Origin of the sequence: Terrabacter aeriphilus (assembly GCF_039542985.1) — a bacterium.
Classification (GTDB): domain Bacteria; phylum Actinomycetota; class Actinomycetes; order Actinomycetales; family Dermatophilaceae; genus Terrabacter; species Terrabacter aeriphilus.
Window position 1 is genome coordinate 1 of sequence record NZ_BAABIW010000018.1, and the last position, 54,112, is coordinate 54,112.

Sequence of the window (54,112 nt, forward strand, 5' to 3'; positions counted from 1 at the left end):
CCGCAAAAACGAATGAGCCGGACCTACATTCCGTAGGTCCGGCTCATTCCGATGTCTTGCGACATCACATGGTCGGGGTGACAGGATTTGAACCTGCGACCTCTTCGTCCCGAACGAAGCGCGCTACCAAGCTGCGCCACACCCCGATGCTGCGATCGAGAGCGTCCGAGAACGTCCGAGGCAGCAAGCAGAGATGCTAGCGCAGCCTGCCGTGCATCTCCGAATCGGGGGTGGACGAGCAGGTCAGCCGCGCGGGACGAGCGTCAGCAGGGTGGCCTCGGGCCGGCAGGCCAGGCGCACCGGCGCGGTCGGGGACGTGCCGAGCCCGGCGGAGACCTCGAGCCACGCCGCGCCCTCGGGAGCCCGCGTCGAGGGCGTCCACGGGGTGCTGCCGGCCCCGGGCCACCATCGGGAGAGTCCCTTGACCCGACCGGTGTCGAGGTCGCAGTTCGTGACGAGCGCGCCGTAGCCGGGCACGCACACCTGACCGCCGTGGGTGTGCCCCGCCACGATGAGGTCCGCACCGTCGGCGGCATACGCGTCGAGGACGCGCTGGTAGGGCGCGTGCGTCACGGCGAGCGTGAGGTCGGCCTCGGGGGAGGCGGCGCCGCGCACGCGGTCGAGGCGGTCGTAGCCGAGGTGCGGGTCGTCGACGCCCGCGACGTCGATGCGCAGGCCACGCACCGTGAGCGAGTCGCGGCGGTTGGTCAGGTCGACCCAGCCGCGCGACCCGAGGCCCCGCACGAGGTCGGCGGTCGGGAGGCGCGCGGAGGTGCCGACCCCCTTGGCGTGGTTCGTCGTGAGATAGCGCAGCGGGTTCTTCACCTTCGGCGCGAAGTAGTCGTTCGAGCCGAGCACGAAGACGCCGGGGAGGCCGAGCAGCAGCTCGTAGGCGTCGAGCAGGGCCGGCACGGCGTCCGGCGCGGCGATGTTGTCGCCCGTGGTGACGACGAGGTCGGGGTCGAGCGAGGCGAGGCTGTGCACCCAGGCGGCCTTGGCGCGCTGCCGCGGCAGCAGGTGCAGGTCCGAGAGGTGCAGCACCCGCAGCGGCTCCGCGCCCACCGGCAGCACCGGCACGTCGTAGCGGCGCAGCACGAAGGCGTTGCGCTCGACGAGCGAGGCCCAGCCGAGCACACCGGTGCCGGCGAGCCCCAGGCCCAGGACGGTCTTGGTGACGGCACGCATGGGCCCCATCCTCGCACTGCGTGCGCCGCGTCCACGACCTGACAGACTTGGGGCCATGAGCACCCTCAAGGAGCAGCTGCAGGCCGACCTCACGACCGCGATGCGCGCCCGCGACGCGGTGACGTCCGGCTCGCTCCGGATGGCGCTGACGGCGGTCACGAACGAGGAGGTCGCCGGCAAGGAGCACCGCGAGCTGTCCGACGACGACGTGCTGAAGGTGCTGACCAAGGAGGCCAAGAAGCGGCGCGAGGCGGCCGAGGCCTACACCGGTGCCGGGCGCGCCGAGCTGGCCGCCCAGGAGGAGGCCGAGCTCGCCGTGCTCGAGTCCTACCTGCCGAAGCAGCTCGGTGACGACGAGCTCGAGGCCATGGTGCGCGAGGCCGTCGCCGCCTCCGGCGCATCAGGGATGCCGCAGATGGGCCTCGCGATGAAGGCCGCGAACGCCGCCGTGGCGGGCCGCGCCGAGGGCGGCCGGGTCGCCGCGATCGTGCGCCGGGTGCTCGCGGGCTGAGCAGCCGGTCGACGGCCAGCCGGCCGACGCCGGACGTGCAGGAGGGGCCGACGCGTTGCGCGTCGGCCCCTCTTGTCGGTCCCGCTCGTCCGGCTCAGCCGGGCGGGGGCGGGGTGTTCGGCTTCGTCGGCTTGCCGGGCTTCGGCTTCACCGGCTTCGTGGGCTTGGTCGGCTTCGGGGTGTCCGCCGTGGGCTTGCTCGGCTTGGCGTTCGAGCCGGAACCCGAGCCGGACCCGGAGCTCGTCTGCGACGCCGGGGCCGAGCGGCTCGACCCGCGCGAGGTGTAGATCGTCACGTACGAGCCGTCGGGAGCCTGCCCGTACGGGTCGGTGCCGGCCACGCGGCCGCTCGGGACCGTGGAGCTCATCGAGCCGCCGACGCCCGCGGTGAAGCCCGCCGCCTCGAGGGTCGAGATGGCGTCGGAGACCGACAGGCCGGTGACGCTCGGGACGTCGACCTGGTCGCCCTTCAGCAGCTTGTCGGAGGGCTCCTGGAACTTGACCTCCGGCTGGCCGTCGAGCGCCTTGTTCATGATCCCCTTCCAGATCGGCGCCGCGATGGCAGCACCGTGCATGACGGGGTAGAACTTGCCGCCGACCGAGATGTTCTTCATGACGCGGGTGATCGGGTCGTACGGCGTGCCGACCCAGACGGCGGTGACGAGCTGCGGGGTGTAGCCGACGAACCACGACTCGTTGTTGCCGTTGGCCGTGCCGGTCTTGCCGGCCGACTCGCGGTTGCCGTCGTCGAGCTGGTTCCGGATGCCGGAGCCGTGCGTCATGTTGTACTCGAGGAACTTGTCGGTCGCCCGCGCGACGTCGGGCTCGACGACCTGCTCGCACTTCGTGGCGGGCAGGGCGATGTTCTTGCCGCCCTGGGTGATCTTGGTGATGGCGACCATCGGGCACTTCTTGCCGTCGGCGGCGAGGACGCCGTAGGCGTGCGCGACGCCCTGCGGCGAGACGTCCGCGGCACCGAGGATGTACTGCGGGGCGAACTTGCCGATGGGCTCGCCGTCGGACTGGTGCAGCCCCAGCCGGATCATCGTGTCGCGCACCTTGCAGCCGCCGAGCTGCTCGGAGAGGGCGACGAACGCGGTGTTGGTCGACTTGGCGGTCGCCTCCATGAGCGACATCCGGCCGCCGCCGAAGGGCGTGTCGTTGCGGACGTACCAGGTCGAGCCGGGACCGCAGTTGGCCATCCCGCCCGGCCACTCCTTCGGGGTGTACTTCGCCTTGCTCTCGCCGCCCGCTGCCTTGGCGTTGACGGACGACTTGGTGTTCATGCCCGACTCCATGGCCGTCACGAGGGCGAAGGCCTTGGCGGTCGAGCCGAACTGGAAGCCGCCGGAGCCGCCGTAGCGCTTGTCGAGCGCCCAGTTGATGCCGGTCTCGCCGCCGGAGTCCTTGGTGACGGAGTACTGGGTGTTCTGGGCGAACGCCTTGACCTGGCCCGTGTTGGGGTCGGCGATGTAGGCGGCCGAGCCGATGCGCTCGTCGTTGCCCATGGGCACCTTCTTGGTGATCTCCTTCTGGGCCGCCTCCTGCAGCTTCGGGTCGAGCGTCGTCGTGATCGTGACGCCGCCGCGGTAGAGGGTGCGCTTGCGCTCCTCGACCGTCTTGCCGAGCTGCGGCAGGGTCATCGCGTAGTTGACGATGAAGTCGCACCAGTAGGGGTAGGGCGAGGCGAGGCAGGTGCTCTTGGGGTTGCTGATGCGCATGTCCTGCTTGAGGGTGCGCTTCTTCGCCGCCTGCCACTGCTTGTCGGTGATGCGGCCGAGCTCGTGCATGCGGTCGAGCACGACGTTGCGGCGCGCGACGGCCTTCTTCGGGAAGTTGACGGGGTCGGTCACGCCGGGGTTCTGCGTCAGGCCGGCCAGCAGCGCCGCCTGGGAGAGCGAGAGCTGGCTCGCCGACACGCTGAAGTAGTGCTGCGCGGCCGCCTCCACGCCGTAGGCGCGGTCGCCGTAGTAGACGAGGTTGAGGTAGCCCTCGAGGATCTGGTCCTTCGTCAGCTTCTTCTCGAGCGTGATCGCGTACTTCAGCTCCTTGAGCTTGCGCATGTAGTCCTTCTTGACCGCGTCGGCGGCCGCCTCCTCGTTGCCGGAGCTGAGGGCGGAGTACTGCAGCGAGATCTTCACGTACTGCTGGGTGAGCGACGAGGCGCCCACCGAGGAGCCGTTGCGCAGGTTGGAGATGACCGCGCGGGCCGTGCCCTGCAGGTCGATGCCGCCGTGCTCGTAGAAGCGGTGGTCCTCGATCGCGACCTGCGCGGAGCGCATGATCGGTGCGATCTTGGCGAGCGGGACCACGGTGCGGTTCTGCTCCTGCGGCGTCGCGATGACGGTGCCGTCGGCCGCGAGGATGCGGGAGGTCTGGGCCAGCGGGTCGGTCGTGAACTCGCTCGGGAGCTCGTTGAAGACGTCGACGCCGCTGCGGGCGAGCGCGCCGGTCGCGCCGACCGCGGGCATCACCAGGCCGGCGGCGAGCAGTCCGAGCACGAGCGCGGACGCGAGGAACGCGCCGAGCAGGCTGATGACGCCACCGATCGAGGTAGTGCGTGAAGACATGGGCCCAAGGGTAACCGCTCACCCTATGGCCACCGGCCTCGTGCCCACACGCACCTCTGGACCGGCGTGGCGCGAGGGTGGATGATCAGGGAGGAGGGGGTCTGGGTGACTAGTCACTCGCTCGCCGAAATGGTCCATACAGGCTATGTCCGGGCGGCCGTGTCGCTCGTAATGTCTCGTTTGGGCCTCAGGGGGGCCCAGATCTGACCAGGACCGGTGGGACGGTCCAGGTCTGCTCGGTGTCATGGGAGGTGCCGAGCGGGGAGGGGTTAGTCATGAGTGTTGTCATCGTCGATTCGTGGGTGGACGAGTGGGCCACGCAGGCCCGTTGTTCCGACCAGGACCCGGATGCGCTGTTCGTGCGGGGCAAGGCCCAGCACGACGCCAAGGCCGTCTGCAAGACGTGCCCGGTCCTGGCCCAGTGCCTCGCCGAGGCCCTGGACAACCGCACCGAGTTCGGTGTCTGGGGAGGCATGACCGAGCGCGAGCGCCGGGCCCTGCTGCGCAAGCGCCCCGACATCACCTCGTGGAAGTCCGCCCTGCGCGCCGGCATGGCGTCGCAGGTCAAGGCCGACTGAGCGCGAGCCGACCGAGGTCAAGCCGACCGGGCCTGACCGGAAGGTCACGCCTGCGCGAGCGCGGCACCGACCTCTCGGAGACCGTCGAGGTCGTGCACGTCCCGCCCCAGGGCGGGCACGTGCGCGACGGCGATGCCCGGGTGCGACCGTGAGAAGCGGTCGGCGAGCTCGCGCTGGCGCTCCGCCGTGCTCACGAGACTCGCGTGCAGCCGGAGCAGGCCGGCGGCGTTGGTCGCCGACCGCGGCCCGCCGCCGTCCTCGAGCGTCTCGGCCACCGCGAGCGCGCGCTTCGGGCTGAGCCCGGTGGCCGCCACGCGCCCGAGACGGTTGACGACGAGACCCGCGAGCGGCATGCCGTCCGCCTCGAGCCGGTCGACGAAGTACGAGGCCTCGCGCAGCGCGTCGCGCTCCGGCGCGGCGACGACGAGGAAGGCCGTGCCGCGCTCGGACAGGAGCCGGTACGTCTCGTCCGCGCGCTCGCGGAAGCCGCCGAACATCGTGTCGAGGGCGTTGACGAACGTCTGGACGTCGGTGAGCAGCTGGCCGCCGAGGATCTTCGTCATCGTCGACGTGACGAGCTGCACGCCGACGCCGAACACCTTGAGGCCGGCGCGACCGCCCGCCTTGGCGGGCGCCGTGAGCAGCCGGATGAACCGCCCGTCGAGGAAGCTGCCCAGCCGGTTCGGCGCGTCGAGGAAGTCGAGGGCTGAGCGCGACGGCGGCGTGTCGACGACGATGAGGTCCCACGGGGCCTCGGCCGAGCCCGCGCTCGCCTTGAGCTGGCCGAGCTTCTCCATCGCCATGTACTCCTGCGTGCCCGCGAAGGAGCTGCTGACCGCCTGGTAGAACGGGTTGGCGAGGATCTGCTCGGCCTTGCCCGGCTCGGCGTGCGCGAGCACGACCTCGTCGAACGTCCGCTTCATGTCGAGCATCATGGCGTGCAGGCTGCCGCCCGCCCGGGTGTCGATGCCGCCGACCGGCCTCGGCGTGTTGTCGAGCTCGGTGAGGCCGAGCGACTGGGCGAGCCGGCGGGCCGGGTCGATGGTCAGCACGACGACCCGGCGACCGGACTCCGCCGCCCGCAGCCCGATGGCTGCCGCGGTCGTCGTCTTGCCCACCCCGCCCGAGCCGCAGCACACGACGATCTGGGTCGCGGGGTCGAGGAGCAGGGCGTCGACGTCGAGGGCGGGGGCCACGGGCCCCGCCGCGCCGGGGCTCATGCGCCCGCCCCGGTGCCCACGCCGGAGGCCGGCAGGCCGGACGGCGTCGCATCGGGGTGTCCGGCGAACAGCGGCACGAGCAGGTCTGCGAGCTCGCGCACCGAGCCCGCGTCGACCCCACCGGCCAGGGCCGGCAGCGCGACGATCGGCAACCCCGTGGCCTCGAGGAGCGCGAGCTGCTCACGCTCGAGGTCGACGCGCTCGGCGTGGTCGCGGGCCTCCTCGAGCAGGCCGTCGACGAGCTCCGCGGTCACCGGAACCCCCGCGTCGGCGAGCTGGGTGCGGATCGAGGCCTTGTGCAGCCGCCCCGCCCGGGCGGAGTCGAGGGCGGCGTCGTCGAGCAGCGGCTCACGCACCATGTTGACGATGATCGCGCCGGGGCGCAGGCCCTTGCCACGCAGCTCGTCGATGGACTCGAGGGTCTCCTGCACGGGCATCTCCTCGAGCAGCGTGACGAGGTGCACGCGCGTCTGGGCCGACCGGAGCAGCCGGGTGATCGACTCGGCCTGGCTGTGGATGGGGCCGACCCGGGCGAGGTCGGCCACCTCGGAGTTGACCGAGAGGAAGCGGCCGATGCGACCGGTCGGCGGCGCGTCGAGCACGAGGGCGTCGAAGGCCGCCGGGGCGTCGCCCTTGTGGCGGCCGTCGCGCCGTCGGCGGTTGGCCTCGTAGATGCGCCCGATGAGCAGCACGTCGCGCACGCCGGGCGCGATCGTCGTGGCGAAGTCGATGGCGCCGAACTTCTCGAGGAGCCGCCCGGCGCGTCCGAGCTTGTAGAAGAGCTGGAGGTACTCGAGCAGCGCCGTCTTCGGGTCGACCGAGAGGCCGACGACCTCGCCGCCACCGCCCAGGCGCGCGATGCGGGTCTCCTCGGTGCCGAGCGGCGGCACGTCGAAGGTCTGGCTGATCCCCTGGCGCCCCTCGACCTCCGCGACGAGCACGCGCCCGGGCGCGGACGCGAGGGCCAGGGCGACCGCGGCCGCGACCGTCGTCTTGCCGGTGCCGCCCTTGCCCGTCACGACGTGCAGTCGCGCTCCCGGCCAGGGGCTGGCCTCACGGTCGGTCGTCACGGGCCCAGCCTAGGACCGGCCGTCGGCCCTTCGCGCACCGCGTGCTCGCCTCACGGGGCGGGGAGCAGGGATGCCACCGCTCCGAGGACGGTGGCGAAGGCGGGGTCGTCGGGGTCGATGAGCTCCATGTGGCCCGCCCCCGCGACGACCTGCTCGGTGACGTCGCCCCCGGCCGCCCTCGCCGCGGCGAGGTAGCCCGCGCCGACGGCCATCGGCACGGTGTCGTCGCGGTCGCCCGTCACGAGGCGCACCGGCACCCGGGCCGGCAGGGCGCTCATCGGGTCGGCGGACGTCCAGGCGGGCGTGCCCGGGCCCGAGCCGACGAAGTCACGGGTCGCGTCGGCGCCGAGGTGCAGGCGGTCGGCGACCCCGAGGTCGACGACCCCGGCGAGCGAGACGACTCCCGCGACGCCCAGCTCGGTCGCCCAGGGCTGCCCGGCCGCCCACGTCACGAGGTGCCCGCCTGCCGAGTGGCCGACGAGGACGAGGGGCCTGGGCAGGTCGGGCTGGGCCGCCACCGACGTGAGGAGCGCGCGCACGTCGTCGAGGGTGCCGGGGACGCCACCACCCGGCATCCCGGTGCGGCGGTACTCGGCGAGCACGACGTGGTGTCCTGCGGCGGCGAAGGCGGCCGCCTCGGGACGGGCGTGCTCGCGGTCGTACTCGGCCCGCCAGAAGCCGCCGTGCACGACGACGACGGTGCCCGCCGCCGCGGGCGCCCCGGCGGTGGGGGCGAGGACGTCGTAGACCTGCACGGCGTCGTCGCCGTAGGAGCGGGTCGCCGCGAGCGCGGTCGGCGGAACGGCGGTGGGCGTCGGGTCGGGGCGCGCGGTCATGGGCGACATGCTGTCACCGGCGCCCGACCCGCACCCGCCGAGGGCCGTGAGCACACTGAGTAGGGTGAGGGCCATGACCCAGTGGGAGTACCTCACCGCACCGCTTCTGATCCACAACACCAAGCAGATCCTCGACAACTTCGGGGCCGACGGGTGGGAGCTCGTCCAGATCGTCAACGGTCCGGACGGCACGAGCCTCGTCGCGTACTTCAAGCGTCCCAAGTCCTGAGGAGCCTAACCATGTCTGCTGTCGAAGACCGCCTCTCCGCGCTCGGCCTCACCGTTCCCGAGGTCGTGCCGCCCGTCGCCGCCTACGTGCCCGTCGTGCGTGAGGGCGACCTCGTCTTCACGTCGGGCCAGCTCCCGATGGTCGACGGCGCCCTTGCCGCCACCGGCAAGGTCGGCGCGGAGGTCGACGCCGACACCGCCAAGGCGCTCGCCGAGACGTGCGTGCTCAACGCCATCGCCGCCATCAAGTCGGAGGTCGGCGACCTCGACCGGGTGAGCCGCGTCGTCAAGGTCGTCGGCTTCGTCGCCTCCGGCCCGGGCTTCACCGGCCAGCCGGGTGTCATCAACGGCGCGAGCGAGCTGCTCGTCAAGGCGTTCGGCGACAAGGGGATCCACGCCCGCTCCGCCGTCGGAGTGGCCGCCCTGCCGCTCGACGCACCGGTCGAGGTCGAGGTCATCGTCTCCGTCGCGGAGTGACCTGATCGCCGTGGGACGCCAGTTCCCCCTCACCACGACGCCCGGCATCTCCGACGCCGCCACCCGCTGGCTGGCCGGCGAGCGCTGGGACGAGGCGCCGCCGCGCCGGGCGAGCACCGTCATGCTGGTGCGCGACGGCACGGCGGGCCCCGAGGTCTTCATGCTCCGCCGGGTCTCCGGCATGGCGTTCGCGCCGAGCACGATGGTCTTCCCCGGGGGTGGCGTCGACCCGCGTGACGTCGGGTCGGACGTGCCCTGGGCGGGGCCCTCGGCCGCGGACTGGGCTGTGCGACTGGGCTGCTCGCCCGCGGAGGCACAGGGCTACGTCGCCGCGGCCGTGCGCGAGGTGTTCGAGGAGTGCGGCGTGCTGCTCGCCGGGCCCGCTCCCGACGGGCCCCTCGCGCGTGTCGACGACCCGTCCTGGCGCGAGGTGCGCGAGCGGCTCGTCGACCGGCGCCTCTCCCTCGCAGAGGTTCTCGTGGAGCACGACCTCGTGCTGCGCTCGGACCTCATCGTGGCCAAGGCGCACTGGCTGACCCCCGTCTTCGAGCCGCGCCGCTACGACACGTGGTTCTTCGCCGCGCTCATGCCTGATTCGCAGGTGGCCGACGGCCACACGACCGAGGCCGACCACGCCGACTGGTTCGTGCCCGGGACGCTCCTCGGGGCGTATGCCGCAGGCACCGCCCTCATGCTGCCGCCGACCGTCATCTGCGTGGAGCAGATCCGTGACGCCCCTTGCGCGGCAGACGTCGTCGTGCACAGCGAGGCCCTACCGCTGATCATGCCCGAGGTCGTCGACGGTGCCGAGGGGCCGGCGATGGAGGTCGTCGAACGATGACCGCGCGGGCGCGAGGCCGTCGGAAGGTCCGGACGTGAACGGCGCCGCTGCCGACCCGGGCTGGGGTGGTGGGCGCACGGGCGACCGGGCCGAGTGCGTGCTCTGCCCCAACCCGTCGCCGATGACCCTCGACGGCACGAACACCTGGCTACTGGCCGAGCCGGGCTCCGACGAGGTCGTCGTCGTCGACCCCGGGCCGCTCGACGAGACGCACCTCGCCCACGTCCTCGACCGCGTCACGTCGACCGGGCGACGCGTCGCCCTGACGCTGCTGACGCACGGCCACGCCGACCACGCCGAGAGTGCCGACCGGTTCGCCGAGCTGACCGGTGCCCCGGTGCGAGCGGTCGGGCGCGGGCACGACGACCTGCGGGCGGGCGAGTCGCTGCGCGTCGGGGGCCTCGAGGTGCTCGTCGTGCCGACCCCGGGCCACACGAGCGACTCGGTGTCGTTCGTGCTCCCGGCCGACAACACGCTGCTCACGGGCGACACGATCCTCGGCCGGGGCACGACCGTGGTCGCCTGGCCGGACGGCAGCCTCGAGGCCTACCTCGAGTCGCTCGCCCGGATCGAGGCACTGACGCGGGCCGGCGCCGTGACGACGCTGTCTCCCGGGCACGGCCCGTTCGTCGCCGACGCCGCCGCGACGGTCACGTTCTACCTCCGCCACCGGGCGGAGCGGCTCGAGCAGGTGCGCGCCGCGGTCGCCGGAGGTGCGCAGACGGCATGCGCGGTCGTCGAGCAGGTCTACGCGGACGTGCCCCGCAGCGTGTGGCCGGCCGCCGAGCTCTCGGTGCAGGCGCAGCTGGAGTATCTCCGCGAGCACCGCTGAGGCGCAGGCACGCCCGCGATCCGGTGCGATCCGCGGCCGGTGGTGACCGCGGGAGATGACGACCCGCTCAGGTGGTCGCCGCGGCGAGGAGCGCGTCGACGCGCGTCGGCTCGTAGAGGTGGTCGCAGACCGCGGTGACGAGGCCGCTGACGCCCGCCATCTCGCGCTGGGTGGCCGGCACGATCTGCAGGCGGCGCGTGGCGAGGGGGAGCGAGCGCGCGTAGACCGACTCGCGGATGCCGGCGAAGAGGTGGTTCTCCGCCCCCGCGAGCTCGCCCCCGATGACGACGACCTCCGGGTTGAGCAGGCTGACGGCGTCGGACAGGGCGATCCCGACGATCCGCCCCGCGCGTCGCAACAACCGGGTGGCCGTCGGGTCGCCCGTGGCGATGAGCTGCACGGCGTCGTGCACCGAGGCGACCTGCTGGCCCGCCTCGCGCAGGTCGCGCACGATGGCCCACCCGCCGGCATACGCCTCGATGCAGCCCTGGTTGCCGCAGCGGCACTGCGGCGGCGCGCCCTCCTCGGGCACGACGACCTGGATGTGGCCGATGTCGCCGGCCGCGCCGTCGGCGCCGCGGAAGATCGTGCCGCCCGCGATGAGGCCGGCGCCGATGCCCGTGGCGAGCTTGAGCATGAGCATCGAGGAGACCTCGGGGTGGGCGAGGCGGTGCTCGCCGATGGCCATGGCGTTCGCGTCGTTCTCCACGACGACGGGCGCGTCGAAGTGGGCGGCGAGGTGGGTGCGGATGGGGTAGCGGTCCCAGCCGGTCATGATCGGCGGGCTGACCACCATGCCGGCCACGCTGTCGACGGGGCCCGGCAGGGCGAGCCCGATGCCGCGCACGTCGGTCACGCCGAGGTGCAGGTCGGCGAGCAGGGCGGTGAAGGCGTCCACGACGGCCCCCAGCCACGGCTCCGGGCCCGCCGCGATGTCGAGGGCGAGGCGCGACTGCTCCAGCACGCTACCGGCGAGGTCGGTGACGGCGAGCCGCACACCGGTCGCACCGGAGTCGGCGATGAGCAGGGCGCCCCCCTCGTGGCGGAAGCGGAAACGGCTCGGCGGCCGCCCCCGCGAGGTCGAGGTCACCTCCGCCTCGGCGATGAGGCCGGCCTGCTGGAGGCCGTCGAGACGGGCTCCGACCGTGGCGCGGGAGAGGCCGGTGCGCTCGACGAGCTCGGCCCGGGTGACGTCGCCGGTGGCGCGGATCAGGGCGAGCACCCGGCCGGGCGTGCCGGTGGTGCCATCGGTCATGGCGCCTCCTCCTCGAGGGCGGTGCGGGCCGCCGGGGCGGCGGTGCAGGGCATTTCTATCAGAGATTTGCTTCTTTTTGCTTGACAGGTGACAGAAAGAGGCCTCAGAGTGAGCAGAAGTCGAATCGGCCCGTCGGTTCCCGCTCAACGAAGAGAGGCCTCCATGGCATCCGCAATGGCATCCGCCCGCACGTCCCGTCGTCTCGCGACCGCCCTCTGCGCCGGTGGCCTCGTCGCCGGCCTCGCCGCCTGTGGTGGTGGCGACGCCGCCGGCACCGGCTCGGGCTCCACCGCGGCTGGTGGCGCCGCCACGACCGGCAAGATCGCCGCCGTCATCAAGGGGCTCGACAACCCCTTCTTCCAGACGATGGAGTCGGGCATCAAGACGCAGGCCGGCACCTCCAAGGCCGAGGTGACGATCCAGGCCGCGGCGGCGATCACCGACACGAGCGGGCAGGCCGACAAGCTGAGCGGTCTCGCCGGCCAGGACTACAAGTGCTTCGTCATCAACCCGATCTCGGGCACCAACCTCATCCAGGGCGTCGCGCAGCTCTCGGCCAAGAACGTGCCGATCGTCAACATCGACAGTCCGATCGACGCCGCCGCCGCCGAGGCGGCCAGCGCGAAGATCGCCACCTACATCGGCACCGACAACGTCGAGGCCGGCACGATGGCCGGCAAGACGATGGGCGAGCTGCTCCCGAGCGGGGGCGACGTCGCGCTCGTCGGCGGCATCGCCGGCGACGTGACGAGCGGCGCGCGCCTCGAGGGCTTCCAGAAGGGCATCCCCGCCGGCGTCAAGGTCGTGCAGACCGTCGCGGCCGACTGGGACCGCCAGACCGCCCTGACCAAGGCGACCGACATCATGCGCGCGCAGCCGAACCTCAAGGGCTTCTTCGCCGCCAACGACGACATGGGTCTCGGCATCTCCCGGGCCATCGCCAACGCGGGCAAGACCGGCCAGATCAAGGTGATCAGCGTCGACGGCAACAAGGACGCGTTCGAGGCGATCAAGGCCGGCGGCGTCGATGCCGTCGTCGCGCAGTACCCCTACGTCATCGGCGCGATGGGCGTCGAGGCGTGCCAGGCCGCGATGGCCGGCAAGACCCTGCCCGCCAACGTCAAGGCTCCCGTCCAGGTCGTCACGAAGGACAACGTCGACCAGGCCCTGAGCGCCGCCCCCAAGCCCGGCGAGTCCTACGACGACCCGTTCGCGGCGCTGCTGAAGTGAGCACCATGACCGACACCTCCACCACCCCCGCCACCGCCGCGGGCCCGGCCGCCCCCGACGGCGGGCCGGCCCCGGCGGCCCGGCGGCCGCGCGGCGCCGGCCTGCGCGACCTCAGCGCCTGGGCCGACTGGGCGGCGCTCGTCGGGCTCGTCGTGCTCGTCGTCGTCTTCCAGTCGCTCAACCCGACGTTCCTCAGCGCGGGCAACATCCAGTCGATGCTCGTCGCGTCGGCCATCCTCATCGTCCTCGGCATCGGCCAGACGTTCGTCGTGGCCACCTCGGGCATCGACCTGTCGGTCGCCTCGACCATGACCCTGTCGGCGGTCGTCTTCGGCATGGTCTTCGTCGGCGGTCACGGCCTGCCGCTCGCGATCGTGGCCTCGGTCGTGGCCGGCGCCGTCGTCGGCCTCGCGAACGGGCTGCTCGTCGCCCGGGGCAAGATCACCGACTTCATCGTCACGCTCGGCACGTTGTCGGCGGCGTCGGGCCTGGCGCTCATCCTCTCCGACGGCAAGCCGGCCACGATCATCAGCGGGCCGCTGCTCAAGCTCTCGACGGGCTCGGTCGGCATCCTCGGCTACAGCGTCATCGTGGCCCTCGTGCTCGCCGTCATCGCCCACGTCGTGCTCTTCCACACCCGGTTCGGCACGCACGTGCTCGCCACCGGCGGCAACGTCGAGGCGGCCAACGCGACGGGCGTGCGCACGGCCCGGGTCAAGACCGGCGTCTACGTCATCTCCGGCGTCCTCGCCGGCATCGGCGCCGTGCTGCTCGTGGCCCGGGTGGGTGCTGCCGAGCCGGCCGCCAACACCGCCTTCCTGCTCAACTCGGTGGCCGCCGTCGTGCTCGGCGGCGTCAGCCTCTTCGGTGGTCGCGCGACGATCATCGGCCCGGTCATCGGCGCCCTGCTGCTCACGGCGCTCGTCAACGGCCTCACGCTGCTCGGCGTCTCGCAGTTCTACCAGCCCCTGTCGGTCGGCATCGTCGTCGTGCTCGCCGCCTTCCTCACGAGGTTCCAGAAATGACCGAACCCACCACGGCCACCACGGCCCCCGCTGCGCTCCCGCTGGGCCGGGACGTGCCCACCGACGCCCTGCTCGACGTGCGCGACGTGTCGCTCTCGTTCGGCCAGGTGCGAGCCCTGCGCGACGTGTCGATGCACGCCCGGCGTGGCGAGGTCACGGCCATCGTCGGCGACAACGGCGCCGGCAAGTCGACGCTGATCCGCTGCATCAGCGGCATCCACCGGCCCGACGCGGGCACCATCGACTTCGACGGCAGCCGCGTGCACTTCCGGTCGCCCGAGGAGGCACGCAGCGCCGGCATCGAGACGGTGCACCAGAACCTCGCCCTCGTCGAGGACCTCACCGTCTGGCAGAACCTCTTCCTCAACCGCGAGATCGTGCGCGGCATCGGGCCGCTCAAGCTGCTCGACCGCGGCGCGATGCGCCAGGAGGCCGAGCGCATGGTGTCGAGCCTCGCCGTCAACGTGCCGGCCGTCGGCGCGCGCGTGCGCCGCCTCTCCGGCGGGCAGCGCCAGGCCGTGTCGATCTGTCGCGCAGCGGGATTCACCTCGAAGCTCATCATCATGGACGAGCCCACCGCGGCGCTCGGGGTGCAGGAGACCGCGCGCGTCGAGGAGCTCATCCAGCGCCTGCGTGACGAGGGCCACGCCATCGTCCTCATCAGCCACAACTTCGCGCAGGTGCTCAAGCTGAGCGACGCCGTCTGGGTCATGCGCGCCGGGCGCTGCGTCGCCGGGCGTCGCACGAGCGCGACCGACGGCGACGAGATCGTCGCCCTCATCACCGGTGCCCGCGCCGGCGACCTCGAGGACGTCGCCCGCTGACCCTGCGCGACCCGCGCCTCCCACCCGATCCCGTATGCCGTCCGTGCCGTCGCGCGTCACCGCGCGTCGCGCGCGGCGCACGGGAGCCCGCCCGAACCCGAAGGACCCCGAATGACCACCGACTCCACCACTGCCGCCGCCGGCTCGACGACCACCTCGACCGAGCCGGGGACCGACCGGGCTGCGGACCGGGCTGCGGCCCGGCGGAACCCGCTCGGCGTGCACGCGCTCGTCTTCGTCGGCGACACCTCGCCCGCGAGCGTCGAGTCCGCCGTGCGGCGCACCGCCGAGGCGGGCTTCGACCTGCTCGAGTTCTCGCTCCACGACTCGATCAACCTCGACCGCGCGGCCACCCGTGCGCTGCTGCAGGAGCACGGCCTCTCGGCGGCGTGCTCACGCGGGCTCGCACCCGACGCCGACGTCTCGAGCGACGACCCGGCCGTCGTGGCGCGGGGACAGGAGCTGCTGCGCCAGTCGCTGGCGCTGACGGCCGACATCGGCGCGACGGTGCTGACGGGTGCCCTCTACAGCGCGTTCGGCAAGGCCGCCGCCCCGCTGACACGGACCGGCCGCGACCACGTGGTCGGCGTGCTCTCCGAGCTGGCCCAGGAGGCGGCACCGCTCGGCGTCACGCTCGGCCTCGAGGTCTGCAACCGCTACGAGACCAACGTCGTCAACACGGCTCGCGACGCGGTGCGGCTCGCCGACGACATCGGCGCCGACAACGTCATGGTGCACCTCGACACGTACCACATGAACATCGAGGAGGACGACTTCGTGCAGCCCGTGCTCGACACCGGCGACCGCCTCGGCTACGTGCACATCGGCGAGAACCACCGTGGCTACCTCGGCTCCGGCCACCTCGACTTCGCCTCGTTCTTCGGGGCGCTGCAGCGGATCGACTACCGCGGCGCCGTGACGTTCGAGTCCTTCTCGTCGGCCGTGCTGGCCCCGGGCCTGTCGAACGACCTCGCGATCTGGCGCAACCTCTGGGACGACGGCGACGACCTCGCCCGCAGCGCCCGGGAGTTCCTCGACGCGGGCCTGAGCTCGTCGGCATGACGACGGCTCCCGGCATCGACGAGCTGGCTTCGGCGGCCGTCGCCCTCGTCGGCGACCGCCGCCGGGTCGTGCTCGGCATCGCCGGCGCCCCGGGCGCCGGCAAGACGACGCTCGCCGAGGCGCTCGTCGCGGCCGTCGGCGCCCGCGCGGGTGCCGGGTGGGTGGCGCACGTGCCCATGGACGGCTTCCACCTGGCAGATGCGCAGCTCGACCGTCTCGGGTCGCGTTCGCGCAAGGGTGCGCCCGACACGTTCGACGCCGACGGCTACGCCCACCTGCTCCGTCGCGTGGGCACCGAGCCCGACACCTGGATCTACGCGCCGGGCTTCGACCGCACCCTCGAGCAGCCCCTCGCGGCAGCGATGGTCGTGCCGCCGAGCGCCCGGCTCGTCGTGACCGAGGGCAACTACCTGCTGCTGCCCGAGGACCGGTGGCGCCGGGCCCGCGCAGAGCTCACCGAGGTCTGGTTCGTGGCCGGCGACGACGACGTGCGCCGCGCCCGGCTCGTCGAGCGGCACGTCACGTTCGGCAAGGCGCCCGACGCCGCGGCGGCCTGGGTGGAGCAGACCGACGAGGTCAACGCCGCGCTCGTGGACGCGGCGCGGGACGGCGCCGACCGGGTCGTCCTCAACGCCGCGACGGGGTGGGCGCTCGTCGGTCCGTGACCGTCCGTGGACGCCCTTGCGGTGGTGCGGGGTCCGCGTCGGGTCAGCGGGCGCGACGCTTCAGCCGCTCGACGTCCTGGAGCAGCACGGCGCGGGCCTCGAGCCGCAGCCAGCCGCGCGTCGCGAAGTCGGCGAGGGCCTTGTTGACCGTCTCGCGGGAGGCGCCGACGAGCTGGGCGAGCTCCTCCTGGGTGAGGTCGTGCGAGACCATGATGCCGCCCTCCACCGGGCGACCGAAGCGCTCGGAGAGGTCGAGCAGCGCCTTGGCCACCCGGCCGGGAACGTCGGTGAAGACGAGGTCGGCGAGGTGCGCGTTGGTGCGGCGCAGACGCTGGGCGAGGGCCGACAGGAGTGCCTTGGACACCTCGGGGCGGCCGGAGAGCAGGCCGGTGAGGGAGTCGTTGCCGAGGCCGAGCAGCTGGGTCTCGGCCACCGCGGTCGCCGTCATGGTGCGGGGGCCGGGGTCGAAGAGGCTGAGCTCGCCGAACATCTCGCCCGGGCCGAGGATCGCCACGAGGTTCTCGCGGCCGTCGGGGCTCGTGCGCCCGAGCTTGATCTTGCCCTCCGCGATGACGTAGAGCGTGTCTCCCCGGTCGCCCTCGTGGAACAGCACGTCGCCGCGCTCCATGTGCGAGCGGCTCATCTCCGACTGCAGCGCGGCGGCTGCCTCGTCATCGAGAGCCTTGAACAGGGGCGCGCGCCTCACCACGTCGAGATCCACGGGGTCAGTGTGCCACGTCGGCCGACCGACGACTCGGGGCGACAGGGAATCCGCGGCGCACCCGGGTCGTCGGGCGTACCCGGGTGCGCCCGACGTCAGCCGTCGATGCGGTAGTCGATCGGCTTGCACACGCCGTTGTTCGACTTCTCCGCCGAGCAGGCCGTCAGGCCGACGACGAGGTCGGCCTCGGCGCGCAGCACGAAGCGGTCACCGGCCCGCGACGTCGGCGGGTCGATGTGCAGCTCGCCGTTCCGCTCCGCCCACACGTTCATGAAGATGTTGAGCGTCGTCGAGATGCGGTCGGGATCGACGCCGAAACCGGCCAGGTTCGTCGCGAGGTTCTCGAAGCAGCTGGGGTGGTAGGCCCCCTCGAGCTCGGGGTAGAGCAGGTCGAAGGTCTGCTGCGAGCACGGGGTGAGCAGCAGGTCGTGGTGGCCGCAGGTGTCCTCCACGACGGTCGCCATGGGGTTGCTCCGGTTGCTGTAGAGCACCCGGCCCGTCGTCACCGACGTCGAGTTCGCGTAGTCGATGGTGCGGCCGGAGCTCAGCCACTCGTCGCGGTCGGCCTCCATGACGGCGAAGAAGTCGCTCACCTGCTCACCGGTCGGGTCGACGACGGTGAGCAGCTGCCCCGCGCGGAGCACGAAGGCCGTGCCGGTCTGGGGGTCGAGCCGGGTGAGGTCCATGCCGTCACGGTAGCCGCCGGCCGGTTGCAGCACGGGGCCGCCCGGGCCGAAGAGGCGGCTGGTGGAGCCGGTTCCGGTGTCCTGCGAGATCGTCATGCGTCGCCCCCTGGCTGGTCGGTCGTGCTCTCGGTCGTGCTGTCGGTCGTGCTGTCGGTCGTGCGCTCGCCGGTCGGTTGCCGCACCTCGAGCGGAGGCGTCCAGTCGGCGTCGTGCCGCCGGCCGGAGTACTGCATGGCCTCGGTGCTGTCGCCGTGGTCGGCCACCATCGGGTTGACGAAGCCCTGCAGCTCCGTGTCGCGCCGTCGGATGGTCGTGCGCATGCCGTCGAAGCGCCCCTCCTCGCGCAACCGCTCGAACTGCGCGTGCGGGTTGAAGACGAGCGTCGGCAGCGGTGCCCGGCGCGCCACCCGTGAGGCGGCGGGGTGCAGGCCGACGATGAAGTACGCGGTGCCGCCGGCGCTGAACGCGAAGTGGGGGTCGTCGGGCTCGGAGCCGACCCCGTCGGCCCAGGCGCCCCCGTCGGCGTCGTGGATGCGCTGCAGCAGGTCGAACAGAGCGGCCTCGAACGCGGCCTCGTCGACGGCCACCGGACCGCGGAAGGTGGCGAGGAAGGAGTGGAAGCCGTCCTGTCCGTCGATCGAGCGGGCGAAGGCCGCCAGTCGGGCGAGCAGCTGCTCCGGCACGGCGGGGTCGGTCATGTCGTCGAGCACGGCGTGCTCGACCGTGCCCCGGCGGAAGACGGACTTCGCGCCGAGGCAGGGGAACTCGACGTGGGCGACCATGGCCTCGAGGGCGTCCACCACCTCGTCCTCGGGCGCGTGCGCGAGGTCGGTGGCCGCGAGGTCCGCGAGCGTCGTCTCGAGTCCGTCGGTGCCGTCAGTGCCGGTCGTCCCGCCGTGGGTCGTGGCGGTGGCCGCAGGTGCGGCGTCCGTCTCGTGGTGAGCGGGGCGTGGTGTGGTGCGGGTCTGTGTCGTCATGTCGGACTCCTCCTGTGCAGGAGCCCCGTACCCAACGCGGGTGCCGGTGACCCGCAACCCTCGACACGAGGGCCGGCAGCGAGTGACAGCGACGCGGCATACAGTGTCGTCCGTGTCTCCCCGAGCCATCGTGACCGCCGACGAGTCGCCCGTCGCCCGCGTGCGCCGGGCGCGGCGCATGTACCGGATGCTGCACGAGCGCTACCCGTATGCGCACTGCGAGCTCGACTTCAGCTCGCCCCTCGAGCTGCTCGTCGCCACCATCCTGTCGGCCCAGACCACCGACGTGGGCGTCAACAAGGTGACGCCGATCGTCTTCGCGAAGTACCCGACGGCGGCCGACTACGCGAACGCCGACCGCGCCGAGCTCGAGTCCATCGTCCAGCCGACGGGCTTCTACCGCGCCAAGACCGACTCGCTCATCAAGCTCGGCATCGCGCTCGTCGAGCGGTTCGACGGTGAGGTGCCGCCACGCCTCAAGGACCTCGTGACCCTCCCGGGCGTGGGGCGCAAGACGGCGAACGTCGTGCTCGGCAACGCCTTCGGGGTGCCGGGCATCACCGTCGACACCCACTTCGGGCGGCTCGCGCGCCGCTTCGGCTGGACCGAGGAGGAGGACCCGGTCAAGGTCGAGCACGCCGTCGGCGCGCTCTTCCCGCGGAAGGACTGGACGATGCTCAGCCACGTCCTCATCTTCCACGGCCGACGCACCTGCCACGCGAAGAAGCCGGCGTGCGGGGCGTGCCCGGTCGCGCGGTTGTGCCCGAGCTACGGCGCCGGCGAGACCGACCCGGACAAGGCGGCGAAGCTGCTGAAGTACGAGCTGGCCCCGACGTGACGCGCGTGGTCAGCGGCATCGCGCACGCGGGCCGGTCGGGTTCGATCGACCCGTCGACGCAGCCCGGTTCGGCCCCGGTGCCGCGCCCGGCGTGGCTCGGCGAGCTCACCGAGCGACTCGAGACCGTGACGCCGCAGTGGTTCTCGCGTTTCCTGCCCCCCGACGAGGGCGGCCGTGAGTCCGCCGTCCTCATCCTCTTCGGGCCGGCGCCGGCGGGCGCGCAGGAGGACGAGGGAGAGCACGTCGTGCTCATCGAGCGGTCGCACACGATGCGCACTCAGCCCGCGCAGATCGCCTTCCCCGGCGGCGCGCGCGACCCGGAGGACGCCGACCTCGTCGCCACCGCCCTGCGCGAGGCGGAGGAGGAGACCGGGCTCGACCCGACCGGGGTCGACGTCGTGGCGCAGCTGCCCTCGCTCTTCCTGCCGCCGTCGCGCTTCGTCGTGGCCCCGGTGCTCGGCTGGTGGGCCCGTCCGTCGGCGCTCGCCGTCCGCGACCCCGCGGAGGTGCACGACGTGCTCTCGGTGCCGGTGTCGCACCTCGTGCAGCCGTCGACCCGCTTCTCGGTCACCCACCCGTCCGGCTACGTCGGCCCCGGCTTCGACCTCGACGACCTGTTCCTCTGGGGCTTCACCGCGGGCCTGCTGAGCAGCGTGCTCGAGCTCGGCGGGCTGAGCCGCCCGTGGGACGCCGACGTGCACCGGCCCGTGCCCGAGCACCACCTGGGCGGCCGGGCATGAGCGGCAGCGTCCTGCTCGACCTCGCCCTCGTCCTGCTCCTGCTCGCCTACGGCTTCTCGGGCTACCGGCAGGGGCTGATCCGCAGCGCCTTCTCGCTGGCCGGCTTCTTCCTCTTCGCCATGATCGCGATCTGGCAGCTCCCTGAGGTGCTGAGCCGGTGGCCGGCCGTGGCCGACAACGACCGCACCCGCGTCCTCGCCCTCGTCCTCGGCGTCGTGGCGCTCGGGTGGCTGGGGCAGTTCCTCGGCGGCATCGTCGGGGGCCAGATCCGTCGGCGCGTCGGGGCGACCTCGCTGCGGCGCGCGGACTCGGTCCTCGGGGGCGTCGTCGTGATGCTCGCGGCGAGCCTCATCGTCTGGTTCATCGGCGGGGCGCTGCGCACGGCCGGCAACGCCTCCCTGTCCAGGGCCATGGCCGAGTCGCGCGTGCTGCGGGTGGTCGACGCCATCGTGCCCGAGCAGACCGGGCAGGTCTTCTCCAGCTTCCGCGGCTTCCTCTCGAGCCAGGGCTTCCCGCAGGTGTTCGGGGGGTTGTCGCCCGAGCCGATCACCCCGGTGCAGGACCCCGACCCGGCGGTCGCCCGCTCGCAGGCGGTCCGCGCGGCGGGCACCTCGGTCGTCAAGGTCACGACGCAGTCGCTGTCGTGCCAGCGTGGTCAGGAGGGCACCGGGTGGGTGCTCTCGGCCGGCCGCATCGTCACCAACGCCCACGTCGTGGCGGGCTCCGACGAGGTGCGCGTCGAGGGTGGCGGCCGCGTGGTGCGGGCCGAGGTCGTCGTCTTCGACCCGGAGCGCGACCTCGCCGTGCTCAGCGTGTCGGGACTCGACCTGCCCGCCCTGCCACTCGGCGGGGACGTCAACCGCGGCGACTCCGCGGTGGTGGCGGGCTACCCGCTCGACGGTCCCTACCGCGTCGGGTCGGCACGCGTGCGTGCCCAGCTCGAGGCCCGGGGCCTCGACATCTACGGGCGCGAGCGCGTCGTGCGCCAGATCTACTCGCTCGCCGCCACGGTGCGCCCGGGCAACTCCGGTGGGCCGCTGCTCGACCCGTCCGGTCACGTCGTCGGGGTCATCTTCGCGAAGTCCCTCGAGGACGACGCGACCGGCTACGCCCTGACGCTCGCCGAGGCCAAGCCGGTATTCGACGAGGCCGCCGCCGCCGGGGCCGCGGTGAGCACCGGCGCCTGCGTGGCGGGCTGACCGGGCCCGGACACCAACCCGGACCCACTCGGCCGTCGGAGGCGGGTCGGCGTGCCGGATGATCGGGGCATGCGCATCGACAGCCCCGGACTGACCACCGACATCGAGCTGCTGCGCCTGCAGGGCTCGGTCGTCACCGAGCACGACGACCACCTCGTCGTGCGCACCGACGCCAACCCGACGTTCTGGTGGGGCAACTTCGTGCTCGTGCAGGACGCGCCGCGCCCCGAGACCGTCGCGCACTGGGTGGCCCGCTTCGAGGCGGAGTTCCCGCACGCGGAGCACCGGGCGGTCGCCTTCGGCGCGGAGGGCGGGGACGCCGGCGGCTGGAGCGAACGGGGGTGGGAGGTCGAGACCGACGTCGACCTCGTCAGCGACGCCGTGCCGGCTCCTGCCCCCGCGGCCGAGGGCATCGCCGTCCGCGCCCTCGAGCTCGACGACGACTGGGAGCAGTCGGCCCACGTCGGCGCCCACGACACCGCGCCCGCCGGTCGGGCAGGACGCCTCGTCTTCGAACGCCGCCGGGTCACCGCCCAGCGCGCCCTCGTCGACTCCGGGCGGGCCCGGTGGTTCGGGGCCTTCGACGGCGACCGCCTCGTCGCGCGGCTCGGGATCGTGCGGCTCGGCGACCTCGCTCGCTACCAGGAGGTCGTCACGCTCGAGAGCCATCGGCGTCGGGGCCTGGCCGGTGCGCTCGTGCGCGCCGCGGGCGAGTGGGCCTTTCAGGACGGGGCCGTCCGGCGCCTCGTCATCGTCGCGGAGGACGGCGGGCCGGCGATCGGCCTGTACCGTCGGGCGGGCTTCTCCGAGGTCTCGCGCCACGTCGGGGTCTCGCGCCCGCCCGCGGGCTGAGCGGGCGGGCACCCGGGTCACGGTCGAGGGTCGGCCACTCGACGCATACGGAACCGCGAGGAGTGGCCTCTCGACGGTGGGGCACCCGCAAGAGGTGGCCTCTCGACGGTGGGGTGGGCGGCCCGGTGGGGTCAGCCGGCCTTGACGGCGAGGACGGGGCACGCGGCGTCGAGGAGCAGGCGCTGCGCGGTCGAGCCGAGCAGCAGCTTGCCGACGGCGCTCCGGTGCCGGATGCCGATGACGAGCATCCGCGGCGACTCGGCGTCGATGATCGACAGGATCGCGTCCGCGGGGTCGGTGCCGTGCTCGATCCGCCGCACCTCGTGCTCCACGCCGGACTCGGCGAGCTCGGTGTCGAGGCGGGTGAGGTCGCGCCCGTCGGCCCGGTTGGCGTCGACGAGCTTGTCGTCCCGGGACATGTTGACCACGAGCACGCGGTCGCCGTGCGCCCGGGCCTGCTCGGTGGCGGCGGCCAGCGCGGCCTCGCCCTGAGGGGTGGGGATGTAGCCGACGAGGATCGTCATGCCGTGGCCTCCTGGGTGAGCCTGGACGGGGTGCCGGAGCCGTCGCCACCGGAGCCGCCGCCACGCACGCGCCGGACGAGCCGGGCGATGAGCGGCCAGAGGATCGCGATGACGATGATGCCGTAGCAGACCCACGCGACCGGTCCGCCGAGCAGCCCGCTGACGTCGCCCTGCGAGAGCTGGAGCGAGCGGCGCAGGTGCAGCTCGGCGATGGGGGCGAGGATGACGCCGATGATGAGCGGGAGCACCGGGAACCCGAAACGGCGGATCGCGAAGCCGACGAGCCCGATGCCGAGGAGCAGGAAGAGGTCGAAGGCCTGGCCGTTGACCGCCCACGCACCCATCGTCGCGAAGAAGAGGATGCCGGCGTAGAGGTAGGGCCGCGGGATCTGCAGCAGCTTGGCCCACAGCGGCGCCATCGGCAGGTTGAGCACGAGCAGGAGGGTGTTGCCGATGAAGAGGCTGGCGACGAGCGTCCAGACGAGCACCGGCTGCTTCTCGATGAGGAGCGGTCCCGGCTCGAGGCCGCGGCCCTGCAGGAAGGTGAGGATGATGGCGGCCGTGGCGTTGGTCGGCAGGCCGATGGCGAGCAGCGGCACCAGGGTGCCGGCGGCCGAGGCGTTGTTGGCCGCCTCGGGCCCGGCGACGCCCTCGATGGCGCCGTGGCCGAACTCCTCGGGGTGCTTGGTCAGCTTGCGCTCGGCGACGTAGGACAGGAACGTCGGCACCTCGGCGCCGCCGGCCGGGATGGCCCCGAACGGGAAGCCGAGCGCCGTGCCGCGCAGCCACGGCTTCCACGAGCGCTTCCAGTCCTGGCGGCCCATCCAGGGCTGCCCGACGGGGATGACGCTGCCGGCCGTGCGGCGCAGGTGCGCCGCGACCCAGAGCGCCTCGCCCACGGCGAAGAGCCCGACCGCGACGACGACGATGTCGATGCCGTCGGCGAGCTGGGGGATGCCGAAGGTCATCCGCTGCTGGCCGGTCACCTTGTCGATGCCGATGATGCCGATCGAGAGCCCGACGAGCAGGGCGGCGAACCCGCGCAGCCGCGAGGACCCGAGCACCATGCTGGCGCCGACGAAGGCCAGCATGATGATGGCGAAGTACTCCGGCGAGCCGAGGTCGATGGCGAAGGAGACGACCTGCGGCATGACGAGCACGAGCAGGGCGGTGGCGATCGTGCCGGCCACGAAGGAGCCGATCGCGGCCGTGGCGAGCGCCTGGGCGGCGCGCCCCGCCTTGGCCATCTTGTTGCCCTCGAGCGCCGTGACGACGGAGGAGGACTCGCCCGGGGTGTTGAGCAGGATCGAGGTGGTGGACCCGCCGTACATGCCGCCGTAGAAGATGCCGGCGAACATGATGAGCGCCTGGGTCGTGTCGAGCGTGAAGGTGATCGGCAGGAGCAGGGCCACGGTCATGGCCGGGCCGATGCCGGGCAGCACGCCCACCGCGGTGCCCACGACGACGCCGATGAAGGCGAAGAGCAGGTTCAGCGGCGTCATGACCTGGCCGAACCCCTCGAGGAGGTGGTTGAGGTTGTCCATCACAGAATCCCTTGGAGGATGCCCGCGGGCAGGTTGACCCCGAGCCCGATGGCGAACGCGTAGAAGGTGGCCAGCGAGATGCCGAGCGCGACGAGCACCCCGCGCACGTGGTGGCGGTTGCCGAGGGCGAAGGCGCAGCCTGCGTAGAGGATCGTCCCAGCGATGACCCAGCCGAGGGTCTCCATCAGGGCGGCGCACACGCCGAAGACGAGCACGAGCAGGCCGACGGTCTTCCAGTCGGCCTTCGCGCCGAGGTCGACGTCCTCACCCTCGTCGGCCGCGCCGACCCCGCCGCGACGGATGTCGAACGCGTAGAGGACGGAGACGACGAGCAGCAGGATGCCGAGCGTGGTGGGGACCACGCGGGGGCCGAGCGAGTCGTTGGTGCTCGCGACCGGGTTCAGCTGGGCCGCGTTGACGAGCAGGACGACGCCGAGGGCGGCGAGGGCCGCGCACATGCCGTACTGTGCGCGGTCCCCGCCCGGCGTCGGGGTGTCCTGCTTCCGGAGGTCCGGCGCGTCGGGGGCGACGCTCGTGTGGTCGGAAGTCAGGTCGGCCATGTCAGCTCGTCAGCCCGAGGCCCTTGAGGATGTCGGCGACGTCCTGGTCCTGCGCCTTGAGGAAGGTGCCGAACTCGTCACCCGTCTCGAAGGCGTCGGTCCAGCCGCGCTTGGACAGCTCGCTCTTCCAGGCCTCGGAGTCGTGCATCTTGGTCAGCGCGTCGACCCAGACCTGGCGGTCCGCGGCGGAGATCTCCGGCGGGGCGACGACACCGCGCCAGTTCGTGAAGGTGAAGTCGATGCCGGACTCCTTGACGGTCGGCACGTCGGGCAGGGCGTCGATGCGCTTGTCGCTCGTGACGGCCAGCACGCGGACCGAGCCGGACTTGACCTGCTCGAGGAACTCGCCGAAACCGCTGGCGCCGAAGGCGATCTTGTTGCCGAGGACGGCCGGGAGCAGCTCGCCGCCGCCGTCGTAGGAGATGTAGGAGACCTTCGTGGGGTCGATGCCGGCAGCCTTGGCCAGCTGCATCGGCAGGAGGTGGTCGGGACCGCCCGGGCTCGAGCCGCCGCCGACGTTGATCTTCGACGGGTCCTTCTTCCACGCGGCGACGAGGCTCTGGAGGTCCTGGTAGGGCGAGTCCTTGGAGACGACGATGGCGCCGGCCTCCTCGATGAGCTTGGCGATCGGCGTCGTGTCGGCGAGCGTCGCCTGCGACTTCTGCGTGTACGCCGCGCCGACGACACCGAGCCCCATCTGCATGGCGAGCTTGCCGTTGCCCTTCTCGTTGACGACGCGCTGCAGGCCGACGGTGCCGCCGGCACCGGGCAGGTTGAAGACCTGGATCGAGCTGGCGATCTTCTGGTTCTCCATCACCTGCGCCACGGTGCGTGCCGTGGTGTCGTAGCCACCGCCGGGGCTGTTGGGGACCATGATCTGCAGTCCCGAGGCGGGACCGGCTGCGGCGCCGGTCGAGGAGGAGTCCTTCTTGGCGGTCGCGCCGCAGGCCGAGAGGGCCAGCGCCGTGACGCCGACGGTGATGCCGAGCAGGACGGACCTGCGGGCGGGGGTGCGAGTGCTCATCGTTGAGGTCTCTTTCGCGTTCTGGGGCTGGAACGGCATGATCGTGCCCGCGTCGCCTGACCGGTGTCGCCCTTGTGTCACCAATGAAGGTTGAGTTCGTTGTGGTCAAGCAGAGCACGGGTCGGTCGTTCGGCCGGCTGAGCCTCACGGGGCAGCTGTTCGCCGTCCAGATGCTCATCCTGCTGGGCGTGCTCGTCGCCGTCGGCCTCGTGTCGCTCGCGCAGTCGGACGCCACCTTCACCCGCACCGAGGGCCGCCGCCTCTCCGCCATCGCGGAGCAGCTGGCCAGCACGCCGATCGTGCGCACCGAGATGGCACCGGCTGGCGTCGTCAACGTGCTGCCGGGCCTGACCCAGACGATCGTCACGCAGTACAACGTCACGTCGATGAGCGTCGCCGACGCCGACGAGGTCGTACGCGTGTCGTCCGACCCCACGCTGGAGCGCGCTCCGATGCCGGTCGGGTCGCCGGCCGTCTCGAACGGCGCGAGCTGGACGGGCGTCATGGACCTCGGCGGCGAGCGGATGCTCGTGGCGCAGAGCCCCCTCCTGTCCGTGCCCGACCCGACGGTCAAGGAGCCGCAGCCACCGGTGGGGACCCAGCTGGGCACGGTCATGGTCGCCGTGCAGATGCCGTCGGCGCTCGACCGCCTGCAGGGCGGCTCCGCCTACCTGCCCACCTATCTCGGGATCGCGTTGGGGATCGGCGGACTCGGCTCGTGGTTGCTGTCGCGGCGGATCAGGCGACAGACCCTCGGCCTCGAGCCGGCCGAGATCACCGGTCTCGCCGAGAGCCGCGAGGCGATGCTCTTCGGCCTCGCCGAGGGAGTGGTGGCGCTCGACACCGGTGAGCGGATCACGTTGGTGAACAACGTCGCCCAGCGCCTGCTCGACCTCCCGGAGCACGCTGTCGGGATGCGGCTCGACGACCTCCCGATGGGCCCGCGGCTGCGCGACGTGCTCCGCGGCGTCACCGACGACGGCGGTCCTGCCGACGGCCCGTCCGCCGACGGCCCGTCCGCCGACGGCCCGTCCGCCGACGGCCCGTCCGCCGACGGCGGGTCCGACGACCCGGCCTTCGTGCCGCGCGACCAGGTCGTGCTGCGCCGCGGGCGGGTCCTCGTGATGAACCGGATGGAGGTCGCCAAGGACGGCCGACCCCTCGGGTCGGTGACCACCCTGCGTGACCGCACCGAGCTCGCGGACCTCGAGCGCCAGCTCGGCTCGTTCCGCAGCACGACCGAGCTGCTGCGGGCGCAGGCGCACGAGTTCGCCAACCAGCTGCACACGATCTCGGGGCTCATCCAGCTCGGCGAGTACGACGAGGTGGTGCACTACGTCGACTCGGTGAGCGAGCACCGAGCCCAGCTCGACCTCGCCGTGTCGCGCCGCATCCGCGACACGGCCGTGACGGCGCTCGTGATGGCGAAGTCGGCCCAGGCCATCGAGCGACGCGTCGAGCTGCGCGTGTCGGACGACACCTCGCTCGCCGGGATCGGCACCCGCGACTCCGCCGACGTGGCCGCGGTCGTCGGCAACCTCGTCGACAACGCCATCGATGCGGCGGCCTCCACGGAGGGCGGCGACAAGTGGGTCGAGCTGACGATCCGCCAGGATGCGGCCACGCTCGAGGTCAGCGTCGTCGACTCGGGCCCCGGCGTGGCCCCCGAGCTCGTCACCGAGGTGTTCACGCACGGGTTCACGACGAAGGCCGCGCAGGCGGGGGAGCGCGGGATCGGGCTGGCGCTCACGCGTCTCATCTGCCAACGTCGGGGCGGAGAGGTCGAGGTCGAGAACACCCCGACGGGAGCCAAGTTCGTCGCCCGCCTCACCGTCGAGGCGGCCGCACCGGAGGAGAGACGATGACGCGGGTGCTCGTCGTCGACGACGACTTCATGGTGGCGCGCATCCACCGCGGGTTCGTCGAGCGCGTCAGCGGCTTCGAGGTCGTGGGCTCGGCGCGCACGGGCGCGGAGGCCGTCGAGCTCGTCGCGGCCCTGAAACCCGACCTCGTGCTGCTCGACCTCTACCTCCCGGACGCCTTCGGGCTCGACGTCGTGACCCGGCTCCGGGCCGCCAGAGAGACGTGCGACGTGCTCGTCATCACGGCGGCCAAGGAGGCCGACGCGGTCCGCGCGGCGGTGCGCCAGGGCGTCGTGGGCTACCTCCTCAAGCCGTTCGCGTTCGGGGACCTCGAGCAGCGCCTCGAGACGTATGCCGCGGAGCGCGCGCGCGACCTCGGCGACGACCTCACCCAGCAGGAGATCGACGCCGCCTTCGCCACCCAGCCCGTCTCACGCCCAGCGGGCGTGGCGCTGCCGAAGGGCCTGAGCGGCGAGACCGCGGACGCCGTCTGCGCGGCCCTGCGTGACTCGCCACAGACCCTGTCAGCCACCGAATGCGCTGAGGCCGTGGGGATCTCGCGCGTCAGTGCGCGCCGCTACCTGGAGCACTTCGTGACGTCCGGACTGGCGGACGTCACCCTTCGCTACGGCTCCACCGGCCGGCCGGAGCGGCGCTACCGCTGGCGCTGATGCCGGCGGCAGCGACCGCGGGAGCGACCGTGACGGCGGTTGGTCAGCCTCACTCCGCCGACCGGTAGGCCGGGGTGAGCTCGGTCCAGCGAGCCTGCCAGGCGGGGGCGGCCGCCTCGCTCGACCAGCCGTCGGGGTGGACCGGCTCGCCGAGGGCGAGGCTGCGGCCGAGGTCCTCGAGGTGCACCTGCCAGCCGGCGCCGTAGAAGGGCGCCTGGTCCGCGGGAAGGCCGCGCTCCTCGACGACGAGGCGTGTGCGGCTGCCCTCCGCGCTCAGCCAGGCCTCGATCTCGGTCTCCTCGTCGGTGCCGGGCGCGGAGGTGAGCAGCAGGTGGTTCGGGGCCTCGCAGGACTCGACGCGCAGGGCGCCCGACCACGTGCTCGTGAAGACGGCCTCGACCGTGCCACCCGGTCGCAGCTCTCCGGAGACGCGGGCGATCCAGCGGGACAAGCGATCCGGCGTCGTGCACGCCGTCCACAGGTCGTCGATGTCGGTGTCGTAGACGTCCTCGACGCGCACGGCTGCGCGGGTGGCGTCGAGGGGGCGGGTGCTTCCGGTGGCGGTCATCTCTGGGCCTTCTTTCCTCGGGAGATCTCGGTGTGCAGGGCGTCGAGCCGGTGCTGCCAGAGGGCGCGGTAGCCCTCCAGCCAGGTGTCCACCTCGGCGAGGGGCCCGGGTCGGAGGGTGTAGATCCGGCGCTGCGCGTCCTGCCGGACGTCGACGAGCCCGGCTTCGCGCAGCACCCGCAGGTGCCGGCTCACGCCGGGGCGTGCGATGGGCAGCGCGTCGGCGAGCTCGCCGGCCGTGGCCGGGTGGTCACGCAGGATCTCGAGCACCGTGCGTCGGCTCGGGTCGCTGAGGGCCTGCAGTACCGCGTCCATGAGCATGACCGTACCCAAATGGTTACGTAACCGCAAGGGTAATAACTGGACCTGTCCCACGGACGCCGTAGGGCCCCGTCCTCGTGGACGGGGCCCTGCGGGTGGTGCGGTGGGCCAGGCGCCCGTCAGCGCACGGTGACGCGACGCAGCGCGCTGCTCGAGCCGACGGCCGAGCGCGACCCGCGGTGGACCCACATGTAGTCGACCGTGGCCGTGGGCTGGTGCACGTAGGACACGACACCCTTCGAGGTCGACGTGCGTGTCGTCACGAGGTGCCACGTCGACTGGCCGACCTTGCGCCAGTAGAGCTGCACGGCCGCGCCGGCCAGCGGGCCGCTCGGGTCGCGCCGGCTCACCGTGCTGCTCAGGGTCACCGACGAGCCGCGCCGGATCGAGGTGCGTGAGGACGCGATGGTCTCCGACGTGCCGACGAGCCGACCCGAGGCCGAGGGGCTCCAGTGGCCCGTCCGGTCCCGGGCCCAGATCTTGAAGCTGTACGTCGTGCCCTGCGCGAGGGGCATCGTCACGCTGGCGGACGTGCCGGAGTAGACGGCCGTGCCCGCGGTGACGCTCGCGGGAGCCACCGTTCCCCTGGCCATCCGCACGACGTAGCGCTCGAGGTCGTTCGCGGCCGGGGACCGCCACGTGAGCCGGGCGGCGCGCAGCGCGCCGGTCGCCGTGAAGGACCCCACGGCCGGAGGCGCGAGGTCGACGGTGCGGAAGGTCGACGTGTAGGCCGCCAGCGTCGTCCCGGTGGAGGTGGCCCTGACCCCCGCGACGCTGAGGCGGAAGGCCGCGTTGTCGAAGAGCTTCGAGCGGGGTCGCACGGTCGCGGTGCGACGACCGGAGTCGTAGGTCACCGTGGCCGGGACGGTCGCCCCGCTGCGGTTGTCGAGCACGCGGACCGTCGAGGCCCTCACCGTCGAGGCGAGGACCTCGTCGGCGAAGGTGACCGTCGGGGTCGTCGTGACCGGGAGACCGCTGCCGAAGTCGGCCGGCCAGGTGCTGCGGACCGGGTGCTGGGCTCCCGCGGGCTTCGGGCCGCCGGCGTTCGTCAGCAGGTCGAGGCCGTCCCACGACGCCGCCACCACGTCGGCGCGGCCGTCGCCGGTGACGTCGCCGACCACCAGCCCCGAGAGGTCGTACTGCGAGGGCGAGTCGGCGAAGCTGCTGCTCGGCGGCAGGAGCGCGCCGTTCGCGCCCTGCTCGACGACGCTCACGGTCGACCAGCCACCGTGGCCCAGCACGAGGTCGGTGCGGCCGTCGCCGGTGACGTCGGCCGCCTCGAGGGGCTGGGGGATGTCGGGCACGGCCGTGCTGCCGGGCGAGGCGGGCAGGGCGCCGTCCGCCGTCTGCCGCCACACGAGCAGGCGGGCCGAGGGCCCGTTCCCGCCGGTGACGGCGGCGAGGTCGAGCCGCCCGTTCCCGTCGAGGTCGGCGACGGCGACGCCGCGTGCGCCCCAGTCGCCCGGGACCGGCACGGCCCGGGACGCCCAGCCGTCGGCCGTGTGGCGCAGGACGAGCAGCGCGCCGCCACGGCTCACAGCGACGTCCGGTCGGCCGTCCCCGTCGAGGTCGCCGACCTGCAGCTGGTCGGCGCCGCCCGTCGCGTCGATGACGCTGCGCACCCAGGAGCCGTCCGGCTGCGCGAGCAGGACCGCGACCTCGCCCGCGGTGGAGGTCACGAGGTCGGCCCGGCCGTCACCGTCGAGGTCCGCGACCTCGACCGTGGTCGCGCCCGCGGTGTCGGCCACGACCTGCGGCCCGGCGAGCGCGTGCGTGGGAGTCTGGCCGAAGACCTGGACGCCGAGGTCGGTCGCCACCACCACGTCGCGCAGGCCGTCGCCGTCGACGTCGGCGACCTCGAGGTCGCGCACCAGGGAGGCGCCCGTCGTCGCGAGGGCCACCGACGCACCGAGGCCACCGGCCGGCTTCTGGCGCAGCACGTGCAGCTGCGCGGGCCCGCCGGGGGCGGTGCCGGTCAGGCCGGCGACCACGTCACCCCGGCCGTCACCGTCCACGTCGCCGAGGGCGAGCGGCCCGTAGGCGGTGCCCGACGCGAGGCGGCCGGCGGGGTTGAGCACGCCGGCCGCTCCCGGCCGGATCTCGAGGCCGTAGCTGCGGTCGGTGCCCACCCGGGAGCCGTTGAAGCTGCGGACCGTCACGTAGTGCCGGCCGGCGGCGAGGCGCACCGTCGTGGTCTCGGGCTCGCCCTCCGCCTTCTGGTCGACCTCGGCGACGAGTCGCAGGCGCTCGTCGTAGACCGCGAGCACGGGGTCGACGTTCTGCGGCGCGTTCTCGTCGAACGGGGGCGGCGTCACCGTGAAGGTCGTCTCCCGCTGGCCGGAGGAGTCGAAGCGCCACCAGTCGACGTCGCCCTCGGCGCCGATCGTGCTGTAGCTGGTGCCCTGCGACTCGCGCGCGATCGCCCGGGACGGCACGTCGTTCGGCTCGTCGGGGGCTGCTGCCGGCAGGCCGAAGTCGGGGGCTGAGGAGCCACCCAGGGCCCGGGTCGCGTCGACGACCCCCGCGCCGTAGAAGGGGTCGGTGCCCCGGGGCCCGGCGTCGCGGGCCGTCGACCGCAGGCGTGCCGCGACCTGCGCCGGCGTCATCGACGGGCTCTTGCTGCGCATCAGCACCGCGATGCCCGAGACGATCGGGGCGGAGAAGGACGTGCCGGCGTTGAAGAAGTAGTCGCTGCCGAGCTGGGTCGAGAGGATGTCCCACCCGGGGGCGGCGACGTCGACCCACGAGCCGTGCGTGCTGAAGTCGGTGACCCGGCCGGCCGTGTCGGTCGCCGCCACCGCGATGGCCTCGGGGTAGGCGGCCGGGTACTCGGGCCGGTCGCCGCCGGAGTTGCCGGCCGCCGCGATGACGACCGCTCCCTTGCGCACGGCATACGTGACGGCGGCGTGCAGGGCCGGGCTGTCGTCCGGGCCGCTCAACGAGAGGTTGATGATGCGCGCGCCGTGGTCGGCCGCCCACGTCAGGCCCTGGATGACGTCGGAGTCGGTGCCCTTGCCCGTCTTGGCCAGCACCTTGACCGGCATGACCTTGGCGTTCCAGGCGACGCCCGCGATGCCGCTCCCGTCGTTCGTGCGGGCCGCGATGATGCCCGCGACCATGGAGCCGTGGCCCTTGTCGTCGCTCGCCGCACCCGCGGGGATGCCGACGTTCGTGATGGCGTTGAAGCCGGCGACCGTGCGGCCGACGAGGTCGGGGTGCTTGCCGTTGACGCCGGTGTCGAGCACGGCGACGACCTGCGAGAGCGAGCCCTTGGACAGGTCCCAGGCGGTCGGCAGGCGGACCGTCCTGAGGTACTCCTGCTCGCGCGTCCCCGCGTAGAAGTAGTCGTTCGGCGTGGCGCTCGCCTCGCGGACGTAGTCGAGGGTCACCTCGGCCACGGCGGGGTCGGCGCGCAGGCGGCTCGCGAGCTCGTCGGCGCGCCCGGTCGTCGTGACCCGCACGAAGCCGGTGCCGACGACGGCGTTCGCCTCGCGCGCGCCCCGGCTCTGCAGGGCGTGGTCGCGACGCGTGGCCGTGGCCGACTTCGCGAACCGCACGAGCACCGCGTGCGGGTCGTGCGCCGCCACGGCCGAGCCGGCGCCGGTGCCCGCGGGCGCGCCCGCGGCAGCACCCGCATACGGGCTGGCCGGCGTTGCCGGCACCCGGGTCGGGTGGGGCAGGTGTGCCGCACCGCGGGGCGACGCCGAGACGGTCGGCGTCGTGGGAGTGGGCGCGGCCGAGGCCGGCGAGAGGGTGGTCAAGGTCGTGACCGGCGCGACGAGCGCGAGCGTCACGACGGCGGCGAACGGCCGGCGTCGGTTCATCTGGGCCCCTGTGTGAAGTGGTGGTGCGAGCGCAGCATGGCAGAGCAGCCGAGCCCGTTTGCCCGGAATGCGCGGTTTCGTCGAGGCCCGGGACAGGGGCGGCCCGCCGACCACAGGGGAAGGTCGGCGGGCCGCGCGGCAGGCACCCTGTGGGTGCGGCTCGGGGGTTCAGCCCAGGTGGGCTGCGTCGATGGCGGACTGCAGGCTCTGCTGGTAGGCCTCGCTCGTGTAGGTGGCTCCGCTCACCACGTCGATCTGGGCCGAGTGGGCGGCGAGCGCCTCCTGGCGCAGCACGGGGGCCGCGCCGGCACTGATCGACACCGAGGTGCGCGAGCTGTCGGTCAGCTTGAGGGCGTGGACGTCGGTGATCCGCGTGCCGGTGAAGCTCACGCGCACCTGCACGGAGCCGTACTGCGTGACGACGACGGCGCCGTCGACGGTGCCCGACCGCGGCACGGCCGAGGCCGACGTGGCGGAGGGGGCCGAAGACGCCGACCGGCCCGTGGCGGACGCGCCGCGCGAGGACCCGGACGACGCCGACCCCGGGTGCGATCCGGAGTGCGCCGACGGGCGGGGTGGCGCGGCGGCGACCGGCGTGCCGGCCTTGGCGGACGACAGGACGTGCAGGCCGCCGACCGCGGCGTGCTTCGGGGCCAGACCGCTCGCCCACGAGGCGCCGAGCGTCAGCAGCCCGGCCACCCCGACGATGGTCGTCGTCGTCTTCCTCACCAGGAGAACCTCTCGTCGTGGATGTGCGTCCTGGGGATGCCGCCCTCGAGCAGGCTGCGGTGGACGAGGCCCATCCAGCCGCCGGGGCCGCAGACGTAGGCCTCGTGGCGGCGCAGCTCGGGCACGAGGTCGGCGAGGCGCTCGGCGTCGGGGCGGCGGTCGGTCACGTCGGGCGGGAGCCACGAGCCGTCGGCGGGCGGCCCGACGAGCAGGTGCAGGCGGTGGCCGCCGACAGCGGTCAGGTGCTCGAACTCGTCGCGGAGCGCGAGCTGCGAGGAGTCGTTGGCGCGGTAGACGACCGTGACGTCGCCGGGCGCCGCGTGCCCGTGGCGCACGAGCTCCTCGAGGATGGAGCGCACGGGCGTCACGCCGATGCCGGCGGCGAGCAGGAGCACGCGCCGCCGCACGCGGGACCGCGCGGTGAAGCCGCCGTACGGCCCCTCGAAGAGCACGCGGGTGCCGGGCCGCAGGTGGGCCAGCCGGCTCGAGTGGTCGCCGAGCTCGCGCACCGTGATGCGCAGGTGGCGTCCGTCGGGTGCGCTCGAGATGGACCACGGGTGCGCGGTCGCGAGCAGTCGCGGGCTGGCGAACCGCCAGTTGAGGTACTGCCCGGCGTGCACGGGCAGCCGGTCGAGGCGGCGGCCCTCCATCCGCACCGACCACACGCCCGGCGTCTCCTCCACGACCTCGCTGACGCGCAGGCCGTGCCGCAGGCTGCGGGCGACGGGCACGAGCACGCGCCACCAGAGCACGGCGGCGGCGACGAGGACGAAGAGGGTCCACCAGTACGCGCGCACCCAGGCCGTCGCGGTGAAGTCGGAGCCGATGGACAGCTCGTGGGGCACGGCGAGGACGACGGCGGCATACGAGGTGAGGTGCACGAGGTGCCACCACTCGTAGGAGAGGCGTCGGCGGGCGATGCTCACCGACGTGACCGCGACGACGACGAGCAGGCTCGTCGCGACGAACGCGAAGAGCAGGTCGCTGCCCCCGGTCAGGAGGCGGAACGTCTCGACGGCCGGGGCGAACGGGCCGTGCAGGCCGTCGCGCGCCGCGTAGCCGAGCACGATCGCACCGACGTGCACGAGCACGAGGGGGACCGTGACGCGGCCGAGCACGCGGTGCGCCTTGAGCGCCCGGTCCATGCCGTAGACGCGGTCGATCCACGGCACGCGGGCGGCGAGGACGAGCTGGAGCAGGAGCAGGTTCATGGCGACGAGACCCGTGACGCGGCCGACCGCCACGAGGATCGTGCCGGCGCCTCCCGCCGTGAGGTCGTGGCTGCCGCCGCTCAGCAGGAACTGCGCGACGATGACGAGCAGGCTTGCGACGGCGAGCGTCTCGAGGACGTCGCCCGTGCGGGCCTGCCAGCGACGGAAGGCCGCGCCGCGGCGCAGGGCCTGGCGCACCCTGATCGGGGTGGCTCGGTGTGGTGCGATGGTGGTGCTCACGGTCTCGATGGTCGTGATCGGATCTCAGAAAGTTATGAGTCGTGCACGAGGGGGTCGGGACATGACCGAGACGCAGCCGCGGGTGCCGCCCCTGCGCCCCCGCCTCCTGCTCGTCGAGGACGACGCCGACCTCTCCCAGATGCTCGCCGAGCTGCTCGACGAGGAGGGGTATGCCGTCACGGCCGTCCGTGACGGGCAGGCCGGGTTGCACCGTGGTCTCGTCGACGACTGGGACGTCCTCGTCGTCGACCGTGGCCTGCCCGGCATCGAGGGTGTCGACCTCGTGACCCGCCTGCGCTCGCGCGGGCTGACCGCGCCGGTGCTCCTCCTCACGGCCCGCGGCACGGTGGCCGACCGCGTGGAGGGCCTCGACGCCGGTGCCCAGGACTACGTCGTCAAGCCCTTCGACGTCGACGAGGTGCTCGCGCGCCTGCGCGCGCTGCTGCGGCCCGTCGGCGTCGCCGCGAGCGAGCTCCCCGTCGGCGCCCGCCGCCTCGTCGTGGGCCAGCAGCGCGTCGTCGGCGGGGAGGGCGAGGTCATGCTCTCGGGTCGCGAGGCCGCTCTCCTCGAGACGCTGGCCCGCCGGCCGAGCCGGGTCTTCACCCGCGACGAGCTGCTCGCCGCGGCCTTCGACAACGCGGACACCCTCGGCGCGGTCGACACCTACGTCTACTACCTGCGGCGCAAGCTCGGGAAGGCCGTGATCGAGACGGTGCACGGCGTCGGCTACCGGCTGGGCACCTCGTGAGGCGTCCATCGTGGCGGGGCGCCATCGGTGGCGACGGCCGATCCCGTTCTGCTGCAACGGATCCGCTGCGCCGGGCCTCGCGCTCGGTCGCGCTGCGCGTCGGGGCGACGACGGCGCTCGTCGTGCTCTTCGCGATCGTCGGGGCGGCGCTGCTCTTCGACCGCCAGCAGCTGGCCGAGATCCGGGGGCGCGTCGAGACCACGGCCCGCACGGCCGACGACGTGGTCGACGCCCCGCCGGGGACCTGGCTCGCGCGCCTGACCCCCACGGCGCAGGAGACGACGCGCTCGATGCCGCCGGCCCTGGCCGAGGCCGTCGTGGCGACGGGTGACGACGTCACCGGCCGGACGAGCTACACCGCCGACGACCGCACCTGGCCGGCATGGGTCGACCGCCGCGAGGGGGTCGCCTACGTCGCGGTCTACGACATCCGCCTGCACTCGGGCGAGGAGCGTCGCCTGCTCGTCTCGACGGCCGCGGCGGGGGGTGCCGGTGTGCTGCTCGCGGCCCTCACCGGCCTGCTCGCGGGGCGGCGCGCGGTGCGACCCCTCGGCGAGGCGATGGAGCTCCAGCGCCAGTTCGTCGCCGACGCGTCGCACGAGCTGCGCACGCCGCTCGCGGTCCTCAGCACCCGGGCGCAGCTGCTGCGCCGCCACCTCGTCGCCGACGCCGCCGGCGACCCGGCGGCTGCCCGGCGGCTGACCGAGGTCGACCAGCTCGTGCACGACACGCGGGCCATGGCCGACGTCGTCTCCGACCTGCTGCTCTCGGCCCAGCTCGAGCACACCGAGCAGCCGGCCGGGCGCGTCGACGTCGACGAGCTCGCCGCCGAGGTCGTGCGCTCGCTGACGCCGTATGCCGCCGACCGCGGGGTCACGCTCGTCGACCGCACCGATGGGCGTGAGCCGCTCGTCGTCGACGGGGTCCGGGCCAGCCTCCGGCGGTCGGTGCTCGCGCTCGTCGACAACGCCATCGCGCACTCCCGGCCGGGCACCGAGGTCGAGGTGCGCGTCGTGACGGAGGGCGACGAGGTGCACGTCGACGTCATCGACCACGGCACGGGCGTCGACGTTGCCGACGTCGAGCGGCTCTCCCGCCGGTTCGCCCGCGGCGGTGACGAGTCGGCCGGCCGACGCGTCGGCCTCGGCCTCGCGCTCGTGACGCAGATCGTGCGGTCGCACGGTGGGCGGCTCGCCGTGTCGGAGACCGCCGGCGGGGGCGCCACCTTCTCGCTCATCCTCCCGAGCGGCGCGCGACCGGCCTGACCGGCGGCGGCGTGGCCGGGCCGGGGGAGCCGGACCGAGAGCGGGTCAGAGGGCGGCGAGCACGCGTTCGCCGACGTGTCGCATGCCCCGGAGCACCGCCCAGACGGTGAGGTGGTCGAGGGAGGTGCCGGGCGCGGGCTCCCAGTTGGCCACGGCCGCCCAGGTGATGGTGCGCCCGCCGGCGCTCACGGCGCCGACGTCGGCGCGCACGCCGGCGTCGGTCCCGGTCTTGTTCCAGAGGCGCACCGGCAGGTCGAGCGAGTCGTGGTGCGCGATCGGGTCGAGCCCACCCTGCTCGACGAGGGCCGCGCCGACCATCGACTGGTCGACGTTCGCCGAGAGCCACTGGCGCACCCTGCCGTCGGCCTCGGGCCCGACCGCGGTGCTGCTCGCGAGGCGGCTCATCAGCGCACTGAGCTCGTCGGCCGACCCCGTCGACAGCGTCGCCGGGTGGTCGGCGCCCCGGACGTCCCTGACCCGGTCGTGCAGCGCGGTCGAGCGCAGCCCGAGCGCGGTGGCCCGGGCCGCGACCTCGGCGAGGCCGATGCGGGCGAGCAGGACGTTGGTCGCCAGGTTGTCGGAGACGGCGCCGACGAGCGCGGCGACGTCGACGAGCGGCAGCGTCTCGACGGAGAGCGTGTGCCAGAGCCCGGAGTCACCGACCCACTGCTCGAGGTCACGGGTGAGCGGCTCGTCGGGGGAGACGTCGCCCGCGGCGAGCGCCCGCGCCGTCTCCACGAGGAGCAGCACCTTGCCGACCGAGGCGGTGCGCAGGGGCAGGTCGCCGCCGACCGCACCCAATGCCACCCCGGCCGCGTCGCGCACGCACACCGACCACGTGACGCCGCCGGCGCTCGGGAGCTCGAAGTCCATCTCAGGCAAGGGAACCCAGCCACGTGGTCAGGCCTGCGCTCACGCGGTCGGGAGCCTCCTCGGTCAGGAAGTGTCCGGCGCCGGCGATCTTGACGTGCCGGTAGTCGCCGGGCACGAAGGCCCCGGAGCCGTGCGTGGCCGCCGCGACGACGCATCCGTCGTCGGTGCCCTGCAGCTGCAGCACCGGCACGCGGATCGCCCGGCGGATGCGCCGCATGAACATCGGGCCGTCCGGGCGCACCGACGACCGGCCCAGCCAGCGGTAGTGCTCGGCGGCCGAGTGCGCGACGAAGGGGATCCGCATGGCGTCGCCGTAGCGCGCGACGTCCTCGCTCTCCGGGTAGCTGCCGAAGGGCGAGGACCAGCTGCGCAGCAGTCCCTCGACGTACTCGTGCGACCGCGCCATCTCACGTTCGGGCACGAACGGCTTCTGCAGCCCCGCGATCCACGAGGAGGCCCGCCGCTGCTCGGGGTTCGTCCACGTCGCGTGGCGCATGATGCGCGGGTGCGGCATCGACAGCGAGGCGACGCCCCGGGTCACCTCGGGCCGGAAGACGGGCATGCACCAGGCCACCCAGCCGCCGAGCCCCTGACCCACGACGACGGCATCCTGCTCGCCGAGCGCGCGGATGACGCTCGCGGCGTCGAGGGTCGCGGTGTAGGTGTCGTAGCCGCGGGGCGGCTTGTCCGACCCGCCGTAGCCGCGAAGGTCCATGGCGGCCGCGCGGAAGCCGGCCTCCGCGAGCGCGACCATCTGGTGGCGCCACGTGTACCAGAACTGCGGGAACCCGTGCAGGAGCAGCACGAGCGGCCCCTCACCGGTCTCGGCGACGTGGAACCGGGCGCCGTTGGCGGAGACGAAACGGTGCTCCCAGGGTCCGTCGATGTTGACGAAGGAGGCGTCGACGGACATGGGGGCGGCGGTGCCCGCGGTCAGGCGTCGCGGGACGGGTCGACGACGGCAGCCGCCGGCGCCCCGGCGGCCGGCAGGTCCTTGCGGTCCCAGGCGGGGCGGGGCGCCGGCACGGTCGTGCCGGGGTGGGCCGTGGCCGACTTGATGGCGGCCACGGTCTGCTGCGCCTCGGCGATCGTCTTCTCCGGAGTGGGGTTGACGGTCTTCATCTTGCGCACGCCGAGCAGGGCGAGCACACCGGCCACGAGGAGCATGACGACGGTGACGATGAGGAAGCTGAGCCACCGGGGCAGGCCGAGGGCCTGGATGCCCTCGGCGAGCGTCGTGAAGAGGAAGTAGACGGAGTAGAAGGCGACGACGGCGGCGGCCGCGAGCAGCCCACCGCCGAGACCGGCCTTCTTGACCTGACCGGAGAGCTCGGCCTTGGCGAGGGCGATCTCGCTGCGCACCAGCGTCGAGATGTCCTCCGTCGCGGACGCGACCAGCTGGCCCAACGTGCGCTCCTGCCGGGGATCCGTGCTCATCGGCTCACTTCCTCGGTTCGTGTCGGTGGTCGTGCCAGGTCGTGTCAGGTCGTGTCGGGTCGCGCCGGGCTCGTGCCGTGGACCCTGGGTCGTGCCGCGGTGGCCGCGGCTCGACGCCAACCCTACTGCGGGCTCCGTACCCGAACGCGTCGGGCAGGCGACATCACGCGCGTTCGCAGCTCTCGTCGTAGACGTCCGGCACGCCGTCGCGGTCGAGGTCGGCGGTCTCGCGCGCCTCGACGAGCCGGTAGTGGCGGTTGCGCAGGCGCAGCACGACCGTCGCGAGGAGGGCGGCGATGAGGCTGCCGGCGAGCACGGCCAGCTTGACGTGGTCGTCGCGCTCGGAACCCGTGCCGAAGGCGAGCTCGCCGACGAGGAGGCTGACGGTGAAGCCGACGCCGGCGAGGAGCGAGAGCCCGAGGACGTCGGTCCAGCTGAGGTCCTCGTCGAGCTCGGCCCGGGTGAACCGGGCGACGGCCCACGTGCCGCCGAAGACCCCGACGGCCTTGCCGACGACGAGCCCGACGACGACGCCGACCGCCGCCGGGTCGCGCAGCACCGCGCCCACGTCGGCGCCGACGGTCACGCCGGCGGCGAAGAAGGCGAAGACGGGCACGGCGAAGCCGGCCGAGAAGGGGCGCAGCCGGTGCTCGAGCCGCTCCGCGAGCGAGTGGCGGTCGGGGTCGTCCTCGACCTCGCGGTTCACCGGCACGAGGAGGCCGAGGAGCACCCCGGCGACGGTCGCGTGGACGCCGCTCGCGTGCACGAAGCCCCACGCCAGCAGGGCGGGAACCGCGAGGACGGCCGGGTTCGTGATGCGCCGGCGCAGCAGCATCCGCCAGGCCGCGAGGGGAACGGCGGCTGCGAGCAGCCAGAGCAGGGCCACGGACTCGGTGTAGAAGACCGCGATGATGGTGATGGCGATGAGGTCGTCGACGACGGCCAGCGTGAGCAGGAACGAGCGGAGCGCGCTCGGCAGGTGCGTGCCGATGACGGCGAGCACCGCCAGCGCGAAGGCGATGTCGGTGGCCGTCGGCACGGCCCAGCCGCGCAGGACGTCGCCGAGGGCGCCACCCTCGGCCCGGTTGACGACCAGGGCGGTGACGACGAAGAGCACCGCGGGCAGCACGACACCGCACACGGCGGCCGCGATGGGCAGCGCCGCCTTGCGGCGGTCCGACAGGTCGCCCGCGACGAACTCGCGCTTCAGCTCGATGCCCGCGACGAGGAAGAAGACGGCGAGGAGCCCGTCGGCCGCCCACGTGCCGAGCGAGAGGTCGAGGTGCAGGGCGTGGGGGCCGACCGTGGTGTCGCGCAGGGTGGAGTAGGCGCCGCTCCACGGGGAGTTCGCCCAGACGAGCGCGACGACGGCCGCGGCGAGCAGCACGGCCCCGCCGACGGTCTCGGTGCGCAGCAGCTGGGCGACGTAGCGCGCCTCGCGCCACGTCCCGCGGCCCAGGAGGCGAGCGGCGGTCGGCGTGGCGGTCCCGCGATCGTTCGTGGCGTCGGGGGTGGCCTCGGGGCCGGCGTTCTCGGGGTGGGGCGAGTCGGGCGTCATGACGTCCTTCGGGGTGCGCGGCAGGGACCGCCGACCAGACTTCCCGGCACACCATGCGGCATCGGGCGCCGCGACGACCCGATCCTACTGGTCGGACGGGGGCCCGGTCGAAGGCGACCAAACGGCCCTCAACGCATCAATCAGTGCCGAAACGGCCAAAGAAGACCTTTCAGGCAACGGTCCGGGGGGCCGTGGTTGCTCTCGTACATTGGGTGGCGGGGCGGGATTCATCCCGTGGGAGCACTCGTGGGGGGTTGCATCATGGACGCACGCGTCGAGCCTGGTTGGTACTACGCCGGAGACGGCCTGCTGCGGTTCCGCGACGAGCACGGATGGACGTCGAACGTCCTGCTCGCCGAGGACATCCGCGGGCTCGAGTGGCCCCCGCCGCCGCCCGAGCGGACGGCCGGGCCGGTGACCGACGGGGAGCCGGCGGCGGACGCCACGCGCCGCCGGGGTGCCGAGGCGCCACCGGCCGAAGGTGGTCGGGGGATCAGGCGCCGGCTGCGGCGCCGCGCGGCAGGCCGCCACGCCGGCAGCCACCGAGCCTCCGCCTGAGCTGCGCGCCGACTACTCGACGAGCCGGACCGGGTTGGCCTCGAGGCTCGCCGACCACGTCGTCGTGTCGGCCGGCTGGTTGCCCGTGCCGTAGTCGTAGGACAGCTTCCACCAGCAGGCGTTCGGGTCGGAGTCGGTGCAGCTGTACGACGTCGGGATCGGCACCGAGACGGTCTGCCACTTGCCGTTGAACGCGCTCGACGCGGTGAAGGTGCAGCTCGCGAGCGAGGTCTGCGGCCCGGTGCCGGTGCAGCCCGTCGGCGTCGTGCCCGAGGGGTTGAGGATCTTCACCGTGCCGGTGCCGCTCGAGTCGCCGATGTCGAACAGTCGGATGCTGAGGCGCTGCCCGGCGGCCGCGGTCGGCACGCGGGCGAGGTAGAACTTCGTCTGGGCCGACGGCAGGTTGGCGTAGACGGCCATCTTGGAGAAGCCGGAGATGGCGATCGCGTCCTTGGCCGACGAGTCGGTCGTGGAGTAGGCCCGCAGGCCGAAGCGGTTGTGGCCGGAGGCTGCGTCGGCGCCCGTGCCGTTCGTCTTGACCTGGATCATGTACTGCCCCGCGGGCGCGTTGGCGATGGTGCAGAGCGGCGCCCACTTGCGGAAGACGTTGTAGGTGTCGATCGGCATCGTCGCGACGTTCGAGAGGTTGTGGCCCGCGTAGGTCTGGTCGCAGCCGGGGACGGCGGGGTAGGTCGCGGGGTCCCAGAAGACGGTCGACGGACCGGCCCGGCGGACGGTGAACTGCGTCGACACCTCTCCGGTGCCGCCGAAGCGCACGTCGCCCGTGCAGTAGGGGGTCGTCGCGCCGGCCGCGTAGCGCGGGTCGACCGCGCCCGCGCGGTCCTTGCCCTTGAGGGCGGCGTTGTTGCAGAGGTCGCCGACCGCGACGAAGGCGGGGTCGAAGGCCTCGACCCGGAAGTTCGTGACCGCTCGTTGGAGCGTCACGACGTAGTAGTAGCCGCTCTCGTCGTAGTCGGTGTTGGTGCTTCCGGAGCAGCCGTCGACCCCGCCGCCGCAGACCTTGTTCTGGTAGGCGTCGCCCGAGGCCTTGGAGGCGCCGATGCTGCCGACGTTCGCCCAGAACTTGCCGGCGTCGCTGCAGTTGCCGCTGCGGTTGGCGGTCTCGGGGTCGTCGCCGAACTCGTTGCAGGGGCTGCCCATCGACAGCGGCGCGAGGTAGTCGGCCATCGCCGAGCGGGTGATCGTCGTCTTCGGGATACCGAAGAGCGGGCCGAAGAAGTTGTCGACCGTGCGGGTCACGGTGACCCGCAGGCGCGAGGGCTGGTTGCCGAGACGCGGCGTCACGGTCGTGGAGTTGACGCCGTTCGGGAAGCCGTTCTTCGTGGCCAGCACCTGGGCCGTCGAGAAGGCGGCCGTCTGGTTGCCCGGGAGGCTGGGCACGCCGCCGAGAGCCGCGGCGTCGGCCGCCTTCTGGGCCTGGCTCGCGACGACGTACCAGTGCCCCACGTCGACGGTGAGGGCGCACATGCAGAGCATGACCGAGCTCATGAGCGACATCATGATGGCGACGTAGCCGCGCTCGTCGCGCCGCCGAGCGAGGCGAGCGAGGCGCGCGAGGCGGCCGGGGCGACTGCGTCCACCGGGACGCGGAACGCGGCTCACTTGCACCCACCGCCGTTGGTCACGGGCAGGGGCTCCAGGGACATCACCACGTGCTCGCGCAGGGTCAGGCTGCGGAAGAAGAAGTTGCTGACGGCCGGGTGCTCGACCTCGAGGTAGACGCCGACCGAGTCGTGCAACGGGTCGGCCGGGCAGGCGTTCTGGCTGCCAGAGCTCCACGAGTTCGACAGCTGCACAAAGGCTTTCGTCGTGCCGTCCCATCGGTAGGTGACGCAGCTGGTGCACGACGAGAACGAGCTCCCGCCGCCGAGCGGGTACCCCGCGGAGTCGGCCTTGTAGACCCACATCTTCTTGACGTCGGCCATGTTGATCGCCGTGCTGCTCTTCGCGACGGCGCGCGCAGCATCCTTGGCGAAGTCCGTCTGGCGTGGCTCGGCGGACGCGATGCGGGCGCCGGCCCGGACGGACGAGCTCATCGTCAGCTTGTCCTTGAAGACGAGTCCGAACTCGACGATGCCGAGCACCAGGACGAGCAGGAGCGGCGTGATGATCGCAGCCTCGACGGCGACCGCCCCGCGATCGCGGCTCCCGGTCGTCCGACGACGCATGACCCTCCGCATGTCCCCCCACCCCTCTGATCGGTTTCGTCGCCGACAGTAGGCGAGCCATCCCGCGCATACGTGAGGAATCGGGCAAACTAGCAGGTTCCTTGCGGATGCTCTGGGTCGGACGGCCGGAACGGGACCGTGGACCACGCCGTCGCCGGCGGCCGGCTGTGGGACGACCTGCTTCGATCGGGTCCGACCCGCCTCGACCGGCGTCGGCGTGTCGGGAATCGTCAACGAAGGGGCACTTGCAAGGATTCCGCTAGTTTCACCCAATTTCGACGTTTTCGGGGACAGCCGCGGTTCCGGGTTCCTAATGTTCCCGTCGTCGGGTCCACACCGGGTGGGCCCCGTCGGGAGGAACCCCAATGACCAAGCTCGCAGCCAAGGTCCAGACGCTCGTCAACGTCAACAAGGACAAGGGCGCCACCGCCGTCGAGTACGGCCTCATGGTCGCGCTCATCGCCGTCGTCATCATCGGCGCCGTCGCCGCGCTCGGCGGCAAGATCAGCAACATGTTCAACGACGTCGCCACCAACATCCCGTGATCGGTGGGTGTGGCGGCGGCTGAGCCCGTCTCGACCGCCGCCACACGTCGTCGACGACCAGGGGGGCTGGGTGTCGACGACCTCTCGTGTGGTCCTGGTGCAGTCGCCGACTCGTCGCGGCCGCAGGGCAGGCACACCCGCTCGTGCCTCTTGCGCTCCACGTCGCCCCGTCGCAGCCGCGACCGGGACGCCACGATCGACTCGACCTAGGACTCACCGATGAACCGTCGTATGCTCGCCGCGCTCGTGGCCCTGGTGCTGGCCGCCGCGGGTGGCGGACTCGTCATCACCTACGCCAAGAACGCCGACCGTCGCGCCGTCGCCGGCGCGACCCCCGTCAGCGTCTGGGTCGCCCAGAAGCTCGTGCCCGCCGGCACGACCCTCAAGGACGCCGAGACGACCGGCCTCATCACCCGCACCCAGGTGCCGGCCCAGGCCGCTCCCGTCGGCTCGCTCGGCGACATCGCCTCGGGCAACGAGGGCCTCCTCGCCCTCTCCGACGTGCAGCCGGGCGAGTACGTGCTCGCGGCCCGCTTCGGCTCGACACCCACGGGCGAGAAGGCCATCGAGGTGCCGGCCGGCCGGCTCGCCATCTCCGTGCAGCTCGAGGACCCCGCCCGCGTGGGCACCTTCGTCACGCCGGGCTCGCACATCGCCATCTTCTCGACGTACAAGATCAAGGCGCTCGGCGACGACGCCCGCTCGAAGAAGATCAACGACAACGACGTCAAGGGCACGCGCGTGCTCATGCCGGACGTCCTCGTCATCGGCATGGGCAGCACGGCACTGGCCGCGCCCAAGCCCGCCGACGGCGAGACCGCCGCCGCGGCGGAGACACCGAGCTTCCTCGTCACCGTGGCGGTGACCCCGAAGGAGGCCGTCCGGCTCGTCCACAGCATCAACAACTACACGCTGTATGCCGGCCTGCGCGGCAACGACGTCACGATCGACGCCACCACCGAGGCCGACGACCTCAACATCTTCACCGGGAGCGCGTCATGACCATCCTCTGGGACACCGACCCGGCCGCCGTGGAGAAGTACCGCTACGCCCTCGGCGCCGACCTGGAGCTGATCCAGACCGGCCCCCGCGTCTCACGGGCGCTGGAGGAGAACCGCGCCCACGCGCTGGTCGTCATCGGTCCTGACATCGACCTCGAATCCGCTTGTGAGCTGGCCGATCTCGAGCGCATCTCGCGTCCCGAGGTCGGCGTGGTGCTCCTGCGCCACCGGCTCGAGGTGACGGCCCTCGCCCAGGCGCTGCGCAGCGGCATCCGCGAGGTCGTGCAGGCCGACGACAGCCCCGCCCTGGCCGACGCCGTGCGTCGCAGCCTCGCCCTGACCGCCCAGCTGCACGGCCACCAGGCCGGCCCGGGCACCCGTGACGCCAAGGTCGTCACGGTCTTCTCGGCCAAGGGTGGCGTCGGCAAGACGACCCTGTCGACCAACGTCGCCGCCTACCTGGCCAGCACCGGGGCGCGCACCCTCATCGTCGACCTCGACCTGATGTTCGGTGACGTCGCGATCAGCCTCCAGCTGATGCCGACCAGCTCGATCCGCGAGCTCGTCGCCATGAGCGGGCACCTCGACGCGCAGGGCCTGGCCTCCGCCGTCACGGTCCACGAGGCGACCGGGCTGCACGCGCTGACGGCGCCGGACGACCCGGGCGAGGCCGAGCGCGTGCCGGCCGCCCTCGTCGCGGAGATCGTGCGCGTGGCGAAGCCGGAGTACGACTACGTCGTCATCGACACGCCCCCGTCGTTCACGGAGCACGTGCTGACGGCCTTCGACGCGAGCGACCTGACGCTGCTCATCGCCACCCTCGACATCCCGGCCATCAAGAACCTCCGTGTCGCGATCAACACGCTCGACACGTTGGGCACCGCACCCGACGCGCGCAGCATCGTGCTCAACCGGTCGGACGCCAAGGTCGGCCTCAGCTCCGACGACGTGGAGCACGCCCTGGGCGCCCCCATCGCGGTGAGCATCCCGAACAACATCGCCGTCCCCGCGGCGACGAACCGGGGTGTCGCCATCGTCCTGTCCGACCCGCGCTCACCCGTCGCGGTCGCGATGCGCGAGCTCGTCGACACCGAGATCCGCCAGCTCTCCGGCGAGCAGCTGCGCAACGGTGCCAAGCGCAACTTCGGCCTGCTGAGGGGGCGGCGATGAGCAACCTCGCCGAGCGTCTCGACCGCGCGCGCCACGTCACCGTGCCGCCGCCGGCGGGCACCGTCGACGCCCGTGGCGTCGAGGTGCGCATCCGTCCGGTCGACCCCTACGCCGAGGTGCGCGAGCGCGTGCACCAGGCCCTCGTCGACTCCCTCGGCCCGCGCCTCTACGACCCGCACCTGACGGCGGGCGAGCTCGCCACGCAGGTGCGCGCGACGCTGCAGGCCGTCATCGACTCCGAGCAGACGCCGCTGTCGCAGTCGGACCGCACGCGCATCGCCCAGGACGTGTCGGACGACATCCTCGGCCACGGACCCCTCGAGCCCTACCTGCGCGACCCCGAGGTCAGCGAGATCATGGTCAACGGGCCGGGCAGCATCTACATCGAGCGGGGCGGCAAGCTCTTCCCGGTCGACGCCTCGTTCACGAGCGATGCCCACCTGCGCCGCACGATCGACAAGATCGTGGCGCGCATCGGCCGCCGCGTCGACGAGTCGAGCCCCATGGTCGACGCGCGACTGCCCGACGGGTCGCGCGTCAACGCGGTCGTGCCGCCGATCGCCCTCGACGGCTCGCTCCTGACGATCCGCAAGTTCTCGGCCGACCCGTTCACCGACGCCGACCTCATCGCGTTCGGCACCCTGAGCGTCACGGCGCGCGACTTCCTCTCCGCCTGCGTGCGAGGCCGGCGCAACGTCGTCATCTCGGGCGGCACCGGCTCGGGCAAGACGACGACGCTCAACGTGCTCAGCTCGTTCATCCCCGCCGACGAGCGCATCGTCACCATCGAGGACGCGGCCGAGCTGCAGCTGCGGCAGGAGCACGTGCTGCGCCTCGAGGCCCGACCGGCGAACATCGAGGGCACCGGCGCCGTGCCGATCCGCGAGCTCGTCAAGAACTGCCTCCGCATGCGTCCCGACCGCATCATCGTCGGCGAGATCCGTGACGGCGCAGCGCTCGACATGCTCCAGGCGATGAACACCGGTCACGACGGCTCGATCACGACCCTGCACGCGAACAGCTCGCGCGACAGCCTGGCCCGCCTCGAGACGATGGTCCTCATGGCCGGCGTCGAGCTGCCGGTGCGGGCGATCCGCGAGCAGGTGTCGGGCGCCGTCGACCTCATCGTCCAGCAGTCGCGCCTCAAGGACGGCTCTCGCCGCGTCGTGGCGATCACCGAGGTGCTCGGCATGGAGTCGGACGTCATCACACTGCAGGACATCTTCGTCTTCGACTACTCGGCGGGGCGCGACGAGAAGGGCCGCTTCCTCGGCCAGCTCGTGCCGACCGGCATCCGGCCGAAGTTCGCCGAGGACCTCGCCGACCACGGGGTCGAGCTGCCGCCCGCCCTCTTCGCCCGGCAGGGCGGCTTCTGATGTATGCCGGGTCGCCGGGTGCGGGCGTCGACGTGACCGCCGCCGACGCGGCCGCCGCCTCGTCGAACCAGCCGGTGCTCATCTGGGTGGCGGCCGGACTCATCGCGCTCTCGGTGCTCGCCTTCTCGGTCGTCCTGTCGCCGAGCCTGCAGACGCGCCGCGAGCGCCGCCTGGCCTCGATCGACGACTACGTCGCCGGCACCGTGCCGACGGCGAGGCGTGACGTGCGGCCGCAGACGACGGCCCTGACCGAGCAGCTCATCGGCTTCGGCGAGCGGCAGATGCAGGGCAAGGAGTCGACGAAGAGCACGATGGCGCTCATCACCCGCGCCGACCTGCCCTTCCGGGCGGGCGAGTGGTACGTCCTGCGGGCCCTCGCCGGACTCGTCGGCCTCGTGCTCGTCGCGTTCCTGCTGCGCGAGAGCGACCCCGTCGTCGTGCTCGTCGGCGCCACCGTCGGTGCGGTCGTCGGCGTCCTCCTTCCGGCGCTCGTGCTGAAGTTCCTGGCCGGCCGCCGGGCGAACGCCTTCGAGAGCGTGCTGCCCGACGTGCTCATGCTCGTCTCGACGAGCCTGCGGAGCGGCTTCGGTCTCGCCCAGGCGCTCGACGCGGTGGCACGCGACGCGGCCGAGCCGGCGGCGAAGGAGTTCTCACGCGCGCTGGCGGAGGCCCGCATCGGCACCGACATCTCGGATGCGTTGGACCACCTGGCCACCCGCATGAACAGCACCTCGATGCGGTGGGCCGTCATGGCCATCCGCATCCAGCGGGAGGTCGGCGGCAACCTCGCCGACACGCTGCACACGACGGCGTCGACGCTCAAGGAGCGCGAGTCGATCCGGCGGCAGGTGCGCGCGCTCTCCGCGGAGGGCCGGCTGTCGGCATACATCCTCGTGGCGATGCCGATCGGCATCTTCCTCTTCATGATGTACGCGAACTACGAGTACATCAGCCAGCTCTGGCTCAACCCGATCGGCATCCTCATGCTCATCGCGGGCGCGGTGATGATGGTCGTCGGCATCCTCTGGATGCGCCAAGTCGTCAAGATCGAGGTGTGACGTGCTCGTCTACATCGGTGCGGGCCTCGTCGCCCTCGGCCTCGCCGTCGGCGTCGCCGCCCTCGCCTCGGGCTCGTCGGGACCCACCGGCGTCGCGAAGTCGCTCTCGCTCATCGAGGGCGTCGTCGGAGACCGCAGCGCCGTCAAGTCCGAGCTCGGCAGCCGGGACCGTCTCCTGCTGCCGCTCATGGCCCGGATGCAGGGCCTCGCGTCGGCGCTCTCGCCGGCGGGAACGGGTGACCGCCTGGCCCGGATGCTCGACCGGGCGGGCAACCCCTCCCCGTGGACCCCGGAGAGCATCCTCGGCACCAAGGGGAGCGCGCTCATCGTCGGCATCCTCCTCGGCCTGCTCTACGGCGGGCTGTCGCTGACCGGCGTCCTCCTCGCGCTCGTGGCCGGCGCCCTGCTCTTCTTCCTGCCCGACCTGCTGCTGCACAACCTCGCGCTCAAGCGCCAGGAGGAGACGAGCAAGGGCCTGGCCGAGGCGCTCGACATGCTGAGCGTCTGCGTGCAGGCCGGCCAGGGCTTCGACGCCGCCCTCATGCAGGTGGCCCGCAACGTCGACGGCCCGATATCGGGGGAGTTCGCCCGCGTGCTCTCCGAGATCCAGATCGGCAAGTCGCGCGGCGAGGCCTTCGTCGGCATGGGCGAGCGCGTGGCGCTGCCCGAGGTCAAGAACTTCACGAGTGCCCTGACGCAGGCCGACCGCCTCGGCCTGCCGATCGGCACGGTGCTGCGCGAGCAGACCGCGACGATGCGGCTCGTTCGCCGGCAGAAGGCCGACGAGAAGGCCCAGAAGGTCACCGTCAAGATCATGATCCCGCTGCTGCTCTGCCTCTTCCCGGCCCTCTTCATCGTCATCATCGGCCCGGGCGCGCTCAGCATGATGAAGGCGTTCGCCGGGATGTGAGCGCGGGCCCCTTGCGGGCTTCTTGTGGTGTTCCTTCGCTTTCGACCGTTTTGTCTTGCAGGGTGTTCGGCACACTCGGGCGGGCGGACGCCGGCACCCGGCCTCCGCGCCGATGGTGCTCGTGCAGCCGCGCGCGCCGCACGGGCCACGAGCCACCCCGCCGAGGAGCACGCATGCGCACGTCCACCGTCTCGAGACGGCACACCACGACGAAGACCTCGGGCAAGGTGCTGGCCTCGGTCGCCCTGGTCGCGGCGGCCGCCGGTGTCGCGGGGCTCGGCACGTACGGCTCGTTCACGTCGACGACCTCCGCGAGCGCGTCGGTGAGCGCCGGGAACGTGAAGATCGACCTCAGTGCCCCCGGGTTCGGTGTCGTCGGAGCCGACAACCGCCTGTCGGTGACCGTGGACGGACTCGTGCCCGGCGACACCTACGAGGGTCCGGTCACGGTGACCAACTCCGGCACCGAGGACCTCGGGTCGCTCACCCTGACGACGGTCGCGACGACCTCGAGCCGCCTCGACACCGATCTCACGGACGGCCTGCAGCTGAGCCTCGACTCCTGCTCGCAGGCCTGGACGCCGGTGGCCGTGGGCAAGGGCTATGCGTGGAACTGCCCCGGCACGACGCAGACGGTGCTCGCGTCCCGACCCGTCATCGGGGCGAACCTCGCGCTCGCGAACATGACCGCCCTGACGCACGGCAGGAGCGACAACCTCCGGGCCCGCTTCACCTTCCCCCGGTCGGCCGACAACCGTTTCCAGGGCCAGAAGAGCGTCATCGCCTTCGACGTCACCGGCACGCAGCGCGGCGCCACGAGCCGCTGACGTCCCGGCGCGACGAGCGCGCCCACCAGCCGCAGCCCCGGCCACGACGGATGCCCGTCGTGCCGGGGCTTCGTCGTGGGAGGGGCGTGCGCCGCGCTGCGGGCTTGCATCGATCTTGTGGGATTGCTTGGTGTTTGCCCGGTTTTGTCTTGCATTCGACCCGGCAGAGTTCTCGTCATCGGCCCACGCCGACCACGACTTCTCGCAGGACCTCCCAGGACCTCGCGCGACATCCGCCAGCAGCCACCGAAGCAGGAGCACCCCATGCGCACCACGACCCGCAAGCCCGCCCGCACGAACACCTCCGGCAAGGTGCTGGCCTCGGTCGCGCTCGTCGCCGCCGCCGCCGGCGTCGCCGGCCTGGGCACCTACGGCTCGTTCACCTCGACCACCTCCGCCAGCGCCACCACCACCGCCGGCACCGTCAAGGTCGAGCTCGGCGCCCCCGGCGCGACCAACCGCCTCTCCGTCGCCGCCACCGGCCTCGTGCCCGGCGACACCATCCAGCGCGCCGTCACCATCTCCAACACCGGCAACCAGGACCTCGGCTCGCTCAGCCTGACCACCAGCGCCTCGCCCTCGAGCAAGCTCGACACCGACACCACCAACGGCCTGCAGCTGGTCGTGGAGTCCTGCTCCAAGGCCTGGACCGAGGCCGGCACCTCCCCGGCGTTCACCTACACCTGCGGCGGCACGACCAAGACGGTCCTGGCCACCCGCCCCGTCATCGGCACCAACCTCGCCCTGAGCAACCTCGCCTCGGTCGCCAGCGGCCAGAGCGACAACCTGCGCGTCAAGCTCACCTTCCCCGACGCCGCCGACAACACCTTCCAGGGCCAGTCCAGCGTCATCGGCCTCGACTTCACCGGCACCCAGCGCGCCGCCACCAACCGCTGACCCGACCCACCCGACGCCCACCCGACGCCCAGCTGAAACCGAAGGACGCACCGCCGATGACCGCCACCACCTTCGCCCCGCGCCTCGAGGCCGTCATCGGCGCGAGCGCGCACCACGGGGCAGGGCTCGACGTCGACGCCGACCTCGGCGTCGGGGCCGCAGCGGGTGTGAGCGCGCTGCGTCGCGCGGCACAGGTGGCGGCCACCGGGCTGGCCGTCGTCGCGGCAGCCGTCTTCCTCCTGCTGGCCATCGGCCCGCACGTCCTCGGCTACCGCACCGCCACGATGCTCACCGGCTCGATGTCGCCCGGGATCAACCCGGGCGACGTCGTGGTGACCGTACCGCGAGCGGCTGCGGACGTGCAGGTGGGCGACGTCATCACCTACGCGATCCCCGTCGAGGACCACCGCGTCGAGACGCACCGGATCGTGCGCGTCACCACCGACGCCGCCGGCCGGCGCGCCATCGTCACGAAGGGCGACGCCAACTCCGACGTCGACCCCTGGGTCGCGACCCTCGACCAGGACACCGTCTGGGAGGTGGCGACGGTGGTGCCACACGTGGGGAACGCCATCCGTGCCGTTCGCAGCGGCCTCGGTCAGGGGTGGGTGCTGTGGGGTGCACTCGGCGGTTTCGTCCTGCTCACGCTGCGCAGCATCTGGAGCGCCTCCGGCGCCGACGACCTCGAGGACCGCGAGGAGGCCGAGGGCGACGGGGACGTGCAGGACGGTGACGTCGCGCAGTCCGACGGGAGGTCCCACGAGCAGCTCGACGACGAGCCGGTCTCCCTGCGCGGCTCCCTCCTGGGCGCCCCCCGCTACGCCGGGCGTCATCGGGCCTAACCGGACGCTCCTGGCTGCAGAGGTCGCGACCCCCTTGCCGGGGAGGTCGCGACCTCTTCGTCGTCCCGCACCAGACCCGAGGACTTGCACGTTTCTTGTGGGATTGCTTGGTGTTTGCCCGGTTTTGTCTTGCATTCGGCCCGGCAGAGTTCTCGTCATCGGCCCACGCCGACCACGACTTCTCGCAGGACCTCCCAGGACCTCGCGCGACATCCGCCAGCAGCCACCGAAGCAGGAGCACCCCATGCGCACCACGACCCGCAAGCCCGCCCGCACGAACACCTCCGGCAAGGTGCTGGCCTCGGTCGCGCTCGTCGCCGCCGCCGCCGGCGTCGCCGGCCTGGGCACCTACGGCTCGTTCACCTCGACCACCTCCGCCAGCGCCACCACCACCGCCGGCACCGTCAAGGTCGAGCTCGGCGCCCCCGGCGCCACCAACCGCCTCTCCGTCGCCGCCACCGGCCTCGTGCCCGGCGACACCATCCAGCGCGCCGTCACCATCTCCAACACCGGCAACCAGGACCTCGGCTCGCTCAGCCTGACCACCAGCGCCTCGCCCTCGAGCAAGCTCGACACCGACACCACCAACGGCCTGCAGCTGGTCGTCGAGTCCTGCTCCAAGGCCTGGACCGAGGCCGGCACCTCCCCGGCGTTCACCTACACCTGCGGCGGCACGACCAAGACGGTCCTGGCCACCCGCCCCGTCATCGGCACCAACCTCGCCCTGAGCAACCTCGCCTCGGTCGCCAGCGGCCAGAGCGACAACCTGCGCGTCAAGCTCACCTTCCCCGACGCCGCCGACAACACCTTCCAGGGCCAGTCCAGCGTCATCGGCCTCGACTTCACCGGCACCCAGCGCGCCGCCACCAACCGCTGACCCGACCCACCCGACGCCCACCCGACGCCCAGCTGAAACCGGCGGGCGTCCACGCCGAACCGAGGAGCACCGATGCGCACCGCCACCGCCACGACGCCGCAGCTCGACCAGCCGGTCGCCCGCCGTGACGTCGTGGGCGGTCGGGCGCGGCGCAACCCGGCAGCGCGGGTGCTGCGGTTCGGGTGGCTGCTCGTCACCCGCCTGCTGCTCGTCGTGGCCGGTCTGTCGTTCCTCGTCGTCGCGCTGGGCCCGCACCTGCTCGGCTACCGCACCGCCACGATGCTCACCGGCTCGATGTCGCCCGGGATCAACCCGGGCGACGTCATCGTCAGCACCCCGAAGCCGGCCGCGGACGTCAAGGTCGGTGACGTCATCAGCTACCACATCCCGGTCGAGGACCACCGCGTCGAGACGCACCGCATCGTGCGCGTCACGACCGACGCCGCCGGCCGGCTCGCCATCGTCACCAAGGGCGACGCCAAC

General features: G+C 72.7%; 55 protein-coding genes and 1 tRNA gene (1 of these 56 cut by a window edge). 31 read left to right on the top strand and 25 right to left on the bottom strand.

Translation table 11 applies throughout. The features are described from left to right. Positions 1-69: 69 nt before the first annotated feature. Together ABD979_RS13890 and ABD979_RS13895 are read right to left on the bottom strand one after the other, a co-directional pair. A tRNA-Pro gene (locus ABD979_RS13890) sits at positions 70-146 on the bottom strand. Positions 147-243: 97 nt separating this feature from the next. Further along, positions 244-1,185 (bottom strand): metallophosphoesterase, encoded by a 942-nt coding sequence (locus ABD979_RS13895; RefSeq protein WP_345508081.1) that lies wholly within the window; start codon positions 1,183-1,185, stop codon positions 244-246. A 55-nt stretch (positions 1,186-1,240) separates the two neighbouring features. Here ABD979_RS13895 and ABD979_RS13900 point away from each other — a divergent pair, with 55 nt between their 5' ends. Then, positions 1,241-1,696, top strand: coding sequence for a GatB/YqeY domain-containing protein (locus ABD979_RS13900; RefSeq protein ID WP_345508082.1), 456 nt, complete (start codon positions 1,241-1,243; stop codon positions 1,694-1,696). A 94-nt stretch (positions 1,697-1,790) separates the two neighbouring features. On the opposite strand, the gene ABD979_RS13905 is transcribed toward ABD979_RS13900, so the two are convergent. After that, positions 1,791-4,265, bottom strand: a complete 2,475-nt coding sequence (locus tag ABD979_RS13905) for a transglycosylase domain-containing protein (protein ID WP_345508083.1) — start codon at positions 4,263-4,265, stop codon at positions 1,791-1,793. 275 nt (positions 4,266-4,540) lie between these two features. Here ABD979_RS13905 and ABD979_RS13910 point away from each other — a divergent pair, with 275 nt between their 5' ends. Then, positions 4,541-4,843: a WhiB family transcriptional regulator gene (locus ABD979_RS13910; RefSeq protein WP_345508084.1), complete on the top strand. Its 303-nt coding sequence runs from the start codon at positions 4,541-4,543 to the stop codon at positions 4,841-4,843. 44 nt (positions 4,844-4,887) lie between these two features. Here the strand turns inward: ABD979_RS13910 and bagB are convergent, their stop codons facing one another. The 3 genes from bagB to ABD979_RS13925 are packed head-to-tail and all read right to left on the bottom strand — an operon-like array spanning position 4,888 to position 7,969. After that, complete coding sequence (bagB, locus tag ABD979_RS13915) at positions 4,888-6,063, bottom strand: ArsA family ATPase (RefSeq protein ID WP_345508085.1); 1,176 nt, start codon at positions 6,061-6,063, stop codon at positions 4,888-4,890. Next, the gene (gene bagA, locus ABD979_RS13920; protein WP_345508086.1) at positions 6,060-7,133 is read right to left on the bottom strand and encodes an ATPase BagA; all 1,074 of its coding nucleotides are present in this window, start codon (positions 7,131-7,133) and stop codon (positions 6,060-6,062) included. The genes bagB and bagA overlap by 4 nt, the downstream gene beginning before the upstream one ends. 50 nt (positions 7,134-7,183) lie before the next feature. After that, positions 7,184-7,969: an alpha/beta fold hydrolase gene (locus ABD979_RS13925; protein ID WP_345508087.1), complete on the bottom strand. Its 786-nt coding sequence runs from the start codon at positions 7,967-7,969 to the stop codon at positions 7,184-7,186. 73 nt (positions 7,970-8,042) lie between these two features. Here ABD979_RS13925 and sp36 point away from each other — a divergent pair, with 73 nt between their 5' ends. From sp36 to ABD979_RS13945, 4 genes are read left to right on the top strand one after another with little or no spacing between them, the layout of a single operon-like run. Further along, positions 8,043-8,198 carry a Sp36 family protein gene (sp36, locus tag ABD979_RS13930; RefSeq protein WP_142179199.1) on the top strand — a complete coding sequence of 52 codons (156 nt, stop codon included), beginning with the start codon at positions 8,043-8,045 and terminating at the stop codon, positions 8,196-8,198. A gap of 11 nt (positions 8,199-8,209) precedes the next feature. Next, entirely contained in the window at positions 8,210-8,674 is a 465-nt protein-coding gene (locus ABD979_RS13935) for a RidA family protein (RefSeq protein WP_345508088.1), read from the top strand. Between the two features lie 10 nt (positions 8,675-8,684). Then, positions 8,685-9,515 carry an NUDIX hydrolase gene (locus ABD979_RS13940; RefSeq protein ID WP_345508089.1) on the top strand — a complete coding sequence of 277 codons (831 nt, stop codon included), beginning with the start codon at positions 8,685-8,687 and terminating at the stop codon, positions 9,513-9,515. A 34-nt stretch (positions 9,516-9,549) separates the two neighbouring features. Continuing rightward, entirely contained in the window at positions 9,550-10,347 is a 798-nt protein-coding gene (locus ABD979_RS13945; protein WP_345508090.1) for an MBL fold metallo-hydrolase, read from the top strand. A gap of 67 nt (positions 10,348-10,414) precedes the next feature. Here ABD979_RS13945 and ABD979_RS13950 read toward each other — a convergent pair whose 3' ends face one another. Further along, positions 10,415-11,602 (bottom strand): ROK family transcriptional regulator, encoded by a 1,188-nt coding sequence (locus tag ABD979_RS13950; RefSeq protein WP_345508091.1) that lies wholly within the window; start codon positions 11,600-11,602, stop codon positions 10,415-10,417. Between the two features lie 162 nt (positions 11,603-11,764). Between ABD979_RS13950 and ABD979_RS13955 the strand changes: the two genes are divergently transcribed. From ABD979_RS13955 to ABD979_RS13975, 5 genes are all read left to right on the top strand, one after another. Beyond that, a complete protein-coding gene (locus ABD979_RS13955) occupies positions 11,765-12,832 on the top strand; it encodes a substrate-binding domain-containing protein (RefSeq protein WP_345508092.1) in 1,068 nt (355 codons plus the stop codon). Between the two features lie 5 nt (positions 12,833-12,837). Beyond that, a complete protein-coding gene (locus ABD979_RS13960; RefSeq protein ID WP_345508093.1) occupies positions 12,838-13,857 on the top strand; it encodes an ABC transporter permease in 1,020 nt (339 codons plus the stop codon). Then, positions 13,854-14,681: an ATP-binding cassette domain-containing protein gene (locus ABD979_RS13965; protein ID WP_345508094.1), complete on the top strand. Its 828-nt coding sequence runs from the start codon at positions 13,854-13,856 to the stop codon at positions 14,679-14,681. Before ABD979_RS13960 ends, ABD979_RS13965 begins: the two co-directional genes overlap by 4 nt. A gap of 111 nt (positions 14,682-14,792) precedes the next feature. Next, positions 14,793-15,743, top strand: a complete 951-nt coding sequence (locus tag ABD979_RS13970) for a sugar phosphate isomerase/epimerase family protein (RefSeq protein WP_345508095.1) — start codon at positions 14,793-14,795, stop codon at positions 15,741-15,743. Beyond that, positions 15,740-16,408, top strand: coding sequence for a nucleoside/nucleotide kinase family protein (locus ABD979_RS13975; protein ID WP_345508096.1), 669 nt, complete (start codon positions 15,740-15,742; stop codon positions 16,406-16,408). The genes ABD979_RS13970 and ABD979_RS13975 overlap by 4 nt, the downstream gene beginning before the upstream one ends. A 43-nt stretch (positions 16,409-16,451) precedes the next feature. Here the strand turns inward: ABD979_RS13975 and ABD979_RS13980 are convergent, their stop codons facing one another. The 3 genes from ABD979_RS13980 to gntA all read right to left on the bottom strand — a co-directional run bounded on the left by ABD979_RS13980 (position 16,452) and on the right by gntA (position 18,792). After that, on the bottom strand, positions 16,452-17,129 hold the full coding sequence (locus ABD979_RS13980; protein WP_345508097.1) for a Crp/Fnr family transcriptional regulator: 678 nt from the start codon (positions 17,127-17,129) through the stop codon (positions 16,452-16,454). A 95-nt stretch (positions 17,130-17,224) separates the two neighbouring features. After that, the gene (locus ABD979_RS13985) at positions 17,225-17,911 is read right to left on the bottom strand and encodes a DUF1989 domain-containing protein (RefSeq protein WP_345508098.1); all 687 of its coding nucleotides are present in this window, start codon (positions 17,909-17,911) and stop codon (positions 17,225-17,227) included. Further along, the gene (gntA, locus tag ABD979_RS13990; protein ID WP_345508099.1) at positions 17,908-18,792 is read right to left on the bottom strand and encodes a guanitoxin biosynthesis heme-dependent pre-guanitoxin N-hydroxylase GntA; all 885 of its coding nucleotides are present in this window, start codon (positions 18,790-18,792) and stop codon (positions 17,908-17,910) included. Before gntA ends, ABD979_RS13985 begins: the two co-directional genes overlap by 4 nt. A gap of 178 nt (positions 18,793-18,970) precedes the next feature. Between gntA and nth the strand changes: the two genes are divergently transcribed. The 4 genes from nth (at position 18,971) to ABD979_RS14010 (ending at position 22,421) form a co-directional block, all read left to right on the top strand. Next, positions 18,971-19,630 carry an endonuclease III gene (gene nth, locus ABD979_RS13995; protein WP_345508344.1) on the top strand — a complete coding sequence of 220 codons (660 nt, stop codon included), beginning with the start codon at positions 18,971-18,973 and terminating at the stop codon, positions 19,628-19,630. Beyond that, positions 19,627-20,370: an NUDIX hydrolase gene (locus ABD979_RS14000; protein WP_345508100.1), complete on the top strand. Its 744-nt coding sequence runs from the start codon at positions 19,627-19,629 to the stop codon at positions 20,368-20,370. The genes nth and ABD979_RS14000 overlap by 4 nt, the downstream gene beginning before the upstream one ends. Continuing rightward, positions 20,367-21,569: a MarP family serine protease gene (locus tag ABD979_RS14005; protein WP_345508101.1), complete on the top strand. Its 1,203-nt coding sequence runs from the start codon at positions 20,367-20,369 to the stop codon at positions 21,567-21,569. Before ABD979_RS14000 ends, ABD979_RS14005 begins: the two co-directional genes overlap by 4 nt. A gap of 69 nt (positions 21,570-21,638) precedes the next feature. Continuing rightward, positions 21,639-22,421 (top strand): GNAT family N-acetyltransferase, encoded by a 783-nt coding sequence (locus ABD979_RS14010; RefSeq protein WP_345508102.1) that lies wholly within the window; start codon positions 21,639-21,641, stop codon positions 22,419-22,421. Positions 22,422-22,552: 131 nt separating this feature from the next. Here ABD979_RS14010 and ABD979_RS14015 read toward each other — a convergent pair whose 3' ends face one another. The 4 genes from ABD979_RS14015 to ABD979_RS14030 are packed head-to-tail and all read right to left on the bottom strand — an operon-like array spanning position 22,553 to position 26,073. Then, a complete protein-coding gene (locus ABD979_RS14015) occupies positions 22,553-22,945 on the bottom strand; it encodes a universal stress protein (RefSeq protein ID WP_345508103.1) in 393 nt (130 codons plus the stop codon). Beyond that, complete coding sequence (locus ABD979_RS14020; RefSeq protein ID WP_345508104.1) at positions 22,942-24,489, bottom strand: tripartite tricarboxylate transporter permease; 1,548 nt, start codon at positions 24,487-24,489, stop codon at positions 22,942-22,944. The genes ABD979_RS14015 and ABD979_RS14020 overlap by 4 nt, the downstream gene beginning before the upstream one ends. Continuing rightward, on the bottom strand, positions 24,489-25,049 hold the full coding sequence (locus ABD979_RS14025) for a tripartite tricarboxylate transporter TctB family protein (protein WP_345508105.1): 561 nt from the start codon (positions 25,047-25,049) through the stop codon (positions 24,489-24,491). The genes ABD979_RS14020 and ABD979_RS14025 overlap by 1 nt, the downstream gene beginning before the upstream one ends. 1 nt (position 25,050) lies before the next feature. Further along, positions 25,051-26,073 carry a Bug family tripartite tricarboxylate transporter substrate binding protein gene (locus tag ABD979_RS14030; protein ID WP_345508106.1) on the bottom strand — a complete coding sequence of 341 codons (1,023 nt, stop codon included), beginning with the start codon at positions 26,071-26,073 and terminating at the stop codon, positions 25,051-25,053. A gap of 101 nt (positions 26,074-26,174) precedes the next feature. Between ABD979_RS14030 and ABD979_RS14035 the strand changes: the two genes are divergently transcribed. After that, positions 26,175-27,938: a sensor histidine kinase gene (locus ABD979_RS14035; RefSeq protein WP_345508107.1), complete on the top strand. Its 1,764-nt coding sequence runs from the start codon at positions 26,175-26,177 to the stop codon at positions 27,936-27,938. After that, on the top strand, positions 27,935-28,606 hold the full coding sequence (locus tag ABD979_RS14040; protein ID WP_345508108.1) for a response regulator: 672 nt from the start codon (positions 27,935-27,937) through the stop codon (positions 28,604-28,606). The genes ABD979_RS14035 and ABD979_RS14040 overlap by 4 nt, the downstream gene beginning before the upstream one ends. Positions 28,607-28,655: 49 nt before the next feature. Here ABD979_RS14040 and ABD979_RS14045 read toward each other — a convergent pair whose 3' ends face one another. The 5 genes from ABD979_RS14045 to ABD979_RS14065 all read right to left on the bottom strand — a co-directional run bounded on the left by ABD979_RS14045 (position 28,656) and on the right by ABD979_RS14065 (position 35,498). After that, positions 28,656-29,174: an SRPBCC domain-containing protein gene (locus ABD979_RS14045; protein WP_345508109.1), complete on the bottom strand. Its 519-nt coding sequence runs from the start codon at positions 29,172-29,174 to the stop codon at positions 28,656-28,658. Then, positions 29,171-29,488, bottom strand: coding sequence for an ArsR/SmtB family transcription factor (locus ABD979_RS14050; RefSeq protein WP_345508110.1), 318 nt, complete (start codon positions 29,486-29,488; stop codon positions 29,171-29,173). The genes ABD979_RS14045 and ABD979_RS14050 overlap by 4 nt, the downstream gene beginning before the upstream one ends. 125 nt (positions 29,489-29,613) lie before the next feature. Continuing rightward, positions 29,614-33,318 (bottom strand): S8 family serine peptidase, encoded by a 3,705-nt coding sequence (locus ABD979_RS14055; protein ID WP_345508111.1) that lies wholly within the window; start codon positions 33,316-33,318, stop codon positions 29,614-29,616. A gap of 168 nt (positions 33,319-33,486) precedes the next feature. Further along, on the bottom strand, positions 33,487-34,047 hold the full coding sequence (locus ABD979_RS14060; RefSeq protein ID WP_345508112.1) for an FMN-binding protein: 561 nt from the start codon (positions 34,045-34,047) through the stop codon (positions 33,487-33,489). Next, positions 34,044-35,498: a ferredoxin reductase family protein gene (locus ABD979_RS14065; protein ID WP_345508113.1), complete on the bottom strand. Its 1,455-nt coding sequence runs from the start codon at positions 35,496-35,498 to the stop codon at positions 34,044-34,046. Before ABD979_RS14065 ends, ABD979_RS14060 begins: the two co-directional genes overlap by 4 nt. Positions 35,499-35,559: 61 nt before the next feature. On the opposite strand from ABD979_RS14065, the gene ABD979_RS14070 reads away from it, so the two are divergent. Continuing rightward, positions 35,560-36,246 (top strand): response regulator transcription factor, encoded by a 687-nt coding sequence (locus ABD979_RS14070; RefSeq protein WP_345508114.1) that lies wholly within the window; start codon positions 35,560-35,562, stop codon positions 36,244-36,246. Continuing rightward, the gene (locus ABD979_RS14075) at positions 36,243-37,511 is read left to right on the top strand and encodes a sensor histidine kinase (protein WP_345508115.1); all 1,269 of its coding nucleotides are present in this window, start codon (positions 36,243-36,245) and stop codon (positions 37,509-37,511) included. The genes ABD979_RS14070 and ABD979_RS14075 overlap by 4 nt, the downstream gene beginning before the upstream one ends. Positions 37,512-37,556: 45 nt before the next feature. Here the strand turns inward: ABD979_RS14075 and ABD979_RS14080 are convergent, their stop codons facing one another. The 4 genes from ABD979_RS14080 to nhaA all read right to left on the bottom strand — a co-directional run bounded on the left by ABD979_RS14080 (position 37,557) and on the right by nhaA (position 41,379). After that, positions 37,557-38,384 (bottom strand): serine hydrolase, encoded by an 828-nt coding sequence (locus tag ABD979_RS14080; RefSeq protein ID WP_345508116.1) that lies wholly within the window; start codon positions 38,382-38,384, stop codon positions 37,557-37,559. A 1-nt stretch (position 38,385) separates the two neighbouring features. Further along, complete coding sequence (locus tag ABD979_RS14085; RefSeq protein WP_345508117.1) at positions 38,386-39,297, bottom strand: alpha/beta fold hydrolase; 912 nt, start codon at positions 39,295-39,297, stop codon at positions 38,386-38,388. 20 nt (positions 39,298-39,317) lie between these two features. Further along, positions 39,318-39,821 carry a phage holin family protein gene (locus ABD979_RS14090; RefSeq protein WP_345508118.1) on the bottom strand — a complete coding sequence of 168 codons (504 nt, stop codon included), beginning with the start codon at positions 39,819-39,821 and terminating at the stop codon, positions 39,318-39,320. Between the two features lie 163 nt (positions 39,822-39,984). Next, positions 39,985-41,379: a Na+/H+ antiporter NhaA gene (gene nhaA, locus ABD979_RS14095; protein ID WP_345508119.1), complete on the bottom strand. Its 1,395-nt coding sequence runs from the start codon at positions 41,377-41,379 to the stop codon at positions 39,985-39,987. A gap of 261 nt (positions 41,380-41,640) precedes the next feature. Between nhaA and ABD979_RS14100 the strand changes: the two genes are divergently transcribed. Beyond that, on the top strand, positions 41,641-41,937 hold the full coding sequence (locus tag ABD979_RS14100; RefSeq protein ID WP_345508120.1) for a hypothetical protein: 297 nt from the start codon (positions 41,641-41,643) through the stop codon (positions 41,935-41,937). A 12-nt stretch (positions 41,938-41,949) separates the two neighbouring features. Here ABD979_RS14100 and ABD979_RS14105 read toward each other — a convergent pair whose 3' ends face one another. Both ABD979_RS14105 and ABD979_RS14110 read right to left on the bottom strand, forming a co-directional pair. Further along, positions 41,950-43,560: a pilus assembly protein TadG-related protein gene (locus ABD979_RS14105; protein ID WP_345508121.1), complete on the bottom strand. Its 1,611-nt coding sequence runs from the start codon at positions 43,558-43,560 to the stop codon at positions 41,950-41,952. Next, positions 43,557-44,126, bottom strand: a complete 570-nt coding sequence (locus ABD979_RS14110) for a TadE/TadG family type IV pilus assembly protein (protein WP_345508122.1) — start codon at positions 44,124-44,126, stop codon at positions 43,557-43,559. Before ABD979_RS14110 ends, ABD979_RS14105 begins: the two co-directional genes overlap by 4 nt. Positions 44,127-44,491: 365 nt before the next feature. Between ABD979_RS14110 and ABD979_RS14115 the strand changes: the two genes are divergently transcribed. The 11 genes from ABD979_RS14115 to ABD979_RS14165 all read left to right on the top strand — a co-directional run. After that, the gene (locus ABD979_RS14115) at positions 44,492-44,671 is read left to right on the top strand and encodes a Flp family type IVb pilin (RefSeq protein ID WP_345508123.1); all 180 of its coding nucleotides are present in this window, start codon (positions 44,492-44,494) and stop codon (positions 44,669-44,671) included. A 219-nt stretch (positions 44,672-44,890) separates the two neighbouring features. Continuing rightward, the gene (gene cpaB, locus ABD979_RS14120; protein ID WP_345508124.1) at positions 44,891-45,673 is read left to right on the top strand and encodes a Flp pilus assembly protein CpaB; all 783 of its coding nucleotides are present in this window, start codon (positions 44,891-44,893) and stop codon (positions 45,671-45,673) included. After that, the gene (locus tag ABD979_RS14125; protein ID WP_345508125.1) at positions 45,670-46,842 is read left to right on the top strand and encodes a CpaE/TadZ family protein; all 1,173 of its coding nucleotides are present in this window, start codon (positions 45,670-45,672) and stop codon (positions 46,840-46,842) included. Before cpaB ends, ABD979_RS14125 begins: the two co-directional genes overlap by 4 nt. Further along, a complete protein-coding gene (locus ABD979_RS14130; protein WP_345508126.1) occupies positions 46,839-48,218 on the top strand; it encodes a TadA family conjugal transfer-associated ATPase in 1,380 nt (459 codons plus the stop codon). The genes ABD979_RS14125 and ABD979_RS14130 overlap by 4 nt, the downstream gene beginning before the upstream one ends. Continuing rightward, on the top strand, positions 48,218-49,276 hold the full coding sequence (locus tag ABD979_RS14135) for a type II secretion system F family protein (protein WP_345508127.1): 1,059 nt from the start codon (positions 48,218-48,220) through the stop codon (positions 49,274-49,276). Before ABD979_RS14130 ends, ABD979_RS14135 begins: the two co-directional genes overlap by 1 nt. 1 nt (position 49,277) lies before the next feature. Continuing rightward, on the top strand, positions 49,278-50,186 hold the full coding sequence (locus ABD979_RS14140; protein WP_345508128.1) for a type II secretion system F family protein: 909 nt from the start codon (positions 49,278-49,280) through the stop codon (positions 50,184-50,186). Positions 50,187-50,359: 173 nt separating this feature from the next. Beyond that, the gene (locus tag ABD979_RS14145; protein ID WP_345508129.1) at positions 50,360-51,013 is read left to right on the top strand and encodes a TasA family protein; all 654 of its coding nucleotides are present in this window, start codon (positions 50,360-50,362) and stop codon (positions 51,011-51,013) included. A gap of 264 nt (positions 51,014-51,277) precedes the next feature. Then, on the top strand, positions 51,278-51,910 hold the full coding sequence (locus tag ABD979_RS14150; protein ID WP_345508130.1) for a TasA family protein: 633 nt from the start codon (positions 51,278-51,280) through the stop codon (positions 51,908-51,910). Between the two features lie 56 nt (positions 51,911-51,966). Then, positions 51,967-52,752 (top strand): signal peptidase I, encoded by a 786-nt coding sequence (locus ABD979_RS14155; RefSeq protein ID WP_345508131.1) that lies wholly within the window; start codon positions 51,967-51,969, stop codon positions 52,750-52,752. Positions 52,753-52,996: 244 nt separating this feature from the next. Continuing rightward, positions 52,997-53,629 (top strand): TasA family protein, encoded by a 633-nt coding sequence (locus ABD979_RS14160; RefSeq protein ID WP_345508130.1) that lies wholly within the window; start codon positions 52,997-52,999, stop codon positions 53,627-53,629. A gap of 72 nt (positions 53,630-53,701) precedes the next feature. Continuing rightward, on the top strand, positions 53,702-54,112 hold the start of the coding sequence (locus ABD979_RS14165; RefSeq protein ID WP_345508132.1) for a signal peptidase I. 603 nt of this gene lie beyond the right edge of the window; 411 of the gene's 1,014 nt are visible here — the first part of the coding sequence; it begins with the start codon at positions 53,702-53,704; its stop codon lies beyond the right edge, outside the window.

What these genes read in the sequence shown, in the direction of transcription:
- ABD979_RS13895 (WP_345508081.1), bottom strand. Translation starts at nt 1,185, where the DNA reads ATGCGTGCCGTCACCAAGACCGTCCTGGGCCTGGGGCTCGCCGGCACC.
- ABD979_RS13900 (WP_345508082.1), top strand. Translation starts at nt 1,241, where the DNA reads ATGAGCACCCTCAAGGAGCAGCTGCAGGCCGACCTCACGACCGCGATG.
- ABD979_RS13905 (WP_345508083.1), bottom strand. Translation starts at nt 4,265, where the DNA reads ATGTCTTCACGCACTACCTCGATCGGTGGCGTCATCAGCCTGCTCGGC.
- ABD979_RS13910 (WP_345508084.1), top strand. Translation starts at nt 4,541, where the DNA reads ATGAGTGTTGTCATCGTCGATTCGTGGGTGGACGAGTGGGCCACGCAG.
- bagB (WP_345508085.1), bottom strand. Translation starts at nt 6,063, where the DNA reads ATGAGCCCCGGCGCGGCGGGGCCCGTGGCCCCCGCCCTCGACGTCGAC.
- ABD979_RS13925 (WP_345508087.1), bottom strand. Translation starts at nt 7,969, where the DNA reads ATGACCGCGCGCCCCGACCCGACGCCCACCGCCGTTCCGCCGACCGCG.
- sp36 (WP_142179199.1), top strand. Translation starts at nt 8,043, where the DNA reads ATGACCCAGTGGGAGTACCTCACCGCACCGCTTCTGATCCACAACACC.
- ABD979_RS13935 (WP_345508088.1), top strand. Translation starts at nt 8,210, where the DNA reads ATGTCTGCTGTCGAAGACCGCCTCTCCGCGCTCGGCCTCACCGTTCCC.
- ABD979_RS13950 (WP_345508091.1), bottom strand. Translation starts at nt 11,602, where the DNA reads ATGACCGATGGCACCACCGGCACGCCCGGCCGGGTGCTCGCCCTGATC.
- ABD979_RS13955 (WP_345508092.1), top strand. Translation starts at nt 11,765, where the DNA reads ATGGCATCCGCAATGGCATCCGCCCGCACGTCCCGTCGTCTCGCGACC.
- ABD979_RS13960 (WP_345508093.1), top strand. Translation starts at nt 12,838, where the DNA reads ATGACCGACACCTCCACCACCCCCGCCACCGCCGCGGGCCCGGCCGCC.
- ABD979_RS13965 (WP_345508094.1), top strand. Translation starts at nt 13,854, where the DNA reads ATGACCGAACCCACCACGGCCACCACGGCCCCCGCTGCGCTCCCGCTG.
- ABD979_RS13970 (WP_345508095.1), top strand. Translation starts at nt 14,793, where the DNA reads ATGACCACCGACTCCACCACTGCCGCCGCCGGCTCGACGACCACCTCG.
- ABD979_RS13975 (WP_345508096.1), top strand. Translation starts at nt 15,740, where the DNA reads ATGACGACGGCTCCCGGCATCGACGAGCTGGCTTCGGCGGCCGTCGCC.
- ABD979_RS13985 (WP_345508098.1), bottom strand. Translation starts at nt 17,911, where the DNA reads ATGACGATCTCGCAGGACACCGGAACCGGCTCCACCAGCCGCCTCTTC.
- gntA (WP_345508099.1), bottom strand. Translation starts at nt 18,792, where the DNA reads ATGACGACACAGACCCGCACCACACCACGCCCCGCTCACCACGAGACG.
- nth (WP_345508344.1), top strand. Translation starts at nt 18,971, where the DNA reads ATGTACCGGATGCTGCACGAGCGCTACCCGTATGCGCACTGCGAGCTC.
- ABD979_RS14005 (WP_345508101.1), top strand. Translation starts at nt 20,367, where the DNA reads ATGAGCGGCAGCGTCCTGCTCGACCTCGCCCTCGTCCTGCTCCTGCTC.
- ABD979_RS14010 (WP_345508102.1), top strand. Translation starts at nt 21,639, where the DNA reads ATGCGCATCGACAGCCCCGGACTGACCACCGACATCGAGCTGCTGCGC.
- ABD979_RS14015 (WP_345508103.1), bottom strand. Translation starts at nt 22,945, where the DNA reads ATGACGATCCTCGTCGGCTACATCCCCACCCCTCAGGGCGAGGCCGCG.
- ABD979_RS14020 (WP_345508104.1), bottom strand. Translation starts at nt 24,489, where the DNA reads ATGGACAACCTCAACCACCTCCTCGAGGGGTTCGGCCAGGTCATGACG.
- ABD979_RS14025 (WP_345508105.1), bottom strand. Translation starts at nt 25,049, where the DNA reads ATGGCCGACCTGACTTCCGACCACACGAGCGTCGCCCCCGACGCGCCG.
- ABD979_RS14030 (WP_345508106.1), bottom strand. Translation starts at nt 26,073, where the DNA reads ATGAGCACTCGCACCCCCGCCCGCAGGTCCGTCCTGCTCGGCATCACC.
- ABD979_RS14040 (WP_345508108.1), top strand. Translation starts at nt 27,935, where the DNA reads ATGACGCGGGTGCTCGTCGTCGACGACGACTTCATGGTGGCGCGCATC.
- ABD979_RS14045 (WP_345508109.1), bottom strand. Translation starts at nt 29,174, where the DNA reads ATGACCGCCACCGGAAGCACCCGCCCCCTCGACGCCACCCGCGCAGCC.
- ABD979_RS14050 (WP_345508110.1), bottom strand. Translation starts at nt 29,488, where the DNA reads ATGGACGCGGTACTGCAGGCCCTCAGCGACCCGAGCCGACGCACGGTG.
- ABD979_RS14055 (WP_345508111.1), bottom strand. Translation starts at nt 33,318, where the DNA reads ATGAACCGACGCCGGCCGTTCGCCGCCGTCGTGACGCTCGCGCTCGTC.
- ABD979_RS14070 (WP_345508114.1), top strand. Translation starts at nt 35,560, where the DNA reads ATGACCGAGACGCAGCCGCGGGTGCCGCCCCTGCGCCCCCGCCTCCTG.
- ABD979_RS14080 (WP_345508116.1), bottom strand. Translation starts at nt 38,384, where the DNA reads ATGGACTTCGAGCTCCCGAGCGCCGGCGGCGTCACGTGGTCGGTGTGC.
- ABD979_RS14085 (WP_345508117.1), bottom strand. Translation starts at nt 39,297, where the DNA reads ATGTCCGTCGACGCCTCCTTCGTCAACATCGACGGACCCTGGGAGCAC.
- ABD979_RS14090 (WP_345508118.1), bottom strand. Translation starts at nt 39,821, where the DNA reads ATGAGCACGGATCCCCGGCAGGAGCGCACGTTGGGCCAGCTGGTCGCG.
- nhaA (WP_345508119.1), bottom strand. Translation starts at nt 41,379, where the DNA reads ATGACGCCCGACTCGCCCCACCCCGAGAACGCCGGCCCCGAGGCCACC.
- ABD979_RS14100 (WP_345508120.1), top strand. Translation starts at nt 41,641, where the DNA reads ATGGACGCACGCGTCGAGCCTGGTTGGTACTACGCCGGAGACGGCCTG.
- ABD979_RS14110 (WP_345508122.1), bottom strand. Translation starts at nt 44,126, where the DNA reads ATGCGTCGTCGGACGACCGGGAGCCGCGATCGCGGGGCGGTCGCCGTC.
- ABD979_RS14115 (WP_345508123.1), top strand. Translation starts at nt 44,492, where the DNA reads ATGACCAAGCTCGCAGCCAAGGTCCAGACGCTCGTCAACGTCAACAAG.
- cpaB (WP_345508124.1), top strand. Translation starts at nt 44,891, where the DNA reads ATGAACCGTCGTATGCTCGCCGCGCTCGTGGCCCTGGTGCTGGCCGCC.
- ABD979_RS14125 (WP_345508125.1), top strand. Translation starts at nt 45,670, where the DNA reads ATGACCATCCTCTGGGACACCGACCCGGCCGCCGTGGAGAAGTACCGC.
- ABD979_RS14130 (WP_345508126.1), top strand. Translation starts at nt 46,839, where the DNA reads ATGAGCAACCTCGCCGAGCGTCTCGACCGCGCGCGCCACGTCACCGTG.
- ABD979_RS14135 (WP_345508127.1), top strand. Translation starts at nt 48,218, where the DNA reads ATGTATGCCGGGTCGCCGGGTGCGGGCGTCGACGTGACCGCCGCCGAC.
- ABD979_RS14145 (WP_345508129.1), top strand. Translation starts at nt 50,360, where the DNA reads ATGCGCACGTCCACCGTCTCGAGACGGCACACCACGACGAAGACCTCG.
- ABD979_RS14150 (WP_345508130.1), top strand. Translation starts at nt 51,278, where the DNA reads ATGCGCACCACGACCCGCAAGCCCGCCCGCACGAACACCTCCGGCAAG.
- ABD979_RS14155 (WP_345508131.1), top strand. Translation starts at nt 51,967, where the DNA reads ATGACCGCCACCACCTTCGCCCCGCGCCTCGAGGCCGTCATCGGCGCG.
- ABD979_RS14160 (WP_345508130.1), top strand. Translation starts at nt 52,997, where the DNA reads ATGCGCACCACGACCCGCAAGCCCGCCCGCACGAACACCTCCGGCAAG.